Below are 55,220 nucleotides of genomic sequence, written 5' to 3' on the forward strand. Positions count from 1 at the left end.
ATGTTTTCCGGCTACGGCATCTCCGCCGACGGCATCAACTTCGCGCTTGCTTTGCGCGCCGGCCTGTTCTTCCGCGCCGACGAGCAGACCATCCCGAATTACGAGGCCGAAGGCTCAAAACCGTTCCAGTATTCGACGCGCGCCAAGACCGTGGTGGTGAACTCCTACTGGGAGCTGCCGGCGCGCCTGTTCGACGATTCCGAGGATCTCGTACGTTGGGCGAGGGCCGCGCTCGCCGCCGCCCAGCGCGCCAGGGTGAAGAAGCGGCCGAAGGCGAAGAAGAAAGAGGCCGAGAAGGTGCAGCCGAAGAAGCTCGTTACCAAGAAGCGGCCAGCAAAGAGACCATCCAGGACCTCGGTGCGTAAGGTGGGCAAAGCGACTCGTCCGACGTAGCTCGCAGAGCGAAGGCGGAAGCGTGCCTATCGCTGAGTTCGTAGGGTGGGCAAAGCGGAAGCGTGCCCACCGACAGGAAGGTCATCTGGAGAGATGGTGGGCACGGCGCGTTGCGCCTTTGCCCCCTACGCGACTTCAATCCACGGCCCTTGTCAGGCCGACCCTCATATCTTTGGCCATGTAAACGCAGGTGCCGTCGGCAAGCACGCGCCCGTCGGCAAATCCCAGGACCAGCTTGCCGCGCCTGACTTGGCGCATCGCGACCTCGTAGCGCACGCGGCGCGTCTGCGGTGTGACGGATCCCGTGAACGCCACCTCGCCGACGCCGATGGCGCGGCCCTTGCCCGGTGAGCCCGACCAGCCCAGCCAATAGCCGATCATCTGCCACATGGCATCGAGCCCCAGAGAGGCCGGCATCATGGCGTCACCGCGAAAGTAGCAATCGAAGAACCAGTGGCCCGGCGCGATATCCAGCTCGCCGACGATGTGTCCCTTGCCGAATTCACCGCCGTCCAGGCTGAGCTCGGTGATGCGGTCCATCATCAGCATGGGCGGAGCCGGCAATTGCGCGTTGCCGGGGCCAAAATAGCCGCCTTCGCTCGACCTCAGCAGTTCGTCCCTGGTGTAGGACGGTTGCGGCAGGTGAAAATCAATTGGGTTTGGCAAGACGACAACACCTTTGCGTGCGCGGGGGAGGTGCAGGAGGCCGGCAATGCAGCTCCAGATGTCGTAGCTCCCGGAGCAAAGTCAAGCCGCATCCTGAGAAGACCGCGCGGCGGTCGTTTCGAAGCATGGCCGCGAGCTAGACCGGGGGCCGTCATGGTTCGAGACGGGTTTGCGCGCCTCCTCACCATGAGGGTTGAGCAGTTCTCGGATTGGAGATGGCTACGCCACGCGGCTGCGCGTCTCGATCGCGTATTCGGGATCGGCTTCGCAGATCACGCGGTTGCGGCCGTTGCGCTTGGCGGCGTAGAGGCAGGCGTCAGCGCGTTCGATCAGCGCGTCGGTGTCGTCGCCCTGCTGCAGCAAGGAGACGCCGACGGAGACGGTGACGCGGCCGAGGATCTCGCCGGTCGACTTCTTCTTCAATTCCTTCGCCATCACGGCGTGGCGGATATGGTCGGCGACCGTGAGCGCCTGGCGCAGGGCGGTGTTGGGCAGCACCACGGCGAACTCCTCGCCGCCATAGCGCGCGGTGATGTCCTGGCCCTTGATGCTCTGTTTCAAGGACACGCCGACCAGCCGCAGCACCTGATCACCGGTGAGATGGCCATACGAATCGTTGAAGGACTTGAAGTGGTCGATATCGAACAGCAGCAGCGACAGCGGCTCGCCTGAGGCAAGTGCGTTCTGCACGGCCGAGGCGATCATGCGATCGAAATATTTGCGGTTGCCCAATCCCGTCAACGGATCGGTCAGGCTTTCGGTGCGGATCGCTTCGAGGCTCTGTTGGAGATTGTTGATCTCGTGCTTCGACAGCGTCAGCCGGTCTTCCAGTGCCTTGTTGGCCTCGCGCATCTCGCCGGTCGAGCGCAGCAGTCTCTCGACGATCGTCCCGATCTGCTCGCGGCTCTTGGCCGACGACAATTGTTCGGCCGCGTCCGACAGGCTGGAATCGTAGGTGCCGTTTATGTTGAGCGCGTGACCGAGGACATTCATCACATCGTCGATCTCGCCGATCACTCGCGCGCCGACCTTGTCGATCCGATCGGTGGTCTTGATGTGGGAGAGATAGGTATCGTGGATCTGTTCGAGATCGGCTTCGGTCAGCTTGCCGCTGCGCGCCAGCGTCTCGTTGATGATCTTGTTGAGCGGCGCGTTGTAGCCGGTGGCGTAGACGTACCAGATCTCGTAATTGCGGGGAATCGCGGTTTGCCTGAGCGACCGGATTTGACCGAGCGCCACGTCGGCGAACGCCATCGTGCGTTCGTGTTCGTCAAGCACGTTGACCACTGAACATTCCCCACGACGATCGGTGCGCAGCCGATCGCAGCAATAGCTATAAATTATGTTCGTAGGCTAACGGACGATCGTGAACGACCCGTAAATGTACGTGGCTGAATGCATCCAAAAAGTGCTGGTTGTGTCTTGTGCAACCAAAGCCTGCAGCGCAACGCGCTTCAGGCGCCGGCGGGGGAGCGAACCGGCCGCAGCAGAAATGCCGGCAGATGCGAGTGATCGCCGGGCTCGTTATCGGCTTCACGTTGGCGGCGCGGCTCGGGCCGGCCAATCGAGGGCACGTGCGATGGATTGGCCGGTGGGCGCGATCCGCTGCGCGCCTCGGATGACGGCTTGGCTTCGCGCGGAGGCCTTGCCTCGCGTGCAGGCCTTGCTTCACGCTCAGCTCTTGGCTCGCGTTCAGGTCTCGGCTCGGGGACGGAGCGTGTTTCGGCTGGAGGCCGCGCCTCGCGCGGTTCGTGGCTGCGCTCACGGTCGCGACCGCGCGCCGGCTTGCCGCGTCCGCCGCGTGAACGTTCACGGCCGCGTTGTTCGCGCGGACGCTCGCTCGCATCGGAAGCATCGGTGCGGACTTCGAAGTCGCCCTCGGCACGCGGAATGGTTTGGCCGATCAGCTTTTCGATCGCCACCATCGATTTCTGGTCGAGCGGCGTCACGAGCGAGATCGCCATGCCGGAGCGACCGGCGCGGCCAGTGCGGCCGACGCGGTGAACATAGTCGTCGGGATAGTGAGGAACGTCGAAATTGAAGACGTGGCTGACCTCGGGAATGTCGAGGCCGCGGGCGGCGACGTCGGAGGCGACCAGCAGCGGCAGTTCGCCCTTGCGGAACTGTTCGAGCGCCGCTGTGCGGGCTGACTGGTCCATGTCGCCGTGCAGCGCGCCGACGCTGAAACCGTGCTTCTGCAGCGATTTATGAACGACGGCGACTTCGCGCTTGCGATTGCAGAAGATGATCGCGTTCTGGAGATCCTTGGCCTCGCGCAGCAGGCGTCGCAGCAATTCGCGCTTTTCATGCGCCTCGCGCCCGGCCGGAACCTGACACTGCGTAACGGTGACCGCGGTGGTGGCGGGCTTGGAGACTTCGACCTTCTGCGGATTGTGCAGGAAGGTCTCGGTGATGCGCCGAATTTCCGGCGGCATGGTCGCGGTGAAGAACAGGGTCTGCCGCGTGAACGGGACGAGCTTGCAGACGCGCTCGATGTCGGGAATGAAGCCCATGTCCAGCATGCGGTCGGCTTCGTCGATGACGAGCAGCTCGACGCCGGTGAGCAGGAGGCCGCCGCGTTCGGTATGGTCGAGCAGGCGGCCCGGGGTTGCGATCAGCACGTCGACGCCGCGCGTCAGCTTGGCATCCTGGTCGCCGAACGAGACGCCGCCGATCAGCAGCGCGACGTTGAGTTTCTGGCCGGCGCCGTAGCGGTCGAAGTTCTCCTTGACCTGCGCCGCGAGTTCGCGGGTCGGCTCGAGGATCAGGGTGCGCGGCATGCGCGCCCGGGCGCGACCCTTTTCGAGGATGGTGAGCATCGGCAGCACGAAGGCCGCGGTCTTGCCGGTGCCGGTCTGGGCGATGCCGAGCACATCCTTGCGAGCGAGGACGTGGGGGATCGCCTGTTCCTGGATGGGGGTGGGGGTGGTGTAACCGGTGGCCGCCACTGCGGCGAGGACTTTTTCGGATAGTCCGAGATGGGTAAAGGACATTGAGCCTCTGGTCGAAACCGCCGTTCGGAATCGAGGGTAATAAGGCTGTCGCGTTCCACCCCGAAACGGCGCGCTTTCAAAGAAGCTGGGGGTGCTGACTCACGCGAACAAAGCGCAAGGCTCAGGAATCGCTCTTCGATACCGAGCCGCGTCGACCCGGAACATAGGGGGGAATCGGCTAAAGTCAATGGAGCAGCCGCGGGAAGGCCCTAAAAACTCTGGGGTTTTGCCCAAATAACGGGCGCGGCTCGCTTTTCCGCGGCCACCGCCGGCCTGGTCGGAACCTCAGCGGCCGGTTGAACCCTGCCAATGGGTTAGCCGACTACGACATCAGTGGCGAGAGCTCCCCGAAAGCGGTCAAATCGATCCGGTCGGGGCGATCCTGCAACGGGGATTTTCGATGCGACATCGGCTTTTCAGATTCCTGGTGGCACTTGCTGCCGTGGCAGGCCTCGGCAGCTTCGCAAGCGCCGCACATGCCGAAAAGCGCGTCGCGCTCGTCGTCGGTAACAACGACTACAAGAACGTCCCGAAGCTCCTGAAGGCCGTCAACGACGCCCGCACCATGGGCGACACGCTGAAGCAGCTCGGCTTCCAGGTGATGGTTGCCGAGAACCAGAACCGGCAGCAATTCTCCGAGACGTTGCTCGCCTTCGACCGGGCGATCGAGCCCGGCGACACCGCGTTCTTCTTCTACGCCGGCCACGGCTTCGAGATCGCGGGCCAGAACTACCTGCTGCCGACCGACGTGCCGGCGGCGGCGGAAGGCCAGGAAGAGCTGGTGCGCGACGCCTCGGTTCTGGCCGACCGCATCGTCGAACGTCTCCAGAACAAGAAGGCGCGGACATCGATCCTGGTGTTCGACGCCTGCCGCAACAATCCGTTCGAGCGCAGCGGCACGCGCGCGGTCGCCGGCGGCGGCGGGCTCGCGCCGATGACGCAACTGCCCGAGGGCGTGTTCTCGGTGTTCTCGGCAGGTCCCCGCCAGACCGCGCTCGATCGTCTCTCCAATGACGATGCCAATCCCAATTCGGTGTTCACGCGCACCTTCGCCAGGGAATTGCTCCAGCCCGGCGAGAATCTGGTGCAGGTGGCGCAGCATACGCGCCGTCTGGTCAGCGAGATGGCCGACACCGTCAAGCACAAGCAGGTGCCGGTCTATTTCGACCAGATGGTCGACGACGTCTTTCTCAGCGGCATCGCCAAGGATGCCGCCGCCGCCGCGCGGCCGGCCGATCCGCCGCCGCAGCAGCTTGCGGCACTGCCGCCGGTCTCGGTGCCGCGCGTGCCGAAGGAGGAGACCACCAACGCGCCGATCGCGAGCTTCTCGCGCCACAATGGCGGTTGGAGCGTGACGTTCTCCTTTGCTGATCCGACGCTGGGAGTATCCTGGCGTATGGCCGGCAATGGCGATTTCCGCGAGACCGGCTTCATCGACACGCTCGATCCGCGCACGCGCAGGCGGATGCCGAATCCGTCGATCGAATTGCCGCCGGATGCGCAGGCCGGCACGATCGAGGTCCGCTATGTCGATCAATCCGGCGACTTGCAGGGACCGTTCCCGATCAAGTTCGATCCCGAAGCGGCGTTGATCCGCGACCAACGCAAGATCCTCGACATGACCGCTACGAGCTGGCTGTCATTCCGCGAGTTCAACGGGCTCTTGGTGTACTACACGCACCTGGTCTCCTACCGCTGCGCCATCCGCGAGGCGCGGATCGGGTTCGACACAGCCGTGCCCGACAAGGTGCTGAAGCTACCGCCCTGCGATCTCCGGGATCCCACTGCGGTCTCGGCGGGCATGCTGCTTTACCAGAAGCTTCCGCCGACAACGCAATTCATGTCGATCGAATTGACCTATCGCGACGGCAGCGTGTCGGAGATCAAGACGTTTCGCACGGCGAACCGCAGCAACAATTGAACATGCCTTGGACGCCTGCCTGCGCTACAATCGGTCAACAAGGATCGATGCAGTCGTGAGGCCGGGTCATGGATGGAACCACGTCAGATCACCCCGCAACCCGCTCCATCAAAGTCCGCTGCTGCGTCGTCGGCGGCGGCCCTGCCGGCATGATGCTCGGCTATCTCCTGGGGCGTGCCGGTATCGACGTTGTGGTGCTGGAGAAGCACGCGGATTTTTTCCGCGACTTTCGCGGCGACACCGTGCATCCCTCGACGCTCCAGGTGATGGACGAGCTCGGCCTCATCGACGCGTTTCTCAAGCTGCCGCATCAGCAGCTGCAGAAGATGGAGGGCCTGTTTGGCGGCACGCATGTGCGGCTCGCCGACCTCAGCCGGCTGCGCACCAAATATCCTTTCATCGCCTTCATGCCGCAATGGGATTTTCTGAATTTCCTGCGCGAGGCCGGCCGCCGCTTCGCCTCGCTCAAGGTGATGATGAGCACGGAGGCGGTCGACCTGATCCGCCGCGGCGACACCATCACCGGCGTGCGCGCAAAGACGCCGGACGGCACGATCGACATCGAGGCCGATCTTACCGTCGCGTGCGACGGCCGGCATTCGCTGCTGCGCGAGCGCGCCGGCCTCGCGGTCGAGGAGATCGGCGCGCCGATGGACGTGCTGTGGTTCCGTGCGGGCCGGACGCCCGACCGGACCGAAAACCTGTTCGCGCGGGTTGAGCCCGGCCGGATGATGGTCACCTTCGACCGTGGTGATTATTGGCAATGCGCCTATGTCATCGCCAAGGGGCAATACGATGCAGTGAAGGCGAGGGGACTGCCGGCGCTGCTCGACGACATCGTGCGCATGGCGCCGGTCCTCAAGGGCGGAATTGTCGACGTGAAAAGCTTTGACGACATCAAGCTGCTCACCGTTGCCATCAACCGCCTGACGCGCTGGACGCGGCCGGGCCTGCTCTGCATCGGCGATGCCGCGCATGCGATGTCGCCGGTCGGCGGCGTCGGCGTCAATCTCGCCGTGCAGGATGCGGTTGCGACTGCAAACCTGCTGGCTGAGAGACTGACGCGCGGCCGTCCATCCGACGACGAGCTCGATGCCGTGCGACGCCGCCGCGAGTTTCCGGTGAAGATGACGCAGCGAATGCAGGTGATCGTGCAGAACAACATCATCAGCGGCGCGCTGAGAGGCGGCGACCGGCCGCTGAAGGTGCCGTTGCTCCTGCGCCTCATCAGCGCGCTGCCGTGGCTTCAGGGCATCACGGCGCGCTTCATTGCGCTCGGCGTGCGGCCGGAGCACGTTCATTCGAAAGCGGCGCCGGGCGGTGACGCAGAAATTCGTCAAGGATAACGCCGCGTTAAAGCGCGCGCGGCGCGTTGCGCGCGTGCAACAGCGCGGGCGCATTCAAAGCCGGCTATACGCCAATCCGGCGCCTTAACTCTCTTGATTCAAATTTGAGTAAGAACTGCGTGTGAGCGTGCATCCATCAAAGGACACGGGGTGTACCATGCGTAACAAGTTGATTGCCGCCTTCGCCTGCACGACCGCTCTGGTTTCGGCGGGCGCTGCTTCTGCCGCTGATCTCGGCGCGCGGCCGTACACCAAGGCACCGGCCTATATCGAGCCGCTGTTCAACTGGACCGGCTTCTATGTCGGCGGCCACATCGGCGGCGCCTGGACCAACGAGCAATTCATCAACAACGGGGGCGGTGCGCCGTTCGGCGATCTGACGCCGGGGCAGGGCTATCGTCAGCGCGGGGCGGGCCTGATGGGCGGCGCCCAGATCGGCTACAACTGGCAGGCCAACAACTACGTGTTCGGCATGGAAGGCACGATCTCGGGCCTCGACAACAAGGGCACCGTCCTCAACACCGCGTTCGGTGCCGGTGACGACGTCTTCACCTGGCGCACCAACGTTCTCGCGACCGTCGTCGGCCGCGCCGGCTTCGCCGTGCAGAACAATCTATTTTACATCAAGGGCGGCTATGCCGGCGTGAACAACCGTCTCAACGTGACAGATACGGTCGGTGCGGCGACGGGTTCTGGCGGTCAGACCCACTGGGCCAACGGCTGGACCGTCGGCGCGGGTTGGGAATACGGCGTGACCCGCAACTGGATCGTCGGCCTCGAATACAACTACGCCGCCTTCGGCAGCCAGACCTATCAGCTTGGCGGGACCTCGGGTAACTACACCTTCGACGCCAAGCCGCGCGACATCCAGTGGGCCGTCGTGCGCGCCAGCTACAAGTTCGACGCACCGGTCATCGCGCGCTACTGAGCACATCGACGAACGATCGATCAGCCAACAAGAAAATCACCACCATCAATTCAAAAGCCCCGGCTTCGTCCGGGGCTTCTTTTTTGTGTGCGGGGCAGGCTCACGCCATCACCGAGAACCCACCGTCGACGGGGATCGCGGTGCCCGTGACGAAGGCCGATGCGGGTGAGGCGAGGAACACCGCGATGCCGGCGAAGTCGTCGATGTCGCCCCAGCGCCCCGCAGGCGTGCGTGCCAGAACCCGCTCGTGCAATCCCGAGACCTGCTGCCGCGCGCCGCGCGTCAGCTCAGTGTCGATCCAGCCCGGCAGGATGGCATTGACCTGGATGTTGTCCGGCGCCCACGCATTGGCGCAGGCGCGCGTGTACTGCACGATGCCGCCCTTGCTCGCCGCATAGGCAGCCGCGAAACTCGCGCCGAAGATCGACATCATCGAGCCGATATTGATCACCTTGCCGTTGCCGGACGCCTTGAGCGCGGGGTAGGCGGCCTTCGAGCACAGAAAGGCGCTGGTGAGGTTGGTCGCGATGACCTTGTTCCATTCGTCGAGCTCGAGCTCGTGCGGCGGCTTGCGGATGCTCATGCCGGCGTTGTTGACGAGGATGTCGATGCGGCCGAGATCCCGGACCACGCGCTCGACCATGGTGGCGACGGCCGCCTTGTCGGTCACGTCCGTGGTGACGGCAATCGCCCTCACGCCGCGCTGTTTGAGATCGGCAACCGCAGTGGCCGATTTGGCTTCGTTGCGGCCGACCACGGCGATGTCGGCGCCGGCCTCGGCAAGCCCGTGAGCCAGGCCGAGCCCAATGCCGCCGTTGCCTCCCGTGACGATCGCGACCTTGCCGCGGAGATCGAACCGGCTGGATGTCATGCTTTATTCCCTGGTTTCTTCTATGGATTGCTCTGCCAGATCAGCACCAGCCCCAGACCGGCCATGGCAGCGCCATACCCCGCCCATTGCAGCTGGTTGACCATGAAGCTCGATCGCGGCCACGGGACGGTACCCGTGCCCTGTCCGATCCAGAGCAGCCCGACAGCGAGGGCAAACAGGCCTGCGATCAGCAGAAATCTGCGCATGCATTCCCTCCTATGGATCCGCCTCTGTCATGCCGCTGCATCAAAGATGTCCGCGGGCATGAAGCTTGGGCTGCACAGTAGCCGGCTTTGCTTCGGATACAATGGGTCACGAGCGCAACGAGCGCGCTGCCTGGAACAGCGCAAATGTGGGGAAAGGCTCTCAGCTCGATCCAAGTAAACTCAGCTCACCTCGTAACGAAAAAGCCCCGGACGGCGCCGGGGCTTTGACATTCGATGTTGAGCTTCGATCAGTATTTCGCGACCACCGGGCCCGCATTGAAGCGATAGACCAGGGCCGTACTGACGGTCTGCACCCAAGGCTTGAAGGTGACCGACAGGCCGGTCGGCGTGCCGCCGAAGGCAGGCGTGAGTGTCATCGGCAGTGACGCGCGATCATAGTAAGCGCTGCGGTATTCGGTCTTCATGAACCAGCCGGGGGCAGCGATGCCAAGGATGTCGAGGCTGTTCTCGATGCCGCCGCCGACGAACCAGCCATCGCGATGGAAGGATGGCGTTGCGTAAAAGGCGACGCCGGGCAGACGGAGGGAACTGAGAGTGTTGCCGGACCATTCGGAGCCCGTGTAGCCCGCATTGACATACGACAAGACGTTGGGCGCAGCGAGATATCCGAGCCGCAGGCCGGCTGCGTAGCTGGTGCGAAGCTTTTCCGTCCCCTCCGAATTGGCCATGAACGTTTCGTTGAGCGAACCGTGAATATCCCCGAATTGTCCGTCAGCGAAAGCACCGGCAACCCAATTGCCGTTGAATTGCCAGTCGTATCCGAGACCAACGGTTCCGAACCAACCGCTGCCTCCCTGGCGTTGGTCGCGCGTGAAGGGCGTAATGGGACCGCCTAGGATCGCGTTGGTCTCGACGTTGCTCTCCGCGCTCCAAAGCCCGCCGCCGGCGCCGCCGAAGACGTAGACGCCGGTCCAGCTTGGTCCTGCGGCAGCCGCGGGAGCCTTGGTGTAGAGGCGCGGAGAGGCATCCGCAGTCGCGGGCATGCCCTTGTCGTTGAACCGGTAGACCAGCGAAGTGCTGATGGTCTGTACCCAAGGCTTGAAAGTGATGGCGGTGCCAAGCGACGAGCCGGCAGGGCCACATACAGTCGCCGCCTCGCCGGCGGCCGTGCAGGTCTCGGCCAAGGTGGTGCGGTCGTAGAACGCGGACCGATATTCGGTCTTCATGAACCAGCCTGGCGCGCTGATGCCGAACAAGCTGAGATTGTTCTCGACGCCACCGCCAACGAAGAAGCCATTGCGACGGAAAGACGAAGTGGTGGCGAGCGCCGCAGTCGACGTGCCAGGGAACGCGGAAAGCGTGGACAGGCTGGCGCCGGACCATTCGGAGCCCGTATAGCCGGCGTTCACGTAGGACAGCACGTTCGGAGCGACCAGGTAGCCGAGCCTTGCGCCTGCGGCGTAGCTCGTGCGGAGCTTTTCGCGTCCCTCCATGCCGAAAAATGAGTCCGACATGGAGCCGCTGATGTCGCCGAACTGTCCGTCCGCGAAGACGCCGGCAACCCAGCGGTTGGCGAACTGGAAATCGTAGCCGGCGCCGACCGTGCCGAACCAGCCCCTGCCGCCCAGCCGCTGGTCGCGCGTGAACGGCGCGCCAGGCGGTCCGAAGAAGCCGATTGTTCCGTCGCTGACGAGATTGCTGTCGGCGCTCCACAGACCGCTGCCGCCGCCGCCGAAGACGTAGAAGCCGGTCCAGCTCGCGACCGCAGCCGGAGCAGGGGCTTTGACAGACGGTCTGGGCGCGAGATCGGCGGCGGATGCCGAGCCGCCGATCAGGGCGATTGCCGTCGTCGTGAGCAGCAGCTTCTTCATTGTCATGGTTCCAGCAATCCGAGCCAACGCGCCAGCCATCAGTCTCGCGCGATTCCAAAGTTCCATGGAACTTCTAGCCGATTGTTGGCCGAAGAGCTGTTGCGAGAATGGTACAGGGCTTGAGCGGTCGGACGGGCTAGCACGACGTGCGCGGATTATTCCGTCAGCCTGTTGCCAAACAAAAAAGCCCCGGACGATGCCGGGGCTTTGATGTCTCAGATCGAGATCAGATCAGTACTTCGCGACGACCGGGCCGGTCCAGTTGAAGCGGTAAACCAGCGAGGTCGAGATCGTCTGGTTCCAGGAGTTGGCACGGATGCTGTCGATACCTGTCGGCAGGTTGGTCGCGTCGGACAGTTCGTCCCGGGTCTTCGCGCCGTAGAAGGCCGAACGGTATTCGGTTTTCATGAACCAGCCCGGCGCAGTGATGCCGAAGATGTTCAGGTTGTTCTCGACACCGCCGCCGACGAACCAGCCGTTGCGATTGTAGCCGGCGAGATGGACACCAGCGGGAGTGCCAGCCAGGTTGGTGAAGCTGGTGCTGCCGAAGTGAGCGCCCGAGTAACCGCCGTTGACGTAGGAAAGGACGTTCGGAGCGACCAGCCAGCCGAGGCGCACGCCGGCGGCCCAGGAATCTTCCAGCTTCTGGCTGCCCGTGAGGCCGAGCAGAGGATCCTGAACGGTTGAGCGGATGCTGCCGAACTGGCCGTCAGCGAACACGCCGGCGACCCAGGTGCCGCTGAACTGCCAGTCGTAGCCGAGACCGACGGTGCCGAACCAGCCCGAGCCACCCTGACGCTGCGTGATCGTCAGCGGCGTGCCGGTCGGGGTCGCGAGGATGCTCTGGTCAGAGGCCGAAATGCCGCCGCCAGCGCCACCGAAGATGTAGAAGCCGGTCCAGTTGGCAACCGGAGCCGCCATCGGAGCCTTCACATAGGGGCGCGCCGCGAGATCAGCCGCCGAGGCCGAACCGGTCATCGCCGCCGCCGCGGTCAGAGCCAGCAAAATCTTCTTCATGATAAATCCCCAACCTAGGTCTGTGGTGCAGGCGCGAGCGCACTGAAGTCCGAGTGATCTGATGCCCCGACTATAGACGTTTCTCTCCGAAATGCTGTTGCAGGGCAGGCACAGTCGCCGGAAAACGCCGGCCGGACGGCGGTTTGGAGGACGATTGACTGGGTCGAAAAAGCTACACGGAATCATAGTGTTGCGTGCTTTTTCGGAGTTCTGCTGCGGGTAAGTTTTTGTTAGCAAATGCGCCTCTGTCCGAAACGGAGGCAGTCCTGCTTTGGCCTTGGCGCCTGTGAGTCGTTGGCCGAGTCGCGGGTCGTGCTGGACGGCGGCCTGCCTGAATCAGCCGGAAAGAGCCGCACTGAAAAAGCCCCGGCGTTGAGCCGGGGCTTTTTCGCGGAAAACCGCTGCTTCAGACGTCGAGCAAATCGTCGTTGGCGAATTCGGCCTTGTCCGAGATGAACGCGAATCGCGCTTCCGCCTTGGTGCCCATCAGGCGCTCCACCGAATCGGCCGTGGTGTCGCGGTCATCCGCGAGCAGCACCACCTTCAGCATGGTCCGCTTGGCCGGATCCATGGTGGTCTCCTTGAGCTGCGCCGGCATCATCTCGCCGAGGCCTTTGAAGCGGTTCACCTCGACCTTGGCATTGGCGTTGAACTCGCTCTTGATCAGCGCCTCCTTGTGCGCGTCGTCACGGGCGTAGATCGACTTGGTGCCGACTGTCAGCTTGTAAAGCGGCGGCACCGCAAGGAAGAGATGCCCTTCGTCGATCAGCCGCGGCATCTGCCGGTAGAAGAAGGTGATCAAGAGCGAAGCGATGTGGGCGCCGTCGACGTCGGCGTCGGTCATGATGATGATGCGCTGATAGCGCAGATCCTCTTCGCGATACTGGGCCAGCATGCCGCAGCCGATCGCCTGCACGAGGTCGGCGAGCTGGGTGTTTGCCGTCAGCTTGTCCTTGCCGGCGGAGGCGACGTTGAGAATCTTGCCGCGCAGCGGCAGCACGGCCTGGGTCTTGCGGTCGCGCGCCTGCTTGGCGCTGCCGCCGGCCGAGTCACCCTCGACGATGAAGAGTTCTGAGCCCTCCAAGCCTGCATCGCTGCAGTCGGCGAGCTTGCCGGGCAGGCGCAGCTTCTTGCCGGCGGTTTTGCGCGCGGTCTCCTTCTCCTGGCGGCGGCGCAGCCGCTCCTCGGCGCGATCGATCACGAAATCGAGCAGCCTGTTGGCCTGGTTCGGATTGCCGGAGAGCCAGTGGTCGAACGGATCCTTCATCGCTTGTTCGACGATGCGCTGCGCTTCGGCCGTGGCAAGGCGATCCTTGGTCTGGCCCTGGAATTCGGGCTCGCGCACGAACACCGAGAGCATCACGGCCGCGCCGACCATCACGTCTTCCGAGGTGATGGAGGCCGCGCGCTTGCCCTGGCCGACGCGCTCGGCATGATCCTTCAGGCCGCGCAACAGCGCGCTGCGCAGGCCGGACTCGTGCGTGCCGCCGTCGGGCGTCGGCACGGTGTTGGTGTAGGACGACAGGAAACCATCGGCATCCGCGGTCCACGCCACCGCCCATTCGCAGGCGCCATGCGCGCCGTTGCGCCCGGATTTGCCTGAGAAGATGTCGGCATGCACCAGCGTGTCGGCATGGATCGCAGCGGCCAGATAATCCTTCAAGCCACCGGGGAAGTGGAACGTCGCTTCCGCCGGCACGTCCTCGACGCCCTTCAACAGCTCGGGCGCACAATTCCAGCGGATCTCGACGCCGCCGAACAGATACGCCTTCGAGCGCGTCATCTTGAACAGGCGCTGCGGCTTGAACGCGGCCTTGGCACCAAAAATGTCGGTATCGGGCTTGAAGCGCACCCGCGTGCCGCGGCGGTTGTTGATCTTGCCGAGATCCTCGAGCTTGCCCTTCGGGTGCCCGCGCTCGAACGTCATGCGGTAGAGTTTCTGGCTGCGCGCGACCTCGACCTCCAGCAAGGAGGAGAGGGCGTTCACCACCGAGATGCCGACGCCGTGCAAGCCACCCGAAGTCTCGTACACCTTGGAGTCGAACTTGCCGCCCGAGTGCAGCGTGCACATGATGACTTCGAGCGCCGACTTCTTCGGAAACTTCGGATGCGGATCGACCGGAATGCCGCGGCCGTTGTCGGTGACGGTCAGGAAACCGTCGGCGCTGAGCTCGACGCCGATGAAGGTCGCATGCCCGGCCAGCGCTTCGTCCATCGAGTTGTCAATGACTTCGGCAAAGAGGTGATGCAGCGCTTTTTCGTCGGTGCCGCCGATATACATGCCGGGCCGGCGCCGCACCGGCTCCAGGCCTTCGAGCACCTCGATGTCGGCCGCCGTGTAGTCGGCTTCGGCACCGCCGGCCCGCGAGGCCGCCTTGGCGGCGGCGCGAGGCTTCGGCTCATCGCCGCCGAAAAAATCGTCTTTTGCCTTGGGCTTCAATTGTTTGGACATGTATCTTGATGCAGTTTGAGGGCCGCCTGAGCGGCGAATCGGTTGCGCCGACTATGCCACGGCTGGCCGAGAAAGGTCACCGCGGGACGGCCGGGCGGTGGCGTTGGGAGCCAATCCCGGCGATTTTACGCCGCTGGCTGCCCAAGTCCCGGCAATTTGACGCGCCGGTCCGGTCCAGATCGGGCTTTGTGACTTGATGTCACACAAGTGCTTGGCTTACCAGTCCTTTTCATCGAGCAGGCCTCAAGGCGGGGCGGGAAGGCGATCAGGAATGGAGCAGTATGCGCACGCACTGGCCGACTTCGTGCGCCTTCACCAGGCTTGGGCGGCTCCGATCGTGTTCCTGCTGGCCTTCGGCGAGTCGCTCGCCTTCATTTCGCTGCTGATCCCGGCCTGGGGCGCGCTGGTCGCGATCGGTGCCCTGATCGGGGCGAGCGGCATCAGCTTCTACCCGGTCTGGATCGCCGGCGGCATTGGCGCCGCTCTCGGGGACTGGGTCTCCTATTGGTTCGGCTACCGCTACAAGGAGCAGGTCGCACAGATGTGGCCGCTCTCGCGCTATCCGGAACTGCTGCCCAAGGGCGAGGCCTTCGTGAAAAGCTGGGGCGTGCCCAGCATCTTCATCGGCCGCTTCTTCGGCCCCTTGCGCGCCTCCGTGCCGCTCGCCGCCGGCATTTTCGAGATGCCCTATTGGAGCTTCCAGACCGCCAATTTCATTTCGGCCCTGGTCTGGTCGGCGGCGCTGCTGCTGTTCGGCGACGTGATCGCAACGATCATGGAATGGATCTGGCGGGTGGTGTGAAGCTTGACGGGAACCGCGCTTGGCCCTATAGCCCCGCGCCATGATCAACGCCGCGACCATCCTGTTCGCCCGTCGCCGCCGCCGCGCTTTAGCGGTTTGGGCGGTCGATCGCGTTTGAGATCATCGTCTTTGCCGCTGGATCCGATCCGCGGCATTCTCTCTCCTGTCAGCGCGATCTGATCCGGCGGCCCCCAACGAGGCCCAGCAGGAGACCAATATGTACACGCCCCCCTTGTTCAAGCAGGACCGCGCCGCGAGCCTGAAATTCGCCGAGGCGCGCGGCTTCGGCATGATGTGCGCCTTCGACGGCAAGAAGCCGATCGCGTCGGCGCTGCCGTTCTATCTGACCTACGCCGATGACGGCACGCCGCACGCCGCCTTTCATGCCGCGCGTCACAATCCGCTGCTAAAGCTTGCGGACGGCGCGACCTCCTGGCTGCTCGCGGTCAACGGTCCCGATGCCTATGTCTCGCCCGATTGGTACGTCTCGCCCGATCAGGTGCCGACCTGGCTCTATCAGTCGGTGCATCTGAGCGGGCCGGTGCGGCTGCTAGCGGACGACGAGCTGTCGGTGCAGGTCGATGTCCTCAGCGAGAAGTTCGAGAGCCGGTTGCTGCCGAAGAAGCCGTGGACGTCGGGCAAGATGACCGCCGGCCGGCTGGAGGCGATGAAGAAGGCGATCGTGGGTCTGGTGATGACGGTTGAAGAGGTCGAAGGCAGCTTCAAGCTCAACCAGCACAAATCCGACGCGGATTACACCGCGATCGCCGATGCTCTCGGTGCGCAGCCTTCCGCCGACGCCAGGGAGATCGCGCAACTGATGCAGGACGTGAAGCCGCAAGCTTTCGCGGCTGCCAACAAGCTCCAAGGAAGCGTGCCATGAACCTTTCTGACACCAAACAGGCCGTGAAGACGGGCCCTGCGAAAAAGCCCGCCACTGTCTTCGTCGACGGCGGCTCCGGCACCACCGGGCTCGGCATCAACGAGCGGCTGAGGCTCCAGAGCGATGTCGCGGTGAAGACGATTGCCGACGACAAGCGCAAGGACCCCGCGGCCAAGAAGGCGCTGATGGAGGAGGTGGACCTCGTCATCCTCTGCCTGCCGGACGATGCCGCCAAAGAAACAGTCGCGCTCATCGACAGCATGGGCGCGTCGGGGCCGAAGGTGCTGGACGCCTCCACCGCGTACCGGGTCGCGCCTGATTGGGCCTACGGCTTTCCGGAGCTGACGGCAGACCAGGCCGGCAAGATCAAGGCCGCGAAAAAGGTCTCCAATCCCGGCTGCTATCCGACCGGCGCGATCGCGCTGCTGCGGCCGATCGTCGACGCGGGTCTGTTGCCGCCCGATTATCCCGTCACCGTCAACGCGGTGAGCGGCTATTCCGGCGGCGGCAAGGCGATGATCGCAAGCTATGAAGACGGCAGCGCGCCGGCGTTCGAGCTCTATGGCCTTGGCTTCGAGCACAAGCATCTGCCGGAGATGCAGCTCTATTCGAACCTGACGCGGCGGCCGATCTTCATCCCGTCGGTCGCTAACTACCGGCAGGGCATGCTGGTCTCAGTCCCGCTCCAGCTCGACACGCTGCCGGGAAAGCCCAGCGGTGCAGATCTCCAGGCCGCATTGGCCAAGCGCTACGCCGGCTCAAAATACGTCTCGGTGATGCCGCTTCAGAACGAAGCGACCAAGGGCGGCAAGCTCGAGCCGGAGGCGCTCAACGAAACCAACATGCTCGAGCTCTATGTCTTCGCCAGCGACAAACATCACCAGGCGGTGCTGGTCGCGCGGCTCGACAATCTCGGCAAGGGGGCCTCGGGCGCAGCCGTTCAGAATATGCGGCTGATGCTGGGCCTTGACGCCTGAAAGGAACGCGTGATGAGCTCGAAGAAGATCGGCATTCTCGGCGCCTCCGGTTACACCGGGGCCGATGCGGTGCGCCTGTTGGCGCGGCATCCGAACGCCGAGATCATCGCGCTCACCGCCAACACCCACGCCGGCAAGTCGATGGGCGACGTGTTTCCGCATTTCTTCATGCTGAACCTGCCGAAACTCGTGGAATGGGAAAAGGTCGACTGGAGCAAGCTCGATGCGGTGTTCTGCGGGCTGCCGCACGGCACCACGCAGGAAATCATTGCCGCGGTCCTCAAGGCAAATCCGGAGATCAAGGTCCTCGACATGTCCGCCGATTTCAGGCTGCGGGACAAGAACACCTACGCGCAATGGTACGGCCATGAGCACCGGGCGCTCGAACTGCAGGGCGAAGCGGTCTATGGCCTGACCGAATTCTATCGCGAGAAGATCGCGTCGGCGCGGCTGGTCGCCTGTCCCGGCTGCTATCCCACGGCGGCGCTGCTCGCGCTGGTGCCGCTTGCGAAAGCCAAATTGATCGACGTCGACGACATCGTCATCGACGCCAAATCAGGCGTCACCGGCGCCGGCCGCGGGCTGAAACAGAACACGTTGTTCAGCGAGGCGGGCGAGGGGCTGTCGCCCTATTCGGTCGGCACCCACCGGCACGCGCCGGAGATCGAGCAGGAGATCGGCGTCGCCGCCGGTTCCGCGGTGACGATCAACTTCACGCCGCATCTTATTCCAATGGCGCGCGGCGAACTCTGCACGTCCTATGTCAGGCTCAACGGCGCGACGCCGGACGATTTGCGGGCCGCACTCGAGAAAGCCTACGCGAACGAGCCCTTCGTGCATGTGGCCAGGAAGGGCGTGCTGCCGCAGACCCAGAACGTGCGCGGCTCCAACTATGTGCAGATCGGCGTCATCGCCGACCGGATCAAGAATCGGGCGATCGTGATTTCCACCCTCGACAATCTGGTGAAGGGCTCGGCCGGTCAGGCAATCCAGAACATGAACCTGATGTTCGGGCTGCCCGAGACCGCTGGACTGGAGCAGATCGCGCTGTTTCCCTGATCGCTAGAACACCTTGAAAATCGCCAGCGCCAGCACGGCCTGCGCCAGGAACCCCACCGTGAAAGCGACCGTCCGGAACACCGGGATCCCGAGGGCATAGACGATCAGATGCGCGACGCGAGCCCAGAAGTAGACGACGCATGCCAGCACCGTCCATTTCGTCGAATAATCGATCGCGTTGAGGATCAGCACCAGCGGCGCGAACAGGACCAGGTTCTCGACCGCGTTGTCATGCGCGAACATCAGGCGGTTCGCCCACTCCGCCTGCGGCTTGTCGCCGCGCGAGGGATTGGCCATCGCGCCACCGAGACCGCGCACCTGGCAGCGATTGATGGTGTAGGGAATCCAGAGAATCCCGGTCAGGATCACCGTCATTGTCAGCCAGAACAATTCGCGCGTCATAATCCGGTCCCCTCTGTCGTCTCATCTCTGAATCGAGAGCGAGCTTATACAAGCGCGCAAGCTTGCGCCATGCGCAAGCAATCGTCCGCTACGCGCGCACCCTGACATAGCTGCCGGGCGCGTCCTCGATCGGGGGCAGCGCTTCGCTGCCGACGCCGCGCGCCGGGACTTCCTCCGGATCGAGCCCGCCCAGCCATTCGCGCCAGTCCGGCCACCACGAGCCCTTGTGCTCGACGGCACCCTTCATCCACTCGGCTACGGTGACGTTCTTGACGTTGTCGTTCGTCCAGTACTGGTATTTGTTCGACGCCGGCGGATTGACCACGCCGGCGATGTGGCCCGAGCCGGACAGCACATATTTCACCGGGCCGCCGAAGAACTGCGAGCCGTACAGCACCGACTCGGCCGGCGCGATGTGGTCCTCGCGGGTGGCGAGATTGTAAACGGGCACCTTGACCTTGGAGAGGTCGAGCAGGGTGTTGTCGAGCACCATGGTGCCCGTGGACAGCCGGTTCTCCAGATAGCAGTTGCGCAAATAATAGGAATGGTTCGACGCGGTCATGCGGGTTGCGTCCGAGTTCCAGTGCAACAGGTCGAACGCGCTCGGCTGCTGGCCTTTCAGATAGTTGCTGACGACATAGGACCAGATCAGATCGTTGGAGCGCAGCATGTTGAAGGCCATCGCCATCTTGGAGCCTTCGAGCACGCCGGATGCCTTCATGTCCTGCTCGAGCGCTGTGATCTGATCCTCGTCGACGAAGACGAGGAGATCGCCGGCATGGGTGAAGTCGACCTGCGCTGCAAAGAACGTCGCCGAGGTCACCCGCTGGCGGCGCTTCTCGGCGAGCCAGGCCAGCGTGGTCGCGAGCATCGTGCCGCCGACGCAATAGCCGGCCGTGTGCACCTTCAACTCGCCGGTCGCGCGCTCGATGACGTCCATCGCCGTCAGAACGCCTTCCTTCATGTAGTCTTCCCAGGTCTTGGCTCCAAGCCGCTTGTCGGGATTGACCCACGAGATCACGAACACGGTGATGCCCTGGTCGACGCACCACTTGATGTAGGATTTCTCCGGCTTGAGATCGAGGATGTAGAACTTGTTGATCCAGGGCGGCACGATGAGGAGGGGCGTGCGCAGCACCTTCTCCGTCGTCGGCGCGTACTGGATCAGCTGCATCATCTCGTTCTGGTAGATCACCTTGCCCGGCGTGGTCGCCATGTTGACGCCGACGACGAGGTTGTCCGGATTGGACTGGCGGATCTTCAGCATGCCCTTGCCGGCGGCGATGTCCTCGGCCAGCATGGTCAGGCCGCGCGCGAGATTTTCGCCGCTGCTTGCGACGGTTGCGCGCAGCACCTCCGGATTGGTCAGCACGAAGTTCGACGGCGACAGCGCGTTGGTGACCTGCTGGACGTAGAACTCGGCCTTGCGCCGGGTCTGCGGATCAAGCTCGGCGTCGCGCACCAGCTCCTGCGCCCATTTGGTCGTGAGCAGATAGAGCTGCATCATGAAATCGAAGAACTGGTTCGATTTCCATTCCGGATCGGCAAAGCGCTTGTCGCGCGGCGAGGGCGCAATCGCGGGCTGCGCGTCCTGCCCGGCCATGCGCCGCGCCGCAGAGCCCCAGAGGTCGAGATAGTCCTTGGCAAGCTTGGTCTGGACCTCGGAGGCGCGCGAGGAGTCCGACAGCCAGTATTCGGCGACCGACGTGAACGCCTTGATGACTTCGGCCAGCTCCGCCGGCGGTCGGTCCTGCACCTCGCCGCTCTCGCGCGGCTTCAGGTAGGCGGCAAGCGCCTTGCCGCCGCCTTCCATCGCCCGCGCGACATTCATCGCGAAGGCGTTTGCATCGAACTTCGTCTCGGATCCGGGCGTGTCGGTCGTGGCTGTACTCATGGGCAGAACAGTAACGATTCATTCCGTATTCGTCACCGCGAAGCTCGCCGGTTTCGCGTCAAACAGACGCGAAGATGTGCTGCACTGCGACAAGGCTTCTTGCTTTTGTCACAATCGACGTGCACCTCTCGTGTTGTGGGCCTTGGATGAATTCTCGCTCGTACCATTTGTGGGCAGCAATGGTTTGAGCTTGGGCAGGTTGTTGGTTAAGCTACCGGCAGCCTTGCGTTGGGACGAAGTGGGGATTTCCCAAGTGTTGGCGTTGTGGGACCTGCAAAAGACCCGGCTCGCGTGCGGCGCGCTGCTGATCGCGGCGCTTGCGCTGGGCGGCTGCTCGAGCCAGCTCGCGGATTACTCGCCCGCCGACGCGCAGGCGCATGCGAAGGATTCGAGCGGCTATCTTCCGGTGCACGACCTGCCGCCGGATCGTGACCAGGCGATCATCCCACCCGACCAGCGCGCCAAGATCGAGGCGGAGCTTGCCGCCGCGCGTGACCGCCAGGCCGTCGCCGCCAAGGACGCCAAGTAAGTACGCTAAGTAGAGAACGGCGTGGCGGAGCAAGGTAATCGCTGGCGCCCCCGCCACTCCGTGCTAAAAAGACCCCAGTTCAGCCGAGAGTCAGAGCAAGGGACTTCAATCCCCGTCGCTGAGAAACGTTCGAAGTATTTGATTTTGAGCGATTTTCACGAATGGGTCGAGGCCTCCCCCATGGTCTGTCATGACCGTTCGATTCTGCCCTGACCGGTTGCCCGGAGCCCAAGTAGCGATGTCTGGACCCATGGAAGAATTTTACCGCATCCGCCGCCTTCCGCCTTACGTGTTCGAGCAGGTCAACCGGGCCAAGGCGGCCGCGCGCAATGCCGGCGCTGACATCATCGATCTCGGCATGGGCAATCCGGACCTGCCGGCGCCGCCGCATGTGCTGGAGAAGCTCAAGGAGACGCTCGGCAAGCCGCGCACCGACCGCTACTCGGCCTCGCGGGGCATCCCCGGCCTGCGCCGGGCCCAGGCCGGGTATTACGCCCGCCGCTTCGGGGTGAAGCTCAACCCCGACACCCAGATCGTGGCGACGCTCGGCTCCAAGGAGGGCTTTGCCAACGTGGCCCAGGCGATCACCGCGCCGGGCGACGTCATCCTGTGCCCTAACCCGAGCTATCCGATTCACGCCTTCGGCTTTTTGATGGCGGGCGGCGTGATCCGCTCGGTGCCCTCGGAGCCGACGCCGCAATTCTTCGAGGCGGTGGAGCGGGCCATCGTGCATTCGATCCCGAAGCCGCTCGCGCTCGTCGTGTGCTATCCCTCCAACCCGACCGCCTATGTCGCGAGCCTCGACTTCTACAAGGACCTGGTCGCCTTCGCGAAGAAGCACGAGATCCTGATCCTGTCCGATCTCGCTTATGCCGAGGTCTATTTCGACGAGGGCAATCCGCCGCCTTCGGTGCTGCAGGTGCCCGGCGCGATCGACGTTGCCGTCGAGTTCACCTCGATGTCGAAGACCTATTCGATGGCCGGCTGGCGCATGGGCTTTGCGGTCGGCAATGAGCGCGTGATCGCGGCACTCGGACGGGTCAAATCCTATCTCGACTACGGTGCGTTCACGCCGATCCAGGTCGCGGCGACCGCCGCACTGAACGGCCCTGACGATTGCATCAAGGAGATGCGCGATACCTACCGCAAGCGCCGCGACGCGCTGGTGGAGTCGTTCGGCCGCGCCGGCTGGGAGATCCCGCCGCCCGATGCCTCGATGTTCGCCTGGGCACCGCTGCCGGAGGCGTTCCGCAGCGTCGGCAGCATGCAGTTCGCAACACTGATGGTGGAGAAATCCGGCGTCGTGGTCTCGCCCGGCGTGGGCTTCGGCGAGCATGGTGAAGGATATGTCCGCATCGCCATGGTGGAAAACGAGCAGCGGATCAGGCAGGCCGCGCGCGGCGTGCGCCGCTTCCTTGAAAGCGGCATCGAAACGTTGCACAACGTCGTTCCGCTCGCCACCCGGCGTTAATTCTCTTCGACAGGTTTTCCAAAGCACATGGTCGCACCCCTGAAACTGGGCATAGCGGGGCTCGGCACCGTGGGCGCCGAAGTCGTCCGTCTGATCGAAACGCAAGCCCGCGTGCTCGCAGGCCGCAGCGGCCGCGGCATTCGCGTCGTCGCCGTCACCGCGCGCTCGAAGGCGAAGAAGCGCAGCGTCGATCTGCGCGGCGTCGAATGGGTCAAGGATCCGCTCGCACTTGCAACCCATCCCGGCATCGACTGCTTCGTCGAACTGATGGGCGGCGCCGGCGATCCCGCGCTCGCGGCCGTCGAAGCTGCGCTCAACGCCGGCAAGTCCGTCGTCACCGCCAACAAGGCGTTGCTCGCCAAGCACGGCCTGAAGCTCGCCAAGGCGGCCGAAAAGCATGGCGGTGCGCTGAATTTCGAGGCAGCCGTTGGTGCTGCGATCCCCGTCATCAAGACGTTGCGCGAAGGCCTTGCGGGAACCGGCATCAGCCGCGTCTACGGCATCCTCAACGGCACCTGCAATTACATCCTGACGCGGATGGAGCAGGAGGGCCTGTCGTTTGCCGAATGCCTCAAGGACGCGCAGCGGCTCGGCTATGCCGAGGCCAATCCGTCCTTCGACGTCGATGGCCACGACACCGCGCAAAAGCTCGCCATTCTCGCCAGCCTCGCTTTCGGCACGAAAGTTGCTCAAAGCGCGGTCTATGTCGAAGGCATCTCCTCCATCGCGCCGGAAGATCTGCGCGCCGCCGCCGATCTCGGCTATCGCGTCAAGCTGCTCGGCGTTGCGGTTCGCACCGCAACTGGCATCGAGCAGCGCGTGCATCCAACCATGGTTCCAAAATCCTCGTCGATCGCGCAGGTGATGGGTGTCACCAATGCGGTCACGATCGATGGCGAGGGCATTCCGCCGATCACGCTGGTTGGTCCCGGCGCGGGGGGAGCAGCGACCGCGTCCGCCGTGGTCGCCGACATCGCCGATGTTGCGCGCGGCATCCGCGCCAATCCGTTCGGCCGGCCGATCGCGCAGCTGCGCGACACCCGGAAGGCGCCGATGGAGCGCCACGAGGGCGGCTACTACATCCGCCTCCTGGCGCGCGATTTCCCCGGCACGGCGGCCGCGATCGCGACCCGGCTCGCCGAGCAGAAGATTTCGATCGAGTCGATCGTGCAGCGTCATCCCAATGGCGGGGTCGCGCCGGCAAATGGCAAGGCGGTGCCCGTGCCCGTCATTCTGATCACTTACGCGACGCATGAAGATGCCGTGCGCCGCGCACTCGCAGCCGTGCAGAAGGACAAGGTGATCAGCGGACGGCCGCAGGTCATCAGGATCGAGAAGAACTGAGGCGGAGTTCGTTCGAACGAACACCGGGCGTTGAGAGTTGATGCGGACGGAGCTTTCCGTCCAAAACCGTTTCGAAGGAGTTAGCCGATGTCGACCCATATTTCAGTGCCGCCGCAAGCCTTGCTCGAGCGCATTCTCACGCTGGAGATCGTGCGGGTGACGGAGCGGGCGGCGGTGTCGTCGGCGCGGCTGCGCGGGCACGGCAACGAGAAGGCGGCCGACCAGGCCGCCGTGGACGCGATGCGGCGCGAGCTCAACAAGCTGCCGATCGAAGGCACCATCGTGATCGGCGAGGGCGAGCGCGACGAGGCGCCGATGCTGTTCATCGGCGAGAAGGTCGGCATGAACGCCGGCCCGCAGGTCGACATCGCGGTCGACCCGCTCGAAGGCACGACGCTGTGCGCCAAGAACATGCCGGGCTCGATTGCCACCATGGCGATGGCCGACGGCGGCACGCTGCTGCACGCGCCCGACGTCTACATGCAGAAGCTCGCGATCGGCCCCGGCTACGCCAAGGGCGTGGTCGAGCTCGACGCCACGCCGGCCGAGAACGTCCGCCGTCTCGCCAAGGCCAAGGGCGTGCAGCCCGACGGCATCACCGTGCTCGTGCTCGACCGTCCGCGTCACGCCAGCATCATCGAGAGCGTGCGATCGACCGGTGCGGCCGTGCGCCTCATCACCGACGGCGACGTCGCGGGGGTGATCCACTGCGCCGATCCTGATAATACCGGCGTCGATATGTATCTCGGCACCGGCGGCGCGCCTGAAGGCGTGCTCGCGGCGGTGGCGCTGCGCTGCATCGGCGGCCAGATGCAGTGCCGCCTGATCCTCGATTCCGAAGAGAAGCGCGAGCGCGCTGCCAAGATGGGTGTCAACGATCCCAAGATGATCTACGGCATCGAGGACATGGCGCGCGGCGACTGCCTGTTCGCGGCCACCGGCGTCACCACCGGCTCGCTGCTCTCCGGCGTGAAATTCCGCAAGGACGGCGTGATCGAAACTGAGACGGTGGTGATGCGCTCGGTCACCGGCACCGTGCGCTACATCAAGGCCGAGCATCGCGAGCTCGCGAAGTTCCATTTGGACTAAGGATGCGAGGAGCGCGCACAACGTTCGGCGAATTCAGCCGGACGTTCGCCGCGGATTGACCAGCCTGCGTCGAAGTTGGGTTATGGCCTGTGAGGCGGTGCTGGCAAAAACATGAAGGCATCGCGCAAGGTCAGCGCTAGCTTCAAAGCCGACTGCAGCAGGTCGACTTCTTTGGCAAAAGGGAGAAGATGCAGCTTCGCTGATTTGACATCCCCGGTCGCGAGCGCGCGCCGAGCGTTTGCGTCGGCCTCAAAATAGGCATCGCTGGCCAGCATGTTGGACAACGCGCCCGATATGCCGGCATCGTAGCTCTCCAACCGGACTTCTGAAACGTAATGATCCGGCCGTAGCTGGATTCGATTTTCAGGACTTGCCGGGTCGAAGAGCCCAGCCTTGCCCAACATGACCAGCAACGGATGATTTCGGGCGATCGAGGTAGGAATGACCTCGTAGGTCCTTTGTTTTCCGGGCCGGTCCCCAACAGATGAGAATGTAATGACCGGCCCGATGTTGAACCGCGAGTTGCGGTGAAGCACAGCGACGCGGTGATCGATCTCGGAGTCGGCCTCGAACACTGCGCCGCTCGCGAGTTCGGTGCCGATGCCGTTTGCGATGACGAATGACGCAAGCTGGGCAACGCGGCCGATGACAACGCGCTCGTCGAGTCCATCCACTTCAAACTCAATCTCGCGTCCCGTGAATGCGGATAAACCGACCGTATAAGCCCCGACGGTCTCACCGCAACGGAAGGGAACGATTTCCATCCACAGTCCAAACGGGTGATCTGGAAACGGAGTGAACGATCGGCCTGACTGCTCAAGCCACATCTCGGGGGAGCGACCAACGTTTCCGCACCAGACTACTCCGAGACAGCCCCGCTGCGCTTCGAGCACGCCGCCGACCACGGCCGTTGTGAGGCGAGCACTCTCGACGAGCCCAAGCTCTGTCGTGCCTGCGTTTTTTTCGGCGGAGCCCATCGTCGAAATGATCAGGTGCGCGCGGTGGCGGTCTACCGCGTGGAAAGCGTCGGGCCACACCGACAACGTCCGCTCCCACAGCTGCTGATCGAAGGGCAGGGGCGCGGGCATCAACAGGATGGCCACGAGATGATCGCCGGCGCGGATGAACATCGGTCCGTCGGCGTCTACACTTGACCCGCGTTCGGTGCTTTCCCAGCGCAGGCCGGGATGACGGACGCGCAACGCCTCAATCAGGGTTCCCATGTTCGGGAGATGGCCATCCTCAAGCATTATATAGGCGACAGATTTGGTCATGGCAGATGCGCAGCAATCCGACTGGTTGGCCGGTCACCTTGCTCGTGTTGGATGTGCTTCATGTACCGACCAGCGCTATTGTTGCATGGAACCGATCGTGCTTTAAAGCCCTCGATCCGAGCGCGAAGCGCCCCGCAGCCACGGTGCAAAGCATGACTACGACCTCCGATCTCACCGCCGTCAAAGCCCTCGTGTTCGACGTGTTCGGCACCGTCGTCGACTGGCGCACCAGCCTGACTACCGACCTGATGTGGTGGGGCAAGGGCCGCGGCATCACCGCCGACTGGACCGCTTTGGTCGACGGCTGGCGCGGCATGTACACGGCGGCGATGGACGACGTGCGCAAGCATCCCGAACGCGGCTATGTCATCCTCGACGTCCTGCACCGCCGTTCGCTGGACAGGCTGGTCGAGAAGTTCGCGATCAAGGGTCTGACCGAGGCCGACCTCGACTACATCACCAAAGGCTGGCACCGCCTGCATCCCTGGCCTGACAGCGTCGCCGGCCTGACGCGGCTCAAGACCAAATTCGTCATCTCGCCGCTGTCGAACGGCAATGTCGCGCTGCTCACGAACATGGCGAAGTTTGCGGGTCTGCCCTGGGACCTCGTGATGTCGGCCGAGCTGTTTGAGCACTACAAGCCCGATCCCGAGACTTATCTCGGCGCCGCGCAGCTGCTCGGCCTCAAGCCTGAAGAGGTCATGATGGTCGCCGCGCACAATGGCGATTTGGCCGCCGCGCAGAAGAATGGCCTCAAGACCGCGTTCGTCGCGCGGCCGACCGAATACGGTCCGCACCAGAAGGTCGACTTCGAGGCGACCGGCAACTGGGACATCGTCGCCAGGGATTTTGGCGGGATCGCCGACAGGCTCGGCTGCTAGGGCCTTCACGCAATCCGCAGCGCGAGCTCGCTTGCTTCCGTCTCGGCAAAGCCCGCCTGCAGGACCTCCTCGCGCTTGTGCCGCAGATGCGTGCGCAGGATGTGCGACAGGCCGACACCGTCGCGGCGCTGCAGCGCGTTCAGGATCGCTTCGTGCTCCTGCACGGCCAGCGCCCAGCGCTGTGGAGTCATCGGCGTGACGTAGCGCGCGCGCCGGATGCGCGCCGTCACGGACGCGTAGAGCCCGATCAGTGCCGGATTGCCGGCTGCGGTGACGATGGCTTCGTGAATGGCGCGGTTGCCGCGGTAGTACTGGATCAGGTCGCCCTCGCGATAATGCTGCACCATGGCCGCGTGCGCAGCCGCGATCTCGTCGATCCCGGCCTCGCTGATGCGCTCGCAGGCGAGTTCGCCGGCCAGCGCCTCGAGGCCCTGGCAGACCTCGAACAGGTCGCGCACGTCCTTGTCGGTCAGCTTCGCCGCGCGCGAGCCGCGATGCGGCAAGAGCTGCACGAGTCCTTCGGCAGCGAGCACCTTCAAGGCCTCGCGCAGCGGCGTACGCGAGATCTGCAGCCGCTCGCACAGCTCCCGCTCGGGAATGCGCGCACCCGGCGTGATCTCGCCGTCGAGCAGGATCGCGCGGATGCGGCCAACGACCTCTTCATGAAGCATGGGGTGATCCAGTTTGCATTCAAAAAAGAATTTAATGGCGTCTAATCCAAAGTTCCAGCTTGAATATCCCCAATTTTGCATTCAAAAATGTAAAAAACAGGGGATGGCAAATGGACCTAGAGGCCGCAGAGGCAAAAGACCTCGTTTTCGAGCTTGAGGACGGCATCGGGCGGGTCACCTTCAACCGGCCGCAGGCCCGCAACGCCTTTACTTTCGCGATGTACGAGCGGCTTGCCGCGATCTGCGAACAGGCCAACGGCGATCCCGCCATCAAGGTGCTGGTGTTGCGCGGCGCGGGCGACAAGGCGTTCGCCTCGGGCACCGACATCAATCAATTCCGCGACTTCAAGACGCCGCAGCACGCGATCGACTACGAGAACCGGATCGATCGGGTGCTGACCACGCTCGAGCAGTGCCGGGTGCCGACCATCGCGGCGATCAACGGCTTCTGCACCGGCGGCGGCGCGGGCATTGCCGCGTCCTGCGACCTGCGCATCGGCACCAAAAGCGCCAGAATCGGATTTCCCATCGCTCGCACGCTGGGCAATTGCCTGTCGATGTCCAATATCAGCCGCCTCACCGCGCTCATTGGCTCGGCGCGCGTCAAGGATCTGATCTTCACCGCGCGCCTTGTCGATGCCGCGGAGGCGGCACATGTCGGGCTGCTCGGCGAGGTCGTCGACGATGACGCGGCGCTCGACCGCCGTGCCGGTGAGGTTGCGCGGCTCCTGGCCAGCCACGCGCCGCTGACATTGACTGCGACCAAGCAGGCGGTGGCCCGCCTGCAAAGGCGGCTGACGTGGGAGGAGGGCGAAGACCTCATCCTGATGTGCTACACGAGCCAGGATTTTCGCGAAGGGCTCGATGCTTTCCTCAACAAGCGCGCGCCGCAATGGCGCGGTCAATAGGCCAGCCGATGCAAAGCGACCGTTCGCAATCCACCTCCCGCCGTATGGGACCGCTCGCCGGCCTCAAGGTCATTGATCTCACCCATGTCATGGCGGGGCCGACCTGCACCTTGATGCTCGCCGACATGGGCGCTGACGTCATCAAGATCGAGAAGTGGCCGAACGGCGACGACACCCGCCATTCGGTGCCGCCCAAGATCGGCGACGAGGCGGCATCGTTCCTGATGATGAACCGCAACAAGCGCGGCATCGTGCTCGATCTCAAGACCGAGGGCGGCAAGCGCGTGCTGCGCCGGTTGGTCGCGGACGCCGACGTGCTGGTGGAAAATTTCGCGCCGGGCGCGATGGAGCGCCTGGGCTTCGGCTACAAGGCACTGCACGAAGAATTCCCGACGCTGATCTATTGCTCGCTGTCGGGCTTCGGCCGCACCGGTCCCTACAAGGATCGCCGGGGATTCGATCTGGTCGCGCAGGCGATGAGCGGCATCATGAGCTTTACCGGCGAACGTCCCGATGGCCCGCCCGTGAAGTGCGGCCCGCCGCTGTCGGACATCACCGCCGGGCTGCTCGCGAGCATGGGCATTCTGGCCGCCTACACGCATCGTCTCAAGACCGGTGAAGGGCAGTGGGTCGAGACCTCGCTCTATGAGGCGGCGCTGGTGCAGACCTATTGGCAATCCACGATCGCGCTCGCCGCCGGCATCGCGCCGCGCGCGATGGGTTCGGCGCATCCGCTCAATGCGCCGTATCAGGCCTTTGAAGCGTCCGACGGCTGGCTCGTGGTCGGCGGCGCCAACAAGAAGCACTGGCTGTTGATGCTGGACGCGCTTGGCGCGAGCGAGCTCGCCTCCGATCCGCGCTTCGTCACGGGAGCCGATCGCATGGCGCACCTGAAGGAGCTCGAAGCCGTCCTGAGCGAGCGCTTCCGGACCCGGTCGCGCGCGCATTGGCTCGCGGCGCTGGACGAGAAGGGCGTGCCCTGCGGACCCGTGCACGACATGCTGGAGGCGCTCAGCGATCCGCAGACGCTGGCGCGCGAGATGGTCGTCGAGGTCGAGCATTCCACGCTCGGCCCCGTCAAGACCATCGGACTTCCCGTCAAATTCTCGGAGACACCGGGCAAGGTGCGCTCCGGCGCGCCCGTGTATGGCGAGCACACGCGCGAGGTGCTGACGGAGCACGGGTTCGACCAACAGCAGATCGAAGCGCTCGAACAAGAAGGCGCAATCGTTTCGGCATCCAGGGAGCGCAAGGAACGCGTCGCCTGAGCAGACGTCGAGACGGCTGAGAACAAATCACAAAAAATCAGTTGGAGGAAATCATGCGTAGGACGTCTCTGTTTCTGTTGTCCGTCAGTGCGGCAGCTCTCGCCGGCAGCGCGCCCGCGCTCGCGGCGTGGCAACCCCAGAAGCCGATCGAGTTCGTGGCAACCGCAGGTCCTGGCGGCGGCACCGACAATATCGCCCGCGCGGTGCAGAACATCATCACCAAGTACAAGCTGACGGACCAGCCGATTGTCGTCGTCAATAAGCCCGGCGGCAGCGGCGCGGAAGGCTATGTCTACGGCAAGGCGTCCGCGGGCGATCCCTACAAGGTGATCTTCGGCACGTCCAATGCCTGGCAGCAGCCGCTCGTCTCCAAGGTCGCCTTCAACTACACTGATCTGACCCCGATCGCCGCCATGGCGCAGGATGAGTTCCTGCTCTGGGTCAAGCAGGACGCGCCCTACAAGACCGCAGGCGATTATCTGAAGGCGGCGGCAACGGGTGACTTCAAGATGGGCGGGGCGCAGTCCAAGGACACCGACGAAGTCCTGACCCGCATGATCGAGAAGGTCGGTCATGTGAAGCTGACCTACATCCCCTTCAAGAGCGGTGCCGAAGCCGCCGTGCAGCTCGCCGGCGGGCATATCGATTCCCACGTCAACAATCCCAGCGAAAGCCTCGGCCAGTGGCGCGGCGGCACGCAGCGCCCGCTCTGCGCCTTCAGCCCGAAGCGTCTGCCGCAGGGACCCAAGATCACCGCGACCGAGGGCTGGAGCGACGTTCCGACCTGCGTCGAGCAGGGCCTCGACATCAAGCAATACGAGCAGCCGCGCACGGTGTGGCTGCCGGGCAAGGTCACGCCGGAACAGGCGGCATACTATGTCGACCTCATGAAGAAGGTGCAGGCCACGCCGGAATGGAAGGACTACATCGAAAAGTCCTCGCAGATCGACACGTTCCTGACCGGTGCCGAGTTGGACAAGTTCATCAAGGAGGACCTCGAGCATCTCAGACAAGTCGCGAGCGAGCAGGGCTGGCTGCTCAAGTGAGGCGGGGCTCTTGTATCTGCGTTGAAGCGAGCATGGCTTTCGGCCGCATCTCGACCATCGCGCCACAAACTCCGCCGTCGTCCCGGCGAAGGCCGGGACCCATAACCCCAGCGGGGAGTGTGACGAAGACTAGAATCCGGCTCGGTACCACGACCAACCCTCCTCGAGAGATCACGCGGTATGGGTCCCGGCCTTCGCCGGGACGACGACTACGGGTGGGCAAAGCACGTGCGTCGTGCGCGACCGGCCGTTGCCCGCCACCTGACTGGAGCGTCAGATGATCTCCCGCCGCGCCCTTGAATTTGCGACCGCCGTCCTCACCGGCAGCTTTGGCGTCGCCGTGGTGGTCCAGAGCCTGGACAACGGCATCGGCTGGTCGAGCGCGGGCGTGGATTCCGGCACGTTTCCGTTCCTGACCGGCCTCGTGATCGTGCTCGGCAGTCTCTACAATCTGGCGCGCGGCCTGCTGCCGGCCGTGACACTGGCAAGCGTGCCCGTCGCGATCAATCCGGCCGAGCTGCGCCGGCTTGCGGGCCTGTTCGTACCCGCCGCGATCTTCGTGGCCGCGATCCCGCTGCTCGGGATGTATCTCGCCTCGGCCCTCTATATCTTCGCGGTGCTGGCGATCCCCAGGCATCAATCGCTGCTTCGCTCGCTCGCGATGGCGGCGGCAACCGCCGTCGCGCTCTATGTCGTGTTCGAGCGCATGTTCCAGGTCAGCCTGCCGCACGGCGCACTCGCTGCCGCGTTTGGCTTCTGAGGAGAGAGGCCGATGGATAATCTCGGTGAACTCCTGCACGGCTTCACCATCGCTGTCACGGTGCCGCATCTGGCGCTGATGGTGGTCGGCGTGCTGCTCGGCATCCTCGTCGGCGTGCTGCCCGGGCTGGGCGCGCCGAACGGCGTGTCGCTGCTGCTGCCTCTGACTTTCGGCATGCAGCCGGTCTCGGCCATCATCCTGCTCTCCAGCATGTATTGGGGCGCGCTGTTCGGCGGATCCGTGACCTCGATCCTGTTCAACATTCCGGGCGAGCCGTCCTCGGTCGCAACCACATTCGACGGCTACCCGATGGCACGTGACGGGCGGCCGACCACGGCGCTCGCGACCGCCTTCGGTTCGGCGGCCTTTGGCGCGCTGGTCGGCGTCATTCTGATTACCTTCCTCGCATCATGGGTGGCGCAGGTCGCGCTCGCCTTCGGGCCGCCGGAATATTTCGCGGTGTATTTCCTCGCGTTCGCAAGCTTCGTCGGCATGGGCGGCGCGGCGCCCATGAAGACGGTCGTGGCGCTCGCGATCGGCTTTGCGATCGCCGCCATCGGCATCGACACAGTGTCCGGCAGCGTGCGCCTCACCATGGGCATCGACGAGCTGGTCAAGGGCGTGAACTTCGTCGTCGCGGTGATGGGTCTGTTCGGCATCGGCGAGCTCCTGGTCGCCGTCGAAGAGGAGTTTCACGCCCGCGCCGTCTCCTCCAGGATCGACTGGCGCGAAGTGTTTCGTGCCGTCGGCCGCCTGCCGCGCCATGGCGTCGCGTTACTACGCAGCGCGGCGATCGGCTGCTGGATGGGGATCACGCCGGGCGGTCCGACCGCGGCGTCCTTCATGAGCTACGGCATTGCCCGGCGTTTCTCGAAACGTGGTCGGTATTTCGGCACGGGCGAGGTCGAGGGCATCATCTCGCCGGAGACGGCCGACCACGCGGCCGGCACCAGCGCGCTGCTGCCGATGCTCTCGCTCGGTATTCCCGGCTCGGCCACCGCGGCGGTGATGATGGGTGGGCTGATGATCTGGGGCCTCAATCCCGGGCCGATGCTGTTCGTCGACCAGAAGGATTTCGTCTGGGGCCTGATCGCGTCAATGTATGTCGGCAACATCGTCGCGGTTGTGCTGGTGCTGCTGACCGTTCCGGTGTTTGCGGCATTGATGCGGATTCCCTTCGTGGTCATCGCACCCCTGATCGTGATCATCTGCGTGGTCGGCGCCTATTCGGTTTCGAACTCGTATCTTGACGTGGTCATGATGCTCGGCTTCGGCATCGTCGGCTATCTCTTCAAGAAGCTGTTCTATCCGCTGGCGCCGCTGGTGCTGGCGATCGTCATCGGCGACAAGGCCGAGGACGCGTTCCGGCAATCGATGCTGATGTCCAAGGGATCGCTCGGGATCTTCTTCGCAAACAAGCTGGTGACGTGCCTGGTGATCGCCGGAATCGCGCTGCTGCTGCTTCCGCTCGTGCTCCAGCTCGCGCAATTGCTGCGCAAGCCCGCGCCAGGCGACACCGGGACGACCGGCCAGGAAAAGGTGATCATATGATCGCAAAGCCGCTCATTGCTCTCGCCATGGGAGATCCCGCCGGCATCAGCCCGGAGCTGACCGCAAAGATCGTCGCGCTGGACGAGGTCCGCGCCCGCGGCCGGCTGGTCGTGATCGGCGACCGCCGCATCTTCGACGAGGGCGCCCGTATCGCCGGCGTCACCCCGGAGCTGACGACGGTGAAGCCCGACGCCGACCTTCGCGCGACGGCAGGTGAGACGCTGTTCGTCGATCTCGGCCATCTCGATCCCAGAGAGGTCGAGCCGAAAACCGCGACTCTTGCCGGCGGAAAATTCGCGCTGGCGAACTACCGGCACGCGCTCGAGCTCGCCCGTGATCGCCGTGTCGATGCCGTCTGCTTCACGCCGTTCAACAAGCAGGCGATGCGGCTTGCCCGCGCCGACTATGACGACGAGATCGCGTTCTCCGCCGAGGTCGCCGGCCTCAAGACCCCCGCAAGCGAGTTCAACGTCCTGGGCGAGCTCTGGAACGCGCGGGTCACCTCCCACATTCCGCTCAAGGACGTCGCCGCGCGTCTGTCCAGTGAACGGATCCATCGCGCGCTCGAGCTCACCGATGCCTGCATGCGCAACGCCGGCTTTGCGCGTCCGCGCATCGCGGTCGCTGGCCTCAATCCGCACGCAGGCGACGGCGGCAATTTCGGCCGCGAGGAGATCGACATCATCGCGCCAGTGGTCGTGGCGGGCCAGCGCGAGGGCATCGCCGTCCAGGGGCCGTTCCCGGCGGACACCGTGTTCCTGCGTGCCAAGCGTGGAGACTTCGATGCGGTGCTGACGATGTACCACGACCAGGGCCAGATCGCGATGAAGCTGATGGGCTTCGATCGCGGCGTCACTCTTCTCGGCGGCTTCCCGTTTCCGATCTGCACACCGGCGCACGGTACCGCGTACGACATCGCAGGGCAGGGCATCGCGTCAACGGGCGCGACCCGCGCCGCGGTGCTGCTCGCAGCCGAGATGGCGGCGCGTCGCCGCGCGTGATTGCGGCAACGGGCACGGCTTCAGATGTCGGATGATGGCAGAATGCCACTGTTTTGCCCGACGTGTCAAAGCGCTTTGGCGCGTGCCAAAAAAGCACCAACGAAAACAACCCTCTGGCTACTGTGCATGGGGTTGTTTTCGCGGTTTGTGATTGAGCAGGGCGACTCTGGCCTCACGCCCCGCAGACAATCACCCCATACCAGCCGAGCCCGCGATAGGTCTCGTAGCCCGGCGTCGCATGGAAGGCGACCAGCGCGCCGGTGCGGTCGTGATAGAAGCCGGAGCGCTGGCCATCCAGCGACAGCGCGATGCGCTCGCTGAGGATACCCTGGCCGTCGGAGGCGGCGATGATGCGAAAATTGGAGTCGACCAGCAGCACGCGGGCTTTGTCGGTGTCGCCGACGCGCACGCCTTGCACGATGGCGCGGGCCTGCGCCTCCCAGTCGAAATGGATCGCGAGCACGCCGATCGGCGCGCCATTGGCTTGGCCGCCGGCGCGCACGCTGGCGCAGTAGGTCGCGACCTGCGCGTTGCCAAGCAGCGGCTGGTTCTCGACGTCGCCGGCGACATAGTCGTCGCCGGAGCGCAGGCCCTTGGCCTCGCGAAACCATTTGGTGTGGGCGACGTTCTGGCCGACGGCGCGAAACCGGTCGGCGCGACCGTTGGCGATGACGTTGCCGTCGAGGTCGCAGAGCCAGAGATCGAGATAGACGGTGTAGGCGCCGAGGATCACGCCCAGGCGCTGCGAGGCGTGGGAGACGGCGGCAGCGCTCGGCGCGGCCGCGCAGTCGACCACGGCGGAATCGGTGGCCCACCAGCGCACGTCGCAGGTGCGCTCATAAAGGTTGCGGTCGATCAGTTCGATTGCGTTCAGCGACAAATCGACCATGCGCTCGCCGCGCGAGCGCTGGCTCATCCGCTCGATCGAGGCGACGAGATCGCCGGTGCGCTTGGTCAGCTGGCTTTCGAGCTCGCGCGCGATGGTCTCGACCTGCTGGCCGACGCCGCGCACCTCCTGCGCCACCACGGCGAAGCCCGCACCTTGCGCTCCGGCGCGCGAGCTTTCGATCAGGGCGTTCAGCGCCAGCATCTTCATCTGGTTGGTGATCTGCTGGATCGACTTGGTCTTGTCGACCGCGATCTGGTTGACCTCCGCGGTGAGGCGGTTGATCAGCCCCGAGATGTCGGACTCATCATCGGGCTCGGCGGTTCCGTTCGCAATCGGCTTGGCTTTCAAATTCAGCGCGGCAGACATCGGGTAATTTCCCTTGGCAATGAGGCCTGATCTGCAACGAACCCGGAACAACCAATCACAGATCGAATACGAGTCTTTTTCGAGGATTCAACCTAACGCCCGCTTAATATGCTGTTCGACGGAGTGCCTAAATGGTAGTCACTCCCGCCGCTAAGGCGGCCATCCACCGCTTTGTGCGGCCGAGCCGTTGCAAACTGCGGCGGATTGCCGGCCAATCCCGTGAAGCCGTTGACCGAGCGCGTGCGTGTTCGCCCGGGTCCAGAGTCCCCAACAGTCAGTCCCATCATGACGCCGCCCGCTACCGCCTTGCCCGTCGAAGCGCCCCAGGCCTTCCTGGGTGTGGCGCGCTCGCTGACCGACAAGCTCTGGCGCGACCGGCTCGATGCGCGCGGCGCGGCCAGGGCGCTCGCCATCGTGCAGCGGCACCAATTGCCGGAGCTGTTGGCGCGGGTGCTGGCCGGCCGCGGCGTCGACATCGATGCCGTCGCCGACTTCCTCGACCCGACCATCCGCAAATTGTTGCCGGACCCCTACACGGTGACCGAGATGGAGGCCGCGGCAAGGCGGATCGCCGATGCGGCGGTGAAGGGCGAGAAGGTCGCGATCTTCGGCGACTACGACGTCGACGGCGCGACCTCCGCGGCGCTGCTCGCCTGGCATTTGCGCCACTGCGGGCTCGATCCGCTGATCCATATTCCTGATCGCATTTTCGAGGGCTACGGCCCCAACACTGAGGCGGTGCGCGCGCTGGCGGCGAAGGGCGCCACGCTGCTCGTCACCGTCGATTGTGGCACCACCAGCATCGAGCCGCTGGCCGAAGCCAAGCGGCTCGGCCAGTCCGTGGTCGTGATCGATCACCACCAATCCGGGATCGATCTCCCTGAAGTCGACGCGCTGGTCAATCCGAACCGCCCCGACGATCTCTCCGGCCTTGGCCATCTCGCCGCGGTCGGCCTGGTGCTGGTGACGCTGGTCGCCGTCAACCGCGAACTGCGCCAGCGCGGCTTTTGGTCGAGCGAAATGCCCGAGCCCGATCTGCTCGGCATGCTACATCACGTCGCGCTCGGCACCGTTGCCGACGTCGCACCGCTGATTGGCCTCAACCGCGCCTTCGTCGCCAAGGGGCTGATCGCGATGCGGCGGCGCGACCATGTCGGGCACACCGCGTTGATGGACGTGGCGCGACTCAACGGACCGCCGGAGGCCTGGCATCTCGGCTTCATGCTGGGGCCGCGCATCAACGCCGGCGGCCGCATCGGCCGCGCCGATCTCGGCGTGCGGCTTTTGCTCGAAGGCGACAGCGTCGAGGCGGCGCGCATCGCCGCCGAGCTCGACCGCCTCAACAGCGAGCGCCGCGTCATCGAGCAGGCCGCCGAAGCCCAGGCCGAAGCCGAGGCGCTTGCCTCGATAGGGTTCGAGGACAAGCTCGGCGTCATCGTCACGGCCTCCGAAGGCTGGCATCCCGGCGTGGTCGGCCTCGTCGCCTCGCGCCTGAAGGAGAAGTTTTCGCGGCCCGCTTTCGCCATCGCGCTCGAGCCGGGCGGCATCGGTACCGGTTCGGGCCGCTCGATCGCCGGCGTCGATCTCGGCAAGGCGGTGCGGCAGGCAGTCACCGACGGCATCTTGCTGAAGGGCGGTGGGCACGCGATGGCCGCGGGCGTGACGCTGCGCAAGGAGAAGCTCGCCGAATTCCGCGCCTATCTCGAAAGCGCGCTGGCGCGCGACGTCGCGGAGGCACGTCATGTCAACGAACTCTACATTGACGGCGCGGTTTCCGCGCGCGCGGTGACGACGGAGCTTGCCGCCACGCTCAACCGCGCAGGTCCGTTCGGCAGCGGCAATCCGGAAGTCGTGCTGGCGCTACCGGCGCATCAGCTCATCTATGCCGACGAGGTCGGGCAGGCGCATTTAAGGCTGCGATTCAAGTCGGGCGACGGCGCGATCGTCAACGGCATTGCGTTCCGTTCGGTCGGTCAAAGGCTCGGCAACGCACTGGTGGCCAATCGCGGGCAGCAATTGCACGTCGCGGGTTCGTTGTCGGTCGACCGTTACCAGGGCGCCGAGCGCGTGCAGTTTCGCGTGATCGACGTTGCGCTACCGGATCAGGGGCCATCCGTGATTAGATAGCGCCATGCGCAAAAGATAAATCGCTCAAGCAACAAAAAGAAAGGGAGTGAACATGGCAGGACAGGTTGAAGGCAAGATCGCGCTGGTGACGGGCGGCGCTTCGGGTATTGGCGAGGCGGTCGTCGAGCTGTTCGCGCGCGAGGGCGCGAGCGTCGTCATCACCGACATCGACGAGTTGAGGGGACCGGAGCTCGCCAGGCGCATCACCAAGGCTGATGGCAAGGCGATTTTTCTGGAGCAGGACGTTACCTCCGAGGAGCGCTGGATCGAGATCGTTGCCGAAATCGCGAAGCGCTATGGCCGGCTCGATATTCTCGTCTCCAATGCGGGCATCGGCATTGCCGTGCCCTCGATCATCGACATGACGCTGAGCGATTGGCGCAAGCAGAACGCAATCAATCTCGACGGCGTGTTCCTCTCGGTGAAGCATTGCCTGCCGCTGATGCGCAAGACTGCCGGCGGCTCGATCGTCATGATGTCTTCGCTGGCAGGCCTGCGCGGCTCGCCCGGGCTGTCCGCCTATTCGGCGACCAAGGGCGGCGTGCGGATGTTCGCCAAATCGATCGCGATGGAGTGCGCGGCGGCGGGTGACGGCATTCGCGTCAATTCCGTGCACCCCGGCATCATCGACACGCCGATCTGGGGCAAAATCCCGACCGGCGCGACTGGCAACCAGGCCAATGCGCCGATCGATCCCGAGGAGCGCGCCCGGGTCGTGACGCCGCTCGGCCGCGCCGGGCAGGCGGTCGAGATCGCCAGCGGCGTGCTGTATCTGGCCTCCGATGCCTCGCGCTACGTCACCGGGACCGAACTCGTCATTGACGGTGGCATGAACGCGGGCGGCGTACCGCGCCGATAGCGAGCCGCCGCGCAAGGCGTGAAGGGCAGGGTGGCGTCCGCAGGGGCTGACGCGCAGGTGTCGGCCCTGTACAAGGCCGGCAGCTTACGACTGAACGAGGTTATCCTTCGCCATGGCGCACGGCCTTCACGCCTCCTCCCCAGCACCTATTCGCTCGAACCGGCCGGACCTTGCCAGCGATGCGATCCGCACCGCGCGCGAGGATCTCGCCGCCTGCTTCCGCATGGCGGCGCGCTACGGTTTCGAAGAAGGCATCTGCAACCACTTCTCGGCCGTGGTGCCCGGCCATGACGATCTCTTTTTGGTCAATCCCTATGGCTACGCGTTTCGCGAGCTGACTGCGTCTAAACTCCTGATCTGCGACTTCGACGGCCATGTGCTTGACGGCGAAGGAGAGCCCGAGGCGACCGCCTTCTACATCCACGCCGAGATGCACAGGCGCTTGCCACGCGCCAAGGTCGCTTTCCATACCCACATGCCCTATGCGACGGCACTGTCGATGACGGAGGGCGATCCTCTGATCTGGGCGGGCCAGACCGCGCTCAAATTCTACGGGCGCACGGCGGTCGATCGCGACTACAACGGCCTCGCGCTCGACAACCGCGAAGGCGCGCGCATCGCTTCCGCCGTCGGTGACGCCGACATCGTCTTCATGAAACATCACGGCGTGATGGTGCTTGCGCCGACCATCGCGGACGCCTGGGACGATCTCTACTACCTCGAGCGCGCGGCCGAAGTGCAGGTGCTGGCGATGTCGACGGGCCGCAAGGTCTTGCCGGTCGATCCCGCTATCGCGACCGCCACCTACAAGCAGATGCGTGAAGGCGATTCCGAATCCGCGCGGCTGCATCTCGCGGCGATCCGGCGCCAGCTCGATGCCGAGGAGCCGCAGTACCGGCACTGAGGCGGAGTGCGCGTCGCCAACGGCATCATTCCGGGGCGCGCGAAGCGCGAGCCCGGAATCCATCGTGCAGCAGGTGAGGCGGAAAAATGGATTCCGGGCTCGCGCCAAGCGGCGCGCCCCGGAATGACGGGAGCTGCTATCCACCCTGCCGCAGCTTGGCCAGGACCTTCAGCCCGCCATAGCCGTCGGCCGGCAAGATGCCGGCCTTCTGCTGAAAATCCTTGATCGCCTTCATCGTGTCGTTGCCGACGCGGCCGTCGGTGCCGCCGGTGTCGAATCCCGCCTTCGTCAATCGCGTCTGCATCTCCTGCACTTCGGCGAGCGTGAGCGCGCGCTCGGAACCGGGGAAGGGCTGGATGAAGGGCTGCGCGCCCAGACAGCGGTCGCCGAGATGGCAGATCGCCAGCGCATAGTTCATCGAGGGATTGTAGCTTTTCACTGCATTGAAATTCGGTCCAAGCAGGAACGTCGGCCCGCCCGCAACCGGCGTCCACATCTGCGCAGATGCGCTTGGTTGCGGAAACGGCTGCCCGTCCGCGCGCGTGACGCCGGCCGATGCCCATGCCGCGTAAGTGCGGCTGCCGCTGATGTCGCCGGACGCGCGCACCTCGTAGCCCCAATGCTCGCCGCGGCGCCACTTGCCGCGATTGACGAGGTATTTCGCCGTCGAGCCCAGCGCGTCGTCGGGTTTGCCGAATGGCGAGACTTTGCCGTCGCCGTCATAGTCGATGCCGACATTGAGCCAGACTTCCGGCATCCATTGCGAATGGCCCATCGCGCCGGCCCAGGACCCCCGCATCTCCTCCGGCGTGCTCCAGCCTTTGTCGACGATGCGCAGCGCGTTCATCAGCTCGGTTTCCCAATAGGCCTTGCGACGCGGCTCGTTCCAGGCGAGCGCGGCCAGCGAGGGAAACACCGGCGTCATGTGGTTCTGCTGCACGAGCGGATCGCCGTAGGCCGACTCGACGCCCCACAGCGCCAGCAGTGTGCCGCGCTCGACGCCGAAATCGCGCTCGATGCGCGCGAACAGCGCCTCGTTGTTCTTCAGCGCGATCTTGCCGTTGATGATGCGCCAGTCGGAGACGCGGCGGTTGATGTATTGCCAGACCTGCTCGTGAAATTCCGGCTGGTTGCGCATTTGCTTGAACACGCTCATGTCGGGCTCGACCCGCGCCATCGCGCGCTGCCAGGTCGCAGCCGAAATGCCCTTGGCCATCGCACGCGCGCGAAAAGCTTCGCGCCATTCATCGAAGCCGGGCGGCGAAGCAAGAACGCGCGTCGGGAACGCGAGCAGGGTAGCTGCGCCGAGCGCGGATTTGAGCAGGGAACGGCGGGTATGATTGAGTAAGGAATCAGCTTGTTTCATGCGCGCATTGTAGCGGGAAACATGGCCGCTGTGAGCGGTTCCAGGAACATGAAGAACAGGCCATCGCGCCGGCGTTCCCCGGAACAAAATGTCGCGGTCCCGCATTCCCTCCCCACCACCCGAGAGGAGCATGAAATGAGGAAGTATCTTTTTGCCGCTGCCATGGTCACGGCCATCGCGGCCCCTGCGTTCGCGGATGAAGTCGGCGTTCATGTCGGCCCGGTTGGCGCCGGCGTGACGGTCGGTCAGGCCCCCGAATATCGTGATCGCGATCGTGATCGCACCACGATCGTCAAGGAGCGTGCCCCCGCCGACCGTACCACCGTGATCAAGAAGGAAGATGAACTCGGCAACCGCAGCAAGACCGTGATCCATCACGACAACGATTGATGAGGCAGGGCCCCGGCGGTCGCCGGGGCCCACTCTTCCCGGAAGGCTTTGGGGTGGAATGAAGATACGCGCACATGCTGAAAGCCACGTCGTCGAGCTGGACGACGGATCCCAGTGGCAGATTTTTCCCGGGGATCTCGCGACCACGCTGAGCTGGAATCCCGAAACGGATTTGCAGCTGGAGCCGAGCGGCGACCAGGTGAGTTCGCACGTGCTGGTGAATGCCACCGATCAAAGCCGTGTGCGCGTGATCGGGGCTGACGAGACCTGGCCGCAGGGCGAGGTTAAGCATGAATTAAGTGGCGGGTAGAGTCCTTCCGCAAGTTCGCAAGCCGCAAACTTTCGGCCCGCTACTTTACGGTCCGTTCGCGTTCATCTGCGCAAGATGCGCGCATGCGGGAGCTGCTCGACCTCATTCGTGCCAATCCCTGGCCCTTCGGCGCAGGGCTGTTCGTTGTGATCCTGACGATCATTGCGGAGAATTTCGACCGAGGCATTCAAGGCGGCGACGATGCCGGCTTCGGAGACTTTTCAGACGGCGATGCGGGTGACGGAGCAGGCGACTAACCCTCGTTCTGCAACTCGATCGCGACGTCGGCGAGCCAGCGCCGGATTGCGGCCTCGGCCTTGCTGTCGAGCCCGGCCACGAGGCGCTTTTCCAGCGCGATGACACGCTCCCGGCAGGCTTTCAGCAGCGTTGCTCCGCGCGGCGTCAGCGTCCATTGCTGGATGCGGCCGTGGACGGGATGCGGTGTCATCTCGATGGCGCCGTCGCGTTCGAGATTGCGAATGATGACCCCGACGGTCTGCGGCGTCAGGAAGGTGAGGCGGGCGACGTCGGCACCGGACAGGCCCGGATAGGCGTTCAGCATGGTCAGCACGGCGAATTGCGGCGACGTCACGCCAAGATCGGCCAACGTTCGCTCCATCTTGAGCCGCACCGCGGCGTGTGCCTGGCGCAGCAGATAGCCGAGATAGCCTTGCTCGCCACGCTTGCCTTCGCCGGGGGCGGGCACGTGCACCGAAGCGGCCGCCTTGGGCGCCTTCTGCCGCGGTTGCGATTTCGTGATGCCAGCCGGCTTGCGTACCATGTAAGAGCTCTTATAAGATGTAAGCAGCCTTACAATAACACGAGGTGAACGGCGATGTCACACGCCCGCAGCGAATACGAGGATTTCAAGAGGATTGCGCCCGATGCGTATGAGCTGGTGCTCGCGCTGGGCCAGGTTGCGGCCAAGGCCGGCCTGGACAAGCAGCTTCTCGAGCTGGTCAAGTTGCGCGCCTCGCAGATCAACGGCTGCGCCTTTTGCGTCCAGCATCACGTTCTGCTCTCCGAACGGCTCGGCGTGCCCGTCGACAAACTCCGTCTGGTCGCGGTCTGGCGCGAGGCACCGATCTTCTCGGCGCGCGAGCGCGCGGCACTGGCCTGGACCGAAGCCCTGACCCTGTTGCCGGATGGCTTCGGTGATGAGATCTATGCCGAGGTGCAGGGCGAATTCTCCGAGACCGAGCTGACCTATCTGACCTCGGCGATCGCCTCGATCAACGTATGGAACCGATTTGGCGCGGCGTATCGCTGGACGCCGCCGAAGCGACCCGCCGCGGCCAATCCCGCGGCGTCCTGATTGCGACAAAGGGAGGTCAACATGACCGCAATGAATCTGACGGCTGCGCCGTGGCGATCGCGTTCGCGCTCGGTAGGGTTCGCCGTCATCGGCGGACTCGCTGGCGCGCTGGCGATCGGCAAGACCCTCCCGGCGACGATGGATACGGTCTCCGGGGTGCTCGCGCCGCTCTGCGCGACCGCCGCCGAGAGTTCGCCGCTCGACAGGGTGGAGCCGATCGGCTCCTACGCGCTGCCCAACGTGCCCGGCAAGCGCGTCACCATCGTGCGCGTGTTCTATGGCCCCGGCGGATTTTCACGGCCGCATCGTCACGCGGGCTCGGTCACGGCCTACATCACCAAGGGCGAGATTCGCTCACAGCTCGGCGGCGGCCCGGTCGAGACGTTTGGGGTCGGCCAATCCTTCTTCGAACCGCCAGGCGCGACGCATCTGGTCTCGGCGAATGCGAGCGCCACGGAGCCGGCCGAACTGATTGCCGTGTTTGTGGCTGACGAGGGTGCGCAGCTCACGACGTATCTGGAGTGAACCGTAGCCCGGAGTGAGCTTCGCTCGATCCGGGCTACACATTCCAAGTTGTCGTCATCCCGCGTAAGATCCGGGATCGGGATTGTCGGACGGGTGCTCGAACGACTTCTTGAGCGAGGCTGGCATCGGCACGTGGAAGTTCAGGCCGCGCGGCGGCACCGGCTCCATGAACCATTTGTTGTAGATCGTCTCGATTTCGGGGCTCTTGTAGAGCTTGGCGGTTGCCCGATCGACGACGGTTTTGAACGGTACATCGTCCTTGCGCAGCATGATGCCATAGGGCTCCGGATCGGAAAATGCACCCGTGCTGATCGCGTACAGCGACGGTTCCTTCGACGAGGCGATCATCGCCGCAAGCTGGATGTCGTCCATGACGAATGCAACAGCGCGGTCGGTCTCCACCATCAGGAATGCTTCCGGCACGTCCTTGGCGTTCATCACCGTGATACCCAGCGAGCGGGCCGCATTGGCCTTGTTGAGCTGAGTGATGTTGGTCGTGCCCGAGACCGAGACGACGGACTTGCCCTTGAGGTCGTCAACCTGATCGAGCTTCAGCGCCTTCTTGGACACGAAGCGGCTCGCCGTCAGGAAATGCGTGTTGGTGAACCACACCTGCTTCTGGCGGTCGGCGTTGTTGGTCGTCGAGCCGCATTCGAGATCGACGGTGCCGTTCGCCATCAGCGGAATGCGGGTGGAGGATGTGACGATGTTCTGGTTGACCTCGAGCTTGTCGAGTTTGAGCTCGGCCTTGATCTCGTCGACGATCTTCATGCAGATGTCGACGGCGTAGCCGACGATCTTCTGCTTGTCGTCGATGTAGCTGAAGGGCACGGCACTGTCGCGGATCCCGAGCGTGATCGCGCCGGTCTCCTTGATCTTCTTCAGCGTGCCGCTCAATTCCTGTGCATGAATCGGCGTGGCGAGCGCGACGGCCAAAATGGCCACCGTGGTGAGACAACGCATATGCTTCCCTTCATCCTGATTGCCTGGCGGGAGCCAAGCAATTCTGAGGCCAGAGAAGGTTGCGTGATGCGGGCGCGGCCGAAATACGGTCCCGCCTTGCTGCCGGGATTGGCGTCATCAAAGACGTCGGCGAGGCTGCTGGCGGCGCGAGCGGCGCCTCAATTCTCCTCGCCGCTCGATCCCTCGCGCTGGTCGGGCTTGACCACGTCCTCGGGCAGCGCATGCGCGACGGGCTGCGCGGTGACCGCGATCTCCGGGCCGATCTCGCGGCCGCGGGCGCGGATCAAACGCTCGTAGGCCGAGACCAGGGTGGCGTAGGGGCTGACCCAGATCCAGCCGTCGCGGGTGAACACCTGGACGTCGAAATGCAGGTGCATGGAGGTGCCGGCGGGATGGTCGAGATAGTTCGAGACAACGCCGATCTTTTCGCCCTCAACGACCATGCGGCCGTTGAGCAGGCCGTCGGCGTTCATGGTCTGCGGGTTCATGTGCATGTAGCGGAAGCGGATGTGCTCGGTGCGGCTGTTGATCTCGAGTGTGGCGGCCTGGTCCTTGGAGCCGCGGATCACGATTGCGTCGCGCACCGCAACCACGCCGCGCTGCCTGGGATCGCAGGGGGCTTGGCCGTCGCTTGGCGGCGGACAATCGGCGGCACGGATGTCTTCGCCCTGATGGCCGTAACCGCCGCCGCATTGCCAGACTTCAAAGCTGCGGGACTCGCAGAAATTGTCGCGCCAGGGATACGCGGTCGGGCCGTCGTTCTTGTCACGCTTGGCGTAGGATTGCGAGCGCACGAAGGCAGGCGCCTTTTCCAGCGGAAAACGGATCTGGGCATAGGCTATCACGTCGGGATGGCCGCCCTGCTTGCGATAGCCGGTGTTCGGGATGATGTCGCCGCTCGGCCGGTAGCTGAAATCCGCCGAGCGCGCGATAGGACGATCGAGGACGTCGGAGGCAACATCCGCCAGCGGGCGCATACGCTGGCCGCCGGCAACGTGCAGCGCCTTCAGGAAGCGCTCGGCAACCGGATAGGCTTCCTTGCAGGCGAGCCGCCGCGGTTTTGCGACGCTGTCCAGGCACTGGATGGATACGACATAAGCGACGCCGAAGCGGGAGAAGGCGTAACGCACATAGCCTTCGCGAATGAACTTGCGCAGGTCCGGATAGACCGCCGCGAGCGGCTTGACCGGCTCGCCCTTGCCGCCGGAGGGATCGGCGATGTCGTAGATGAGCGCCGATCCCGTGATCTGCACCTCGACCGGCTTCGCAAACACGCGGCTCGGCATGCCGTCGCCGGCACCAGGTTCGAACGAGAAGCTGGCGCTATAGCCGGCGGGTCCGGCGTCGAACATGTCGACGGGGTTGAAATCGGCCTCGTAGCGCGACAGCGACAGGCTCGATGGCGTGCCGTTGCGCCGGCCTTCCAGATATGCGGCGGCATCGAACGGCAGCAGCACCGGGACAGCGCTTCGCGCGATGCCTGCGAAGAATTGCGAGGAGACGGCGTTGAGCTGCACCAGCGCCGGCATCGCCCGCGGATCGTAGCGCGGTACCGTGCGGCGGGGCACGAAGACGAAGTCGCCCGCGATCTGGGGGTGGCTGTTGATCTCGGTGCGGAGCTGGTCGAGCGCTGCGCGCCAATCGACCCGCAGCGCCGTGAGTGAGGGGCTGCGCAATTCATCCGCAGCCAGCGGGTTGGCGGTAAGCAACGAAAGCGACGCCAGGGCTTGCGAGACGAAGCGGAAAGCCTTCCTACCCACTGTCTCGCCCCCCGGCGGTCACCTGTTGTGATCCCTCGCTTAGTCCTTGGCGCGTTCGGAGTAGGAGCCGTCTTCGGTCATCACCACGATGCGGGTACCGACCGCGATATGCGGCGGCACGGTGGTGCGCAGGCCATTCGAGAGCACGGCGGGCTTGTAGGAGGAGGAGGCGGTCTGGCCCTTGGTCACGGGCTCGGTTTCGACCACTTCCAGCGTCACCCGCTGGGGCAGCGAGATCGAGACCGGGTTGGCGCCGTGCAGCGACAGCTTGACGGTCATGCCCTCCTGAAGATACGCCGCCGCGTCGCCGATGACGTCCTTGGAGACCTGGACCTGGTCGTAGCTCTCGGGGTTCATGAAGTGGTAGCCGTCGCCATCTTCATACAGGAAGGTGTAGTTGCGCTCTTCGATCGTGGCCTTCTCGACCTGGTCGGTGGTCTTGTAGCGTTCGGAGATCTTTACCCCGTCCGAGATTCGGCGCATTTCGATCTGGCTGACCGGAGTTCCCTTGCCGGGATGGATGTTCTCGGCGGTCACGACGACATATAGCTTGCCGTCTTGCTCGATCACGTTGCCCTTGCGAATAGAACTGGCGATGACTCTCAAAGCGATATTTCCTGCTTGCTTGGCCCGGCACCGGCCAGGACGTGATCAAATTGATGGGGGACCTGGGGCCTCAAATCAGACCTTGGCGCCCGTTTCGGGCCGCAACATACGCATTTTGTCGTTGAATGCCAGCATTTTGCTGGCCTGCGGAGCGGTCGGTTGATGGCTGGGGACAAGCCGATTTCGCCGTTCTGGTCCCCCTCGCGACACTTGGACCGCCGGCCGTTCCTCCAGGCGAGGGGGGCGATCACCGGGGCTCTACGGGGCTTTTTTGCCGAACAGGGCTTCGTCGAGGTCGAAACCTCCGTCCTTCAGATCTCTCCCGGCAACGAGACCCATCTCCACGCCCCGCACACCGAGATCGTGCGTCCCGGCGGCAGCCGTGCCAGGCGTTACCTGCGAACGTCCCCGGAATTCGCCTGCAAGAAGCTGCTGGCAGCCGGTGAGCCCCGAATCGTCGAATTCGCCCGGGTGTTCCGCGACCGCGAGCGCGGCGACCTGCATCTGCCCGAATTCACCATGCTGGAATGGTACCGGGCCGGCGCGCCCTATGATGCCATCATGGCCGATTGTGTCGTCGTGATCGCCCATGCGGCGCAGGCGACCGGGATCGGGACCTTCGCCTTCCGCGGCCGCACCGCCGATCCCTTTGCCGTGCCGGAGCTTCTGACCGTTGCCAGCGCCTTTGAGCGGTTCGCCGGGATCGACCTGCTTGCCACCATTTCAGGCGACCAAGGAGATCGGGCCGCACTTGCAGAAGCGGCCGCCGGCAAGGTCCGCGTCGCGGAGGACGACACCTGGTCGGATGTCTTCAGCAAGGTTCTGGTCGAGCATGTCGAGCCGCATCTGGGGCAGGGGCGTTTGACCATACTGTTCGAATACCCATCTCCAGAGGCGGCGCTGGCGCGCACAAAGGCCGACGACCCGCGGGTGGCGCAGCGTTTCGAGATCTATGCCTGCGGCGTCGAGCTCGCCAACGGCTTTGGCGAGTTGACCGACGCGGCCGAGCAGCGCCGCCGCTTCACGGAATCGATGGCGGAGAAGCTGCGTCGCTATGGCGAGGCCTATCCGCTGGACGAGGATTTTCTCACGGCGGTTGCCGCGATGCCCGAGGCGAGCGGCGTCGCGCTCGGCTTCGACCGACTGGTCATGCTGGCGAGCGGCGCAACACGGATTGACCAGGTGGTGTGGACGCCGCCCGCAGATGAAACGACAAGCGAGACATGACGAAGACCAATCTGGCACGAACACTGCGCGAGCCGGCCGAGCTCGTGGCCGAGCATCTTGCACCCGCCGAAGCGCTGCCGGCGCTCGAGCGCGTCGCCGCGCGCTATGCGGTCGCGATCACGCCCGCGCTGGTCGAGCTGATTGACAGTTCCGATCCCGATGATCCTATTGCCCGGCAGTTCGTTCCCACGGCCGCAGAGCTGGAGCTGCAGCCGGGCGAGAACGCCGATCCGATCGGCGATCACCCGCATTCGCCGGTCGCCGGCATCGTGCATCGCTATCCCGATCGGGTGCTGTTCAAGCTCGTTCATGTCTGCGCGGTCTATTGCCGCTTCTGCTTCCGTCGCGAGATGGTCGGCCCGGGCAAGGAGAATGCGCTCTCGGACAGCGCCTACCGCGCTGCGATCGATTACATTCGTTCGCACCGCGAGATATGGGAGGTGATCCTGACCGGTGGCGATCCGCTGATGCTGTCGTCGCGGCGCATGAGCGAGATCATGACCGATCTCGCTCGTATCGATCACGTCAAGATCATCCGCCTTCACACCCGCGTGCCCGTGGCTGAGCCAGCGCGCATCAGCGACGACATGGTCGCTGCGCTGAAGGTGACGGGCGCGACCACATGGGTCGCGCTGCATGCCAACCATGCGCGCGAGCTGTCGCCGGCCGCGCGCGCCGCCTGCGCGCGGCTCGTCGATGCCGGAATTCCCATGGTGAGCCAGTCCGTGCTTTTGCGCGGCGTCAATGACAACAGCACGGCTCTGTCGGATTTGATGCGAGCTTTCGTCGAATGCCGGATCAAGCCCTATTACCTGCATCACGGCGATCTCGCGCCGGGTACTGCGCACCTGCGCACCACTCTGGCGCAGGGACAGGAGTTGATGCGGCAGTTGCGTGGACGGGTGTCGGGACTGTGCCAGCCTGATTACGTCATCGACATTCCCGGCGGCGCGGGCAAGTCGCCAGTGGGGCCGAATTATGTGTTGGCGGCGCAAAATACCGCACCCGACATACGTGATGCGGCGCCGGAAACGCGCTATCGTATCATCGACTATTGCGGCGACGTTCACCTCTATCCGCCCGAGACCTGAGCGGTGACGGGGGGTAACGGCGGGTTGAGGAATGGAGGAATGAAATGAAGAAGATCATTGTGGCCGCATCGCTCGTGGTCCTGCTTGGCGGCGTGGCGGTCGCGCAAACCGGCACCAAGGGATCGACGTCGGGCGGCGCCACATCCGGCTCGCCACCGCCGGCGCCGGTCGGTCATCGCCAGGTGCGCCCCAGCGATGTGCCCAGCGAGAAGAATCCGAGCGATCCGAACGATCCCCTGAGCAAGGAAAACCAGGCGCTCGACAAGAAGATCAAGAGCATCTGCCGCGGCTGCTGAGCCGCGCCGATTGCGGGCAGGGCGCGAACAGCATCGCCCCGCCCGCGTTCACATCTAGGCTGAGCGCTCGTTCAGCCCGGCGCGCCGTATGTTACGTCGGATCTCGACGGCGTCGGCAAGCTGCTCGAGCACCCTTGCCGTGGTCGCCCAGTCAATGCAGCCGTCGGTGATGCTCTGGCCGTAGGTGAGCGGCTTGCCGGGCACGACGTCTTGCCGGCCGGCGACCAGGTTGCTCTCGATCATGACGCCCATGATGCGGTTCTCGCCGCCGGAAATCTGGCCGGCGATGTCCGCGGTGACCAGCGGCTGGTTCTCCGGCTTCTTGCTCGAATTGGCGTGGCTCGCGTCCACCATGACGAGCGGCGCGACGCCGGATTTCGCCAGCTCGTTGCAGGCCGCCGCGACGCTTTCGGCATCGTAGTTCGGCTTGCTGCCGCCGCGCAGGATGATGTGGCAGTCCTCGTTGCCGGCGGTTGAGGCGATCGCCGAACGGCCGCGCTTGGTCACGGCCATGAAATGATGCGGGTGCGAGGCCGATTTCACTGCGTCCGCCGCGATCCGCACATTGCCGTCGGTGCCGTTCTTGAAGCCAACCGGACAGGACAGCCCCGAGGCCAGCTCGCGATGGATCTGGCTCTCGGTGGTGCGCGCGCCGATCGCGGCCCAGGACACGAGGTCGGCGATATATTGCGGCGTCGTCATGTCGAGGAATTCGGCGCCGGCGGGCAGGCCGAGATTGTTGATGGCCGACAGCACGTTGCGCGCCAGCCGCAGGCCCTTATTGATGTCGAAGCTGCCGTCGAGATCGGGATCGTTGATCAGGCCCTTCCAGCCGACGGTGGTGCGCGGCTTCTCGAAATACACCCGCATCACGATCTCGAGCTGGTCGGCGAGGTCCTCGCGCAACGTAGCAAGGCGCTCCGCATATTCGATCGCAGCCTTGGGGTCATGCACCGAGCAGGGGCCGACCACGACCAGAAGCCGGTCGTCCTGGCCATTGAGGATGGCATGGATAGCGTTGCGCGACGCCATCACCACACGCGTCGCGGTGAGCGTGCGCGGGACTTCCCGCATCACCTCTTCCGGCGTGCTTAGCTCTTTCAGTTCGCGGATACGAAGATCGTCGGTCGTGCTCAGCACGGCGGGCTCCTGTCATTTTGAGAACCTGCCGGCCAATAAAAAAGCCGCCAGGTCTGGCGGCTGTTCGGACGTTTGCTGCAATGTTTCAGATTGAGCGCGATCCTCCTGCCGCCAGCGAGCTGTCGTAGCTAAAGTACCAAAAGTAGCTGGTGACGAGGGTGATCATGGCAGCCTATATAGCGCGCGGTCGGCGGATTGTCACCCCCTAAGACCGCGCAGGGCGCGACGAGGCGTCTCAACTGTTGCTATTGCGTACCGCCAGCGCCATGCCGATCAGGGTGGCGCCGCCGAACAAGAGGTTGATGCCGACGAGGACGCCGATCGCCCATTCCGCCGTGCTCGGCAGTCCCGTGATCACCATGAACGAGATCGCGATGTCGACAAGGCCCGAGATCAGGAGCCACGACCAGCGGCCGCTCAGCTCACGACGGTGCTCCAGCGCATACATGATGGTGGCGACCCCCTCGGCGAGGAAATAGGCGCCGAGCACGATCGTCAGCGTCAGCACGGCCTGCATTGGGCGCGCCAACAGCAACATGCCGGCGAGCACGGCGAGTGCGGCCGAAATCAGCGACCACCAGAACCCCGGCGTGCTGCGCGCCCAGTAGGTCGCGATCAGCCCGCCGATGCCGCTGATCAAGAACATCCAGCCGAGGAAGATCGCGATGGCGAGGCTTGCGAGCGGCGGCAGGATCAGCGCGGCAACACCGAGAACGGCGAGCAGGATGCCTTCGAACAGAAAGGCCTTCCAATGCGCCTTCACCGCCTGGCTCATGGCGGATTGCAGCCGTGAAAAGTCCTCGGGCGATGTCATGGCGGACCTCTACGTCGCAGGAGCAGATGGGGCTCAATCTAGTGTGCGCGCGCCGGCCTGGCTATGTCGTGGATCAACCGCCGCCGTGCGCTGACGAAAAACCCTCTCCGCTGGTGCGGATACGATTGCGGCCGAGAACATAGATCGCGGTTGTGACGATCAGGAGTGCGATGCCGAGCAGGATCGAGGTGAGACCGATCGGGATCAGCGCCAGCGTCAAGTTGCGTTCGGGATTGGTGAGCCAATGATGGATCGAGGTCAGCACGAAGGCGAGGCCGAGAAAGCCGATCCCACCGCCGGTGAGCAGCAGCGCCCACATCCGGCGCAGTTGGCTGAGCCGCTCGCGCGCGATATCGGTGCGCGGCGCGTGGTGGCGCGCGACGCGCCGCACCAGGCGCATGGCGAAGGCGATCGAGCTGAAGCCGATCAGGAGGCTGGCAGCGCCCAGCCACATCCGTAGGGTCGGATCGAGATCGGGCATTTGCTGCAGTGTAAGCAGCGGAAAGTCGAAGGCCGAATGCAGCGCCAGCGGGCCGGCCAGCATCAGCAGCCGGCTTGAGAGACGAGCCCAGTCGCGATGACGGCGGTGCGCACCCAGCGCCGTACCGGCCCGTGCGATTGTCAGATAGGCACCGGCGATGATGCCGAGCGCACCGTGGAACGGCACGGTCAGCACGCTGCGCAGGGCCGCGAGCGAGCGCCACATCTCGGCGTGCTGCACGAGATAGGCGAGGTTCTCGTAGGCGGCGAAGCCAAGGCCCACGGCGGCGCCATAGACCACGGTGTCCATCGGATTGGCGAAGGTTCGCCGCTTGGTTGAGGAGACCAGCACGATGGCGATCACCTTCACGGCCTCCTCGGGCAGTGCGACGCCGAACACCGAATGCATAGCCAGCTCCGCCCAGGCATTGTCCGGCGCCGCAACCATCCTGGCGAAGGGAGCGCGGGCGAGACCGAGCAGCGAGATGCTGGCTGCGCCGAGCAGGAACGCGGTCCAAACCTGGGTCGGCGGGCCCGGGCGTTCTTCGGCCGCGATGACAAGCCACAGCATCAGCAGCGCCGGGGCGATGGCGGCCGTTCCGATCACGGTGGGCAGTGCTTCAATCAGGTACATCGGGGTCGAAAATGCGTTTCCTTGACCGGCTTATCTACGTCGACCGATGCGATGATGTGTCATGCGCCAGCTGTCCTGTCGCTTAACGAGTGTGACAGCCTTTGTTCATCCGTAGCGTTGCCGAGGTGGGAATGCGAGCCCAATCAATTACATGACGGGACCTGTCTGCGATCGATGACAGCGATGGCGCCGCGGCGATCAGATCGCGATCGGCCAGTAAAATCAAGAGAATGCGGAGATTTCTTCGATTCACGATGTACGTGTCGCGACCGCAAGTCGCACATCAGGGATCCGCGGTCGCGGCGAGCGCCCGGCCCCGGGCGATATGGCTGGTCAGCCGCCGTGTCACGTCGCGCCGAAGGGTATTGAACTCTGGCGACGAGACATCACGCGGGCGGGGCAGCTCGATCTGGACCTGGCAATCGATGCGGCCTGGCCCCGCGGTCATTACCACCACCTGGTCCGCGAGCAGGACGGCCTCTTCGACCGAATGGGTCACGAAGATCACGGTCAGCTTGGTAGCCCTCCAGATATCGATCAGTTCTTCCTGCAGCTTGCTGCGCGTCAAAGCGTCGAGGGCACCAAACGGTTCGTCCATCAGCAGGACGTCGGCGTCGTTGGCGAGCACGCGCGCAATAGCGACCCTTTGCTTCATGCCCCCGGACAGTTGATGCGGATAGCGGTCGGCGAACGCAGCCAGTCCCACCATCGCCATGAATCTCTCGGTGATCCCGGCAACATCCTTGGAAGCGAGCCGCCGCTGGCTCGGTCCGAAGGCGATATTCTCTTTCACCGTCAGCCAGGGAAACAGCGCGTAGTCCTGAAACACCATTCCGCGGTCGGGTCCAGGACGATCAATCCCAAATCCGAACATCGTGACAGAGCCGCTGGTCGCCTGCTCGAAACCGGCAATGATCCGCAACAGCGTCGACTTGCCACAGCCTGATGCGCCGAGCAAACAGACGAACTCGCCTTTTTGGATCGTCAGATCGATCCCGCGCAACGCCTCGACCGGGCCATTGGACGCGTCATAGACTTTGTGCAGATCATCGACGCGCAGGATCGGTGGCGCGTGTTGGCTGTCAGACATGGTGTTGCGGGCTCCAGCGAAGGAAATAGTTGCTCAGCCAAAGCAGGATGCGGTCGGAGACAAAGCCGGTGACGCCGATAATGATCATACCGGTGATGACCAGATCGGTGCGCGACAATGAGCGGCCGTCCATGATCACCGCGCCGAGGCCTTCCGGAACGCCTGTCATCTCCCCGACCACGATCAGGATCCAGGCGAAGCTGGCGCCAAGACGCAGGCCGTTGAAGATGCTGGGCAGGGCCGCGGGCAAAACCACCGCCCGGAATAATTTTGGCCCGGCGCAGCCGAGCATTTCGGCGGCTTCGAACAGGCGTACGTCAACTGATTTCACGCCAAAGATGGTGTTGAGGAGAATTGGAAAGAAGGCCCCCAGGAAAACCAGGAAGATCGCCGATTTGGCGCCAAGCCCGAAGAAGATCATCGACAATGGAAGCCACGCCGTGACGGGAATCGGCCGCAACAATGACAGCGTCGGATCGAGCACCGCGCGCAACAGCGGCAGTCGACCGATCATCAATCCAAGTGGAATTCCGATGACGGCCGCGCAGAGAAAGCCGCCATAGACGCGCTGCACCGATTTCCAGAAATGTATGGCAAGGCTCGCGCTGTAGGCGTCATCGTAGATTCCACCGATTGCAAAATCCCTCATCATCAAGGCGACGCCGGACGGCAGCGGCACGAGTCGCGTTCCAGTCCACCGCACCATGATGTCCCAGAACAACAGCAGCCCCAGCGGCACCACCGCCGCCAGCGCGATGGCGCGAAGGCGATGGATCAGTCTCCACGGGCGCGACGTCCTGGCCGGGGTTGTCTTCGCTGCGCGGTCGGCCACTGCCTCGGCCGGAGGTGCGATTTTGATCGACCGGCTCATCGATCGCTCACATCGCGGCAATGGCTTTCACGAAGCTCGGCTCGATGAATTTGCCGTAGTCCGGCAGTTCGCGGATCTGCTTTTTGGCCAGCATTTGCGTTCCGTAATAGTTCGCCTGCTTGAGAAACAGCGCATCGATATTCCAGGTGAGCTCCACATTGGGCGCGGCCTGTTCGATCGACGGCTTGGGCTGGCCGAGCTTTTGCATCGCCATCGCGACGAACGCCTCGCGATCGCTCATCGCATATTCGCTCGCCTTGCGATGAATTGCGAGCAACGTGCGGATCAGGTCCGGATCCTTTTCGATCATCTCACCGTGCGTGGTCAGCACCATGTTCAGCGAGCCGGTCGGCGTCGAGTAGGGGTATTCCACGATCTTGCCGACGCCGTTGGCCAGGCTGATGCCGGGCCCGGGCTCCGCGCCGACATAAGCGTCGATGTCGCCACGGGCGAGGGCGGGCGCCATGTCGCTGAACGACACGCGAACCGGCTCGATGTCCTTGATCGTCATGCCTTCGGCGGTCAGCCGGTCGAGGATCACGACCTCCTGCGTGGAGCCCGGCCAGATCGCGACCCTCTTGCCCTTGAGGTCTTTGATCGAATTGATCGCAGAGTCTTTTCCCGCCACGACGGCCATGCCGCGGTTGCAGGCGGCAGCAATGATGACGACGGGCTCGGCGTTGGCCGCGCCAAGCGTCGCTGCTGCCAAGCCGAAAATGCCGAAGTCGACGGTGCGGGTGGCGACAGCGTTCTTGCCGTCGG

General features: G+C 64.4%; 54 protein-coding genes (2 of these 54 cut by a window edge). 30 read left to right on the top strand and 24 right to left on the bottom strand.

All coding sequences use genetic code 11. The annotated features are described in order from the left end of the window. Positions 1-393 carry the 3' portion of a TfoX/Sxy family protein gene (locus tag AC0L2O_RS08870; RefSeq protein WP_473369453.1) on the top strand. 60 nt of this gene lie to the left of the window's left edge, so 393 of the gene's 453 nt are visible here — the last part of the coding sequence; its start codon lies off the left edge, out of view; it ends in the stop codon at positions 391-393. A gap of 135 nt (positions 394-528) precedes the next feature. On the opposite strand, the gene fabA is transcribed toward AC0L2O_RS08870, so the two are convergent. The 3 genes from fabA to AC0L2O_RS08885 all read right to left on the bottom strand — a co-directional run bounded on the left by fabA (position 529) and on the right by AC0L2O_RS08885 (position 4,052). After that, positions 529-1,059, bottom strand: coding sequence for a bifunctional 3-hydroxydecanoyl-ACP dehydratase/trans-2-decenoyl-ACP isomerase (fabA, locus tag AC0L2O_RS08875; protein WP_369723975.1), 531 nt, complete (start codon positions 1,057-1,059; stop codon positions 529-531). 219 nt (positions 1,060-1,278) lie between these two features. Further along, positions 1,279-2,346: a GGDEF domain-containing protein gene (locus AC0L2O_RS08880; protein ID WP_473369454.1), complete on the bottom strand. Its 1,068-nt coding sequence runs from the start codon at positions 2,344-2,346 to the stop codon at positions 1,279-1,281. 167 nt (positions 2,347-2,513) lie between these two features. Continuing rightward, the gene (locus AC0L2O_RS08885) at positions 2,514-4,052 is read right to left on the bottom strand and encodes a DEAD/DEAH box helicase (RefSeq protein WP_473369455.1); all 1,539 of its coding nucleotides are present in this window, start codon (positions 4,050-4,052) and stop codon (positions 2,514-2,516) included. Between the two features lie 400 nt (positions 4,053-4,452). Here AC0L2O_RS08885 and AC0L2O_RS08890 point away from each other — a divergent pair, with 400 nt between their 5' ends. The 3 genes from AC0L2O_RS08890 (at position 4,453) to AC0L2O_RS08900 (ending at position 8,247) form a co-directional block, all read left to right on the top strand. Further along, a complete protein-coding gene (locus tag AC0L2O_RS08890; RefSeq protein WP_369723970.1) occupies positions 4,453-5,973 on the top strand; it encodes a caspase family protein in 1,521 nt (506 codons plus the stop codon). A gap of 68 nt (positions 5,974-6,041) precedes the next feature. Further along, the gene (locus AC0L2O_RS08895) at positions 6,042-7,319 is read left to right on the top strand and encodes an FAD-dependent oxidoreductase (protein ID WP_473369456.1); all 1,278 of its coding nucleotides are present in this window, start codon (positions 6,042-6,044) and stop codon (positions 7,317-7,319) included. Positions 7,320-7,476: 157 nt separating this feature from the next. Next, on the top strand, positions 7,477-8,247 hold the full coding sequence (locus AC0L2O_RS08900) for an outer membrane protein (protein WP_473369457.1): 771 nt from the start codon (positions 7,477-7,479) through the stop codon (positions 8,245-8,247). A 100-nt stretch (positions 8,248-8,347) separates the two neighbouring features. Here AC0L2O_RS08900 and AC0L2O_RS08905 read toward each other — a convergent pair whose 3' ends face one another. From AC0L2O_RS08905 to parE, 5 genes are all read right to left on the bottom strand, one after another. Beyond that, on the bottom strand, positions 8,348-9,118 hold the full coding sequence (locus AC0L2O_RS08905) for a glucose 1-dehydrogenase (protein WP_473369458.1): 771 nt from the start codon (positions 9,116-9,118) through the stop codon (positions 8,348-8,350). Between the two features lie 20 nt (positions 9,119-9,138). Further along, positions 9,139-9,324 (bottom strand): hypothetical protein, encoded by a 186-nt coding sequence (locus AC0L2O_RS08910; protein WP_369723963.1) that lies wholly within the window; start codon positions 9,322-9,324, stop codon positions 9,139-9,141. Between the two features lie 248 nt (positions 9,325-9,572). Further along, positions 9,573-11,162, bottom strand: coding sequence for an outer membrane protein (locus AC0L2O_RS08915; protein WP_473369459.1), 1,590 nt, complete (start codon positions 11,160-11,162; stop codon positions 9,573-9,575). Between the two features lie 225 nt (positions 11,163-11,387). Beyond that, a complete protein-coding gene (locus AC0L2O_RS08920) occupies positions 11,388-12,173 on the bottom strand; it encodes an outer membrane protein (protein ID WP_369723958.1) in 786 nt (261 codons plus the stop codon). Positions 12,174-12,579: 406 nt separating this feature from the next. Beyond that, positions 12,580-14,625, bottom strand: a complete 2,046-nt coding sequence (gene parE, locus AC0L2O_RS08925; protein WP_473369460.1) for a DNA topoisomerase IV subunit B — start codon at positions 14,623-14,625, stop codon at positions 12,580-12,582. 271 nt (positions 14,626-14,896) lie between these two features. Here parE and AC0L2O_RS08930 point away from each other — a divergent pair, with 271 nt between their 5' ends. From AC0L2O_RS08930 to argC (AC0L2O_RS08945), 4 genes are all read left to right on the top strand, one after another. Beyond that, positions 14,897-15,427, top strand: coding sequence for a DedA family protein (locus AC0L2O_RS08930; RefSeq protein WP_369723956.1), 531 nt, complete (start codon positions 14,897-14,899; stop codon positions 15,425-15,427). A gap of 217 nt (positions 15,428-15,644) precedes the next feature. Continuing rightward, positions 15,645-16,310 carry an FMN-binding negative transcriptional regulator gene (locus AC0L2O_RS08935; protein ID WP_409188945.1) on the top strand — a complete coding sequence of 222 codons (666 nt, stop codon included), beginning with the start codon at positions 15,645-15,647 and terminating at the stop codon, positions 16,308-16,310. After that, positions 16,307-17,287 carry an N-acetyl-gamma-glutamyl-phosphate reductase gene (gene argC / locus AC0L2O_RS08940; protein WP_473369461.1) on the top strand — a complete coding sequence of 327 codons (981 nt, stop codon included), beginning with the start codon at positions 16,307-16,309 and terminating at the stop codon, positions 17,285-17,287. The genes AC0L2O_RS08935 and argC (AC0L2O_RS08940) overlap by 4 nt, the downstream gene beginning before the upstream one ends. A 12-nt stretch (positions 17,288-17,299) precedes the next feature. Then, positions 17,300-18,346 carry an N-acetyl-gamma-glutamyl-phosphate reductase gene (gene argC / locus AC0L2O_RS08945; RefSeq protein ID WP_473369462.1) on the top strand — a complete coding sequence of 349 codons (1,047 nt, stop codon included), beginning with the start codon at positions 17,300-17,302 and terminating at the stop codon, positions 18,344-18,346. A gap of 3 nt (positions 18,347-18,349) precedes the next feature. Here argC (AC0L2O_RS08945) and AC0L2O_RS08950 read toward each other — a convergent pair whose 3' ends face one another. Both AC0L2O_RS08950 and AC0L2O_RS08955 read right to left on the bottom strand, forming a co-directional pair. Beyond that, complete coding sequence (locus tag AC0L2O_RS08950; RefSeq protein ID WP_369723951.1) at positions 18,350-18,748, bottom strand: MAPEG family protein; 399 nt, start codon at positions 18,746-18,748, stop codon at positions 18,350-18,352. Positions 18,749-18,836: 88 nt separating this feature from the next. Next, positions 18,837-20,642 (bottom strand): PHA/PHB synthase family protein, encoded by a 1,806-nt coding sequence (locus AC0L2O_RS08955; protein ID WP_473369463.1) that lies wholly within the window; start codon positions 20,640-20,642, stop codon positions 18,837-18,839. Positions 20,643-20,895: 253 nt separating this feature from the next. Between AC0L2O_RS08955 and AC0L2O_RS08960 the strand changes: the two genes are divergently transcribed. The 4 genes from AC0L2O_RS08960 to glpX all read left to right on the top strand — a co-directional run bounded on the left by AC0L2O_RS08960 (position 20,896) and on the right by glpX (position 25,075). Continuing rightward, complete coding sequence (locus AC0L2O_RS08960; protein WP_409192891.1) at positions 20,896-21,171, top strand: hypothetical protein; 276 nt, start codon at positions 20,896-20,898, stop codon at positions 21,169-21,171. A gap of 250 nt (positions 21,172-21,421) precedes the next feature. Then, a complete protein-coding gene (locus AC0L2O_RS08965) occupies positions 21,422-22,642 on the top strand; it encodes an LL-diaminopimelate aminotransferase (protein ID WP_473369522.1) in 1,221 nt (406 codons plus the stop codon). A 27-nt stretch (positions 22,643-22,669) separates the two neighbouring features. Beyond that, positions 22,670-23,986, top strand: a complete 1,317-nt coding sequence (locus AC0L2O_RS08970; RefSeq protein ID WP_473369464.1) for a homoserine dehydrogenase — start codon at positions 22,670-22,672, stop codon at positions 23,984-23,986. Between the two features lie 87 nt (positions 23,987-24,073). After that, the gene (gene glpX / locus AC0L2O_RS08975) at positions 24,074-25,075 is read left to right on the top strand and encodes a class II fructose-bisphosphatase (protein ID WP_369723944.1); all 1,002 of its coding nucleotides are present in this window, start codon (positions 24,074-24,076) and stop codon (positions 25,073-25,075) included. 80 nt (positions 25,076-25,155) lie between these two features. On the opposite strand, the gene AC0L2O_RS08980 is transcribed toward glpX, so the two are convergent. Continuing rightward, positions 25,156-26,349 carry a hypothetical protein gene (locus AC0L2O_RS08980; protein ID WP_473369465.1) on the bottom strand — a complete coding sequence of 398 codons (1,194 nt, stop codon included), beginning with the start codon at positions 26,347-26,349 and terminating at the stop codon, positions 25,156-25,158. Positions 26,350-26,501: 152 nt separating this feature from the next. Here AC0L2O_RS08980 and AC0L2O_RS08985 point away from each other — a divergent pair, with 152 nt between their 5' ends. Next, complete coding sequence (locus AC0L2O_RS08985; RefSeq protein ID WP_473369466.1) at positions 26,502-27,230, top strand: haloacid dehalogenase type II; 729 nt, start codon at positions 26,502-26,504, stop codon at positions 27,228-27,230. A gap of 5 nt (positions 27,231-27,235) precedes the next feature. Here the strand turns inward: AC0L2O_RS08985 and AC0L2O_RS08990 are convergent, their stop codons facing one another. After that, positions 27,236-27,901 carry a GntR family transcriptional regulator gene (locus tag AC0L2O_RS08990; protein ID WP_473369467.1) on the bottom strand — a complete coding sequence of 222 codons (666 nt, stop codon included), beginning with the start codon at positions 27,899-27,901 and terminating at the stop codon, positions 27,236-27,238. 110 nt (positions 27,902-28,011) lie between these two features. Between AC0L2O_RS08990 and AC0L2O_RS08995 the strand changes: the two genes are divergently transcribed. The 6 genes from AC0L2O_RS08995 to AC0L2O_RS09020 all read left to right on the top strand — a co-directional run bounded on the left by AC0L2O_RS08995 (position 28,012) and on the right by AC0L2O_RS09020 (position 34,435). Beyond that, positions 28,012-28,809 (top strand): enoyl-CoA hydratase/isomerase family protein, encoded by a 798-nt coding sequence (locus tag AC0L2O_RS08995; RefSeq protein WP_473369468.1) that lies wholly within the window; start codon positions 28,012-28,014, stop codon positions 28,807-28,809. A gap of 8 nt (positions 28,810-28,817) precedes the next feature. Continuing rightward, entirely contained in the window at positions 28,818-30,077 is a 1,260-nt protein-coding gene (locus AC0L2O_RS09000; RefSeq protein ID WP_473369469.1) for a CaiB/BaiF CoA transferase family protein, read from the top strand. Positions 30,078-30,130: 53 nt separating this feature from the next. Then, positions 30,131-31,123, top strand: coding sequence for a tripartite tricarboxylate transporter substrate binding protein (locus tag AC0L2O_RS09005; protein WP_409188935.1), 993 nt, complete (start codon positions 30,131-30,133; stop codon positions 31,121-31,123). 277 nt (positions 31,124-31,400) lie between these two features. Further along, positions 31,401-31,883: a tripartite tricarboxylate transporter TctB family protein gene (locus AC0L2O_RS09010; RefSeq protein ID WP_473369470.1), complete on the top strand. Its 483-nt coding sequence runs from the start codon at positions 31,401-31,403 to the stop codon at positions 31,881-31,883. A gap of 12 nt (positions 31,884-31,895) precedes the next feature. After that, a complete protein-coding gene (locus AC0L2O_RS09015) occupies positions 31,896-33,434 on the top strand; it encodes a tripartite tricarboxylate transporter permease (RefSeq protein ID WP_369723927.1) in 1,539 nt (512 codons plus the stop codon). Next, positions 33,431-34,435 carry a 4-hydroxythreonine-4-phosphate dehydrogenase PdxA gene (locus AC0L2O_RS09020; RefSeq protein WP_473369471.1) on the top strand — a complete coding sequence of 335 codons (1,005 nt, stop codon included), beginning with the start codon at positions 33,431-33,433 and terminating at the stop codon, positions 34,433-34,435. The genes AC0L2O_RS09015 and AC0L2O_RS09020 overlap by 4 nt, the downstream gene beginning before the upstream one ends. A gap of 172 nt (positions 34,436-34,607) precedes the next feature. Here AC0L2O_RS09020 and AC0L2O_RS09025 read toward each other — a convergent pair whose 3' ends face one another. Then, a complete protein-coding gene (locus AC0L2O_RS09025; RefSeq protein ID WP_473369472.1) occupies positions 34,608-35,690 on the bottom strand; it encodes a methyl-accepting chemotaxis protein in 1,083 nt (360 codons plus the stop codon). Between the two features lie 285 nt (positions 35,691-35,975). Between AC0L2O_RS09025 and recJ the strand changes: the two genes are divergently transcribed. The 3 genes from recJ (at position 35,976) to AC0L2O_RS09040 (ending at position 39,580) form a co-directional block, all read left to right on the top strand. After that, positions 35,976-37,817, top strand: a complete 1,842-nt coding sequence (recJ, locus tag AC0L2O_RS09030) for a single-stranded-DNA-specific exonuclease RecJ (RefSeq protein WP_409188932.1) — start codon at positions 35,976-35,978, stop codon at positions 37,815-37,817. Positions 37,818-37,869: 52 nt separating this feature from the next. After that, complete coding sequence (locus AC0L2O_RS09035) at positions 37,870-38,676, top strand: SDR family NAD(P)-dependent oxidoreductase (RefSeq protein WP_473369473.1); 807 nt, start codon at positions 37,870-37,872, stop codon at positions 38,674-38,676. A 112-nt stretch (positions 38,677-38,788) separates the two neighbouring features. After that, a complete protein-coding gene (locus AC0L2O_RS09040; protein ID WP_473369474.1) occupies positions 38,789-39,580 on the top strand; it encodes an aldolase in 792 nt (263 codons plus the stop codon). 136 nt (positions 39,581-39,716) lie between these two features. Here AC0L2O_RS09040 and AC0L2O_RS09045 read toward each other — a convergent pair whose 3' ends face one another. Next, positions 39,717-40,946, bottom strand: a complete 1,230-nt coding sequence (locus tag AC0L2O_RS09045; RefSeq protein ID WP_473369475.1) for a lytic murein transglycosylase — start codon at positions 40,944-40,946, stop codon at positions 39,717-39,719. 135 nt (positions 40,947-41,081) lie between these two features. On the opposite strand from AC0L2O_RS09045, the gene AC0L2O_RS09050 reads away from it, so the two are divergent. The 3 genes from AC0L2O_RS09050 (at position 41,082) to AC0L2O_RS09060 (ending at position 41,903) form a co-directional block, all read left to right on the top strand. After that, positions 41,082-41,336 carry a hypothetical protein gene (locus tag AC0L2O_RS09050; RefSeq protein WP_473369476.1) on the top strand — a complete coding sequence of 85 codons (255 nt, stop codon included), beginning with the start codon at positions 41,082-41,084 and terminating at the stop codon, positions 41,334-41,336. A 58-nt stretch (positions 41,337-41,394) separates the two neighbouring features. Continuing rightward, complete coding sequence (locus AC0L2O_RS09055) at positions 41,395-41,646, top strand: hypothetical protein (RefSeq protein WP_473369477.1); 252 nt, start codon at positions 41,395-41,397, stop codon at positions 41,644-41,646. 83 nt (positions 41,647-41,729) lie between these two features. Then, a complete protein-coding gene (locus tag AC0L2O_RS09060) occupies positions 41,730-41,903 on the top strand; it encodes a hypothetical protein (protein ID WP_473369478.1) in 174 nt (57 codons plus the stop codon). Here AC0L2O_RS09060 and AC0L2O_RS09065 read toward each other — a convergent pair. Further along, the gene (locus AC0L2O_RS09065; RefSeq protein WP_409188926.1) at positions 41,900-42,427 is read right to left on the bottom strand and encodes a MarR family winged helix-turn-helix transcriptional regulator; all 528 of its coding nucleotides are present in this window, start codon (positions 42,425-42,427) and stop codon (positions 41,900-41,902) included. The two genes, AC0L2O_RS09060 and AC0L2O_RS09065, sit on opposite strands and share 4 nt — an antisense overlap. Positions 42,428-42,481: 54 nt before the next feature. Between AC0L2O_RS09065 and AC0L2O_RS09070 the strand changes: the two genes are divergently transcribed. Beyond that, positions 42,482-42,961, top strand: a complete 480-nt coding sequence (locus tag AC0L2O_RS09070) for a carboxymuconolactone decarboxylase family protein (RefSeq protein WP_473369479.1) — start codon at positions 42,482-42,484, stop codon at positions 42,959-42,961. A 21-nt stretch (positions 42,962-42,982) separates the two neighbouring features. Continuing rightward, a complete protein-coding gene (locus AC0L2O_RS09075) occupies positions 42,983-43,486 on the top strand; it encodes a cupin domain-containing protein (protein WP_409188924.1) in 504 nt (167 codons plus the stop codon). Positions 43,487-43,540: 54 nt separating this feature from the next. Here the strand turns inward: AC0L2O_RS09075 and AC0L2O_RS09080 are convergent, their stop codons facing one another. The 3 genes from AC0L2O_RS09080 to efp form a co-directional block, all read right to left on the bottom strand. Further along, a complete protein-coding gene (locus tag AC0L2O_RS09080) occupies positions 43,541-44,449 on the bottom strand; it encodes an amino acid ABC transporter substrate-binding protein (RefSeq protein WP_473369480.1) in 909 nt (302 codons plus the stop codon). A 158-nt stretch (positions 44,450-44,607) separates the two neighbouring features. Then, positions 44,608-46,209, bottom strand: coding sequence for a M23 family peptidase (locus AC0L2O_RS09085; RefSeq protein WP_473369481.1), 1,602 nt, complete (start codon positions 46,207-46,209; stop codon positions 44,608-44,610). A 39-nt stretch (positions 46,210-46,248) separates the two neighbouring features. Continuing rightward, positions 46,249-46,815: an elongation factor P gene (gene efp / locus AC0L2O_RS09090; protein ID WP_369723901.1), complete on the bottom strand. Its 567-nt coding sequence runs from the start codon at positions 46,813-46,815 to the stop codon at positions 46,249-46,251. 162 nt (positions 46,816-46,977) lie between these two features. Between efp and epmA the strand changes: the two genes are divergently transcribed. The 3 genes from epmA to AC0L2O_RS09105 are packed head-to-tail and all read left to right on the top strand — an operon-like array spanning position 46,978 to position 49,429. Beyond that, on the top strand, positions 46,978-48,042 hold the full coding sequence (epmA, locus tag AC0L2O_RS09095; protein WP_473369482.1) for an EF-P lysine aminoacylase EpmA: 1,065 nt from the start codon (positions 46,978-46,980) through the stop codon (positions 48,040-48,042). Further along, entirely contained in the window at positions 48,039-49,133 is a 1,095-nt protein-coding gene (locus AC0L2O_RS09100; RefSeq protein ID WP_369723897.1) for a lysine-2,3-aminomutase-like protein, read from the top strand. The genes epmA and AC0L2O_RS09100 overlap by 4 nt, the downstream gene beginning before the upstream one ends. Before the next feature lie 44 nt (positions 49,134-49,177). Next, positions 49,178-49,429 carry a hypothetical protein gene (locus tag AC0L2O_RS09105; RefSeq protein WP_369723895.1) on the top strand — a complete coding sequence of 84 codons (252 nt, stop codon included), beginning with the start codon at positions 49,178-49,180 and terminating at the stop codon, positions 49,427-49,429. A gap of 54 nt (positions 49,430-49,483) precedes the next feature. Here the strand turns inward: AC0L2O_RS09105 and AC0L2O_RS09110 are convergent, their stop codons facing one another. The 6 genes from AC0L2O_RS09110 to AC0L2O_RS09135 all read right to left on the bottom strand — a co-directional run. Further along, the gene (locus AC0L2O_RS09110) at positions 49,484-50,569 is read right to left on the bottom strand and encodes a 3-deoxy-7-phosphoheptulonate synthase (RefSeq protein WP_409188919.1); all 1,086 of its coding nucleotides are present in this window, start codon (positions 50,567-50,569) and stop codon (positions 49,484-49,486) included. 235 nt (positions 50,570-50,804) lie between these two features. Further along, positions 50,805-51,383: an HdeD family acid-resistance protein gene (locus tag AC0L2O_RS09115; protein WP_473369483.1), complete on the bottom strand. Its 579-nt coding sequence runs from the start codon at positions 51,381-51,383 to the stop codon at positions 50,805-50,807. A 73-nt stretch (positions 51,384-51,456) separates the two neighbouring features. After that, the gene (locus tag AC0L2O_RS09120; RefSeq protein ID WP_473369484.1) at positions 51,457-52,497 is read right to left on the bottom strand and encodes a PrsW family intramembrane metalloprotease; all 1,041 of its coding nucleotides are present in this window, start codon (positions 52,495-52,497) and stop codon (positions 51,457-51,459) included. Between the two features lie 283 nt (positions 52,498-52,780). Continuing rightward, a complete protein-coding gene (locus AC0L2O_RS09125; protein WP_473369485.1) occupies positions 52,781-53,587 on the bottom strand; it encodes an ABC transporter ATP-binding protein in 807 nt (268 codons plus the stop codon). Further along, on the bottom strand, positions 53,580-54,458 hold the full coding sequence (locus AC0L2O_RS09130) for an ABC transporter permease (RefSeq protein WP_473369486.1): 879 nt from the start codon (positions 54,456-54,458) through the stop codon (positions 53,580-53,582). The genes AC0L2O_RS09125 and AC0L2O_RS09130 overlap by 8 nt, the downstream gene beginning before the upstream one ends. 7 nt (positions 54,459-54,465) lie before the next feature. Further along, a protein-coding gene (locus AC0L2O_RS09135) for an ABC transporter substrate-binding protein (RefSeq protein ID WP_473369487.1) crosses the window boundary here: on the bottom strand, positions 54,466-55,220 show its 3' portion. 202 nt of this gene lie beyond the right edge of the window; the window shows 755 of its 957 coding nt (coding positions 203-957); its start codon lies beyond the right edge, outside the window — the gene reads right to left on this strand; the stop codon is at positions 54,466-54,468.

It is taken from the genome of Bradyrhizobium sp. Kon10 (assembly GCF_055807395.1).

Excerpts from the sequence above, each read along its gene's own strand:
- AC0L2O_RS08935 (WP_409188945.1), top strand. The coding sequence starts at position 15,645 with ATGTACACGCCCCCCTTGTTCAAGCAGGACCGCGCCGCGAGCCTGAAA.
- AC0L2O_RS08965 (WP_473369522.1), top strand. The coding sequence starts at position 21,422 with ATGGAAGAATTTTACCGCATCCGCCGCCTTCCGCCTTACGTGTTCGAG.
- AC0L2O_RS09130 (WP_473369486.1), bottom strand. The coding sequence starts at position 54,458 with ATGAGCCGGTCGATCAAAATCGCACCTCCGGCCGAGGCAGTGGCCGAC.
- AC0L2O_RS09040 (WP_473369474.1), top strand. The coding sequence starts at position 38,789 with ATGGCGCACGGCCTTCACGCCTCCTCCCCAGCACCTATTCGCTCGAAC.
- glpX (WP_369723944.1), top strand. The coding sequence starts at position 24,074 with ATGTCGACCCATATTTCAGTGCCGCCGCAAGCCTTGCTCGAGCGCATT.
- AC0L2O_RS09055 (WP_473369477.1), top strand. The coding sequence starts at position 41,395 with ATGAAGATACGCGCACATGCTGAAAGCCACGTCGTCGAGCTGGACGAC.
- AC0L2O_RS09060 (WP_473369478.1), top strand. The coding sequence starts at position 41,730 with ATGCGGGAGCTGCTCGACCTCATTCGTGCCAATCCCTGGCCCTTCGGC.
- AC0L2O_RS09005 (WP_409188935.1), top strand. The coding sequence starts at position 30,131 with ATGCGTAGGACGTCTCTGTTTCTGTTGTCCGTCAGTGCGGCAGCTCTC.
- AC0L2O_RS09000 (WP_473369469.1), top strand. The coding sequence starts at position 28,818 with ATGCAAAGCGACCGTTCGCAATCCACCTCCCGCCGTATGGGACCGCTC.
- AC0L2O_RS08890 (WP_369723970.1), top strand. The coding sequence starts at position 4,453 with ATGCGACATCGGCTTTTCAGATTCCTGGTGGCACTTGCTGCCGTGGCA.
- AC0L2O_RS08910 (WP_369723963.1), bottom strand. The coding sequence starts at position 9,324 with ATGCGCAGATTTCTGCTGATCGCAGGCCTGTTTGCCCTCGCTGTCGGG.
- AC0L2O_RS08915 (WP_473369459.1), bottom strand. The coding sequence starts at position 11,162 with ATGACAATGAAGAAGCTGCTGCTCACGACGACGGCAATCGCCCTGATC.
- AC0L2O_RS08920 (WP_369723958.1), bottom strand. The coding sequence starts at position 12,173 with ATGAAGAAGATTTTGCTGGCTCTGACCGCGGCGGCGGCGATGACCGGT.
- AC0L2O_RS08900 (WP_473369457.1), top strand. The coding sequence starts at position 7,477 with ATGCGTAACAAGTTGATTGCCGCCTTCGCCTGCACGACCGCTCTGGTT.
- AC0L2O_RS08990 (WP_473369467.1), bottom strand. The coding sequence starts at position 27,901 with ATGCTTCATGAAGAGGTCGTTGGCCGCATCCGCGCGATCCTGCTCGAC.
- AC0L2O_RS08955 (WP_473369463.1), bottom strand. The coding sequence starts at position 20,642 with ATGAGTACAGCCACGACCGACACGCCCGGATCCGAGACGAAGTTCGAT.
- AC0L2O_RS09070 (WP_473369479.1), top strand. The coding sequence starts at position 42,482 with ATGTCACACGCCCGCAGCGAATACGAGGATTTCAAGAGGATTGCGCCC.
- argC (WP_473369461.1), top strand. The coding sequence starts at position 16,307 with ATGAACCTTTCTGACACCAAACAGGCCGTGAAGACGGGCCCTGCGAAA.
- parE (WP_473369460.1), bottom strand. The coding sequence starts at position 14,625 with ATGTCCAAACAATTGAAGCCCAAGGCAAAAGACGATTTTTTCGGCGGC.
- AC0L2O_RS08995 (WP_473369468.1), top strand. The coding sequence starts at position 28,012 with ATGGACCTAGAGGCCGCAGAGGCAAAAGACCTCGTTTTCGAGCTTGAG.
- AC0L2O_RS09015 (WP_369723927.1), top strand. The coding sequence starts at position 31,896 with ATGGATAATCTCGGTGAACTCCTGCACGGCTTCACCATCGCTGTCACG.
- AC0L2O_RS08930 (WP_369723956.1), top strand. The coding sequence starts at position 14,897 with ATGGAGCAGTATGCGCACGCACTGGCCGACTTCGTGCGCCTTCACCAG.
- AC0L2O_RS09105 (WP_369723895.1), top strand. The coding sequence starts at position 49,178 with ATGAAGAAGATCATTGTGGCCGCATCGCTCGTGGTCCTGCTTGGCGGC.
- AC0L2O_RS08950 (WP_369723951.1), bottom strand. The coding sequence starts at position 18,748 with ATGACGCGCGAATTGTTCTGGCTGACAATGACGGTGATCCTGACCGGG.
- AC0L2O_RS09125 (WP_473369485.1), bottom strand. The coding sequence starts at position 53,587 with ATGTCTGACAGCCAACACGCGCCACCGATCCTGCGCGTCGATGATCTG.
- AC0L2O_RS09100 (WP_369723897.1), top strand. The coding sequence starts at position 48,039 with ATGACGAAGACCAATCTGGCACGAACACTGCGCGAGCCGGCCGAGCTC.
- AC0L2O_RS08980 (WP_473369465.1), bottom strand. The coding sequence starts at position 26,349 with ATGACCAAATCTGTCGCCTATATAATGCTTGAGGATGGCCATCTCCCG.
- epmA (WP_473369482.1), top strand. The coding sequence starts at position 46,978 with ATGGCTGGGGACAAGCCGATTTCGCCGTTCTGGTCCCCCTCGCGACAC.
- AC0L2O_RS08985 (WP_473369466.1), top strand. The coding sequence starts at position 26,502 with ATGACTACGACCTCCGATCTCACCGCCGTCAAAGCCCTCGTGTTCGAC.
- AC0L2O_RS09020 (WP_473369471.1), top strand. The coding sequence starts at position 33,431 with ATGATCGCAAAGCCGCTCATTGCTCTCGCCATGGGAGATCCCGCCGGC.
- AC0L2O_RS09115 (WP_473369483.1), bottom strand. The coding sequence starts at position 51,383 with ATGACATCGCCCGAGGACTTTTCACGGCTGCAATCCGCCATGAGCCAG.
- AC0L2O_RS09035 (WP_473369473.1), top strand. The coding sequence starts at position 37,870 with ATGGCAGGACAGGTTGAAGGCAAGATCGCGCTGGTGACGGGCGGCGCT.
- AC0L2O_RS08905 (WP_473369458.1), bottom strand. The coding sequence starts at position 9,118 with ATGACATCCAGCCGGTTCGATCTCCGCGGCAAGGTCGCGATCGTCACG.
- AC0L2O_RS09120 (WP_473369484.1), bottom strand. The coding sequence starts at position 52,497 with ATGTACCTGATTGAAGCACTGCCCACCGTGATCGGAACGGCCGCCATC.
- AC0L2O_RS08970 (WP_473369464.1), top strand. The coding sequence starts at position 22,670 with ATGGTCGCACCCCTGAAACTGGGCATAGCGGGGCTCGGCACCGTGGGC.
- AC0L2O_RS09050 (WP_473369476.1), top strand. The coding sequence starts at position 41,082 with ATGAGGAAGTATCTTTTTGCCGCTGCCATGGTCACGGCCATCGCGGCC.
- recJ (WP_409188932.1), top strand. The coding sequence starts at position 35,976 with ATGACGCCGCCCGCTACCGCCTTGCCCGTCGAAGCGCCCCAGGCCTTC.
- AC0L2O_RS09010 (WP_473369470.1), top strand. The coding sequence starts at position 31,401 with ATGATCTCCCGCCGCGCCCTTGAATTTGCGACCGCCGTCCTCACCGGC.
- AC0L2O_RS09045 (WP_473369475.1), bottom strand. The coding sequence starts at position 40,946 with ATGAAACAAGCTGATTCCTTACTCAATCATACCCGCCGTTCCCTGCTC.
- AC0L2O_RS09075 (WP_409188924.1), top strand. The coding sequence starts at position 42,983 with ATGACCGCAATGAATCTGACGGCTGCGCCGTGGCGATCGCGTTCGCGC.
- AC0L2O_RS08895 (WP_473369456.1), top strand. The coding sequence starts at position 6,042 with ATGGATGGAACCACGTCAGATCACCCCGCAACCCGCTCCATCAAAGTC.
- AC0L2O_RS09065 (WP_409188926.1), bottom strand. The coding sequence starts at position 42,427 with ATGGTACGCAAGCCGGCTGGCATCACGAAATCGCAACCGCGGCAGAAG.
- AC0L2O_RS08885 (WP_473369455.1), bottom strand. The coding sequence starts at position 4,052 with ATGTCCTTTACCCATCTCGGACTATCCGAAAAAGTCCTCGCCGCAGTG.
- argC (WP_473369462.1), top strand. The coding sequence starts at position 17,300 with ATGAGCTCGAAGAAGATCGGCATTCTCGGCGCCTCCGGTTACACCGGG.
- AC0L2O_RS09080 (WP_473369480.1), bottom strand. The coding sequence starts at position 44,449 with ATGCGTTGTCTCACCACGGTGGCCATTTTGGCCGTCGCGCTCGCCACG.
- AC0L2O_RS09025 (WP_473369472.1), bottom strand. The coding sequence starts at position 35,690 with ATGTCTGCCGCGCTGAATTTGAAAGCCAAGCCGATTGCGAACGGAACC.